The following is a 56702-nucleotide window of genomic DNA, read 5'->3' as shown; positions in this document are numbered from 1 at the left end:
CACCGAACCCCGCGAGGTCGTGGCCCTTGACGTGCGAGAGGACGATCATGCTGTCGGCGGCTGCTATATCCCCGGCGATCCTGACCGAGGCGAAGTGCTGTTTTCCGACGTTCACCTCGGTGAAGTGGCCGCCCCGCAGCCCGTCCGCGATGATCACCGGGGCACCCGCCACAGCGTAGTCGAACCCGTGCTCGACGGCGGTGACGATATGGTCGAGCGCGTTCGACCTGCTGCCCGCATACAGCGTGCCGGTGTCGGTGAGGAAGGGTTTTGCCCCCTGTTCCTTCAGCCGGTCGACGATCTGCCTGACGAAGACGGGCTTTACGAAGGTGTCGCAGCCCCGCTCGCCGAAATGGAGTTTGACGGCGGTCAGATCGCCCGGCCGGACGAGGGCCGGGAACCCGGCGGCGTCGAAGAGGCGCCGGAGTTTGGCAATTCTGCTCTCGCTGCTGCTCCGTGCCCGAATATCGGCAAAGTAGACGTCTGCTGTCATGAAAGCGATGTACTCCTGTACCACTGGATGGGGGCCGTGTGCCCGATAAAGGTAACTACGGGAGGGGAGAGAGGACGATATCCCCGTTCGAGGTGAGGATCGTGATGGTCGCTCCTCCGCTCCCGAGTCTTCCCTGCAGGGTCGTCTCCCCGGTCTCTTCGACCGTGATAGGGAGATCGGTGGCGACGATCCTGCCGCCGCTCGTTCCGGCGACGATGGTTGCGTTCAGATCGGGTGCTATCTTCAGGCGGATGTCGCCGTTGCTGGTGGTGACCGAGACGTTGTCCCGGATCGCGGGGATGTCTGCAGATATCCTCGCGTTGGTGCTCCTGATGGTATCGATCCCCCCGGGGTTCTGGATCGCAATCTCGGCGTTGCTCGTCACCGCTGAGACGTAGCCGGTCACGTTCCGGAGCGTGATCCCGCCGTTCGTGGAGGTCGCCGCGAGATCGCCCGTCGTATCCGTCACCGCAACCTGTCCGTTCGACGTCCGGGCGAGGACGACCCCCGCCCCGGTTGCGGTGATATTTCCGTTCGAGGTGATGAGCCGTGCGTCGCCTCCGGTGCCTGCGAGGACGATATCGCCGTTGGTCGTCGAGACGGTATCGACGGCGACCGACGCGGGAATCCGGATCCGCTCGTCGACCGAGACCTGCACGGTGTCCCGCGCCCGCACGGTCTCGACCCGGAGGGGTTCTTCCTCGCGGACGATGATCTCGACGAGCGAGAGTTCCTCTTGTGCAAGCGGCGTTTGTTTGACCGCGCTGATCGAGACGGCACTCATGTTCCCGGTGGTGAGGTGCACGTCCCCGTTGCGGTTCTGCACGAAGAGGGCTGTTCCGGGCGTTACGGGAACCGTCAGGTTGACCTCTTCTGTCGCGCCTCCGCCGAAGAGCGGCGGGACGGTGCAGCCGGAAGAGCAGACGAGCGCCGTCGTCAGCACCAGCAGCAGGATGGCCGCTGCTTCGGGTTTTCCGTTCAGTATCGTCATGTGATCACCGCTTTGCGGAAGGTCTGCCAGGCGACGGCGTACATCACCGTTGTGAAGGTCGCCAGCGCGCCGAATGCGATCAGGATATCGATCGCCGTGTAGGAGTAATGGGTGCCGATAGCAAAGAAATCACTGCCGATGGTGAAGTAGCGGATGCCGGTGACCAGGTAGGTGAGCGGGTTGAGCACGGAGAGGGCCTGGAGAAAGGGAGGGAACGCCTGAATTGGGTAGAGTGCGTTCGAGACGAAGAAGAGCGGGAGCGTCAGGAGGGTTATCACTCCCTGCAGCCCTTCGGGGCTCTCCATCCGCATGGAGATGGTGGAGGAGAGGAAGAGAAACCCGAGCGAGAAGACGCCGACGAAGAGGAGCAGGCCGAGCACCGAGTAGGCTATCTGCAGCGGCGGGTAGCCGGGGAAGAAGTTCACCCCGATGAGCAGGCCGAAGACCATGATGATCAGCACCTGGATGAAGGACTTGGTCATCCCAGAGAGGCTGATCCCGATCATGATATCGGTCCGCGGTATGGGGCTCGCCATCATCTCCCGCATCAGCCCCCAGTTCTTATCGAAGAGGAGGCTGATCCCGCCGAAGAGGCTGGTGAAGAGTGTCGTCATCGCGATCACCCCGGCGGCCATGAAGGTGAGGTACTCCACGGAAAAGGCGCCCGCCGGGACCGGGACGGCGCTCGTCAGCCGGTCGAAGTTGCTGGACATCGCGACGCCGAAGAAGGCCATCCAGAGCGCGGGCTGGAGCAGCGACGAAAAAAGCAGCGCCCGGAACCGGACAAACCGGATCATGTCCCGCCAGTAGATGGTCAAAAACGCCATCCTCACGACCCGCCCCTCCCTGCTTCGCCGGTATCCCGGAGCTCCCTGCCGGTGTAGTGGACGAAGACGTCGTCCATGGAGGGTTTTTTGAGGTTGACGCTCCGGATGGCGATCCCCTCTCCCCGCACCCGGTCTATGACGGCCGGGAGGCAGCGGCTGCCGTCCTCGGTGATGGTGACGACGAGGCCGCGCGGCGATGCCATGGTGTTCCGAACGCTTTTGAGGCTGCCGAGCGCCTTCTCCGCCGCCCGGTTGTCGGTCGTCTCCAGGTAGATGACGTCCTCGCCGAGGGCGTTCTTCAGGCTGTCGGGGGTGCCGGTGGTGACGATCTCCCCGTGATCGATGATGCTGATCCGGTCGGAGAGGGTGTCCGCCTCGTCCATGTAGTGCGTGGTGAGAAAGATCGTCGTCCCTGCTTCGTTGACCTGCTCGATGTAGTCCCACATCTTCAGGCGCGTCTGGGGGTCGAGGCCGATCGTCGGCTCGTCGAGGAAGAGCACCTGCGGCTGTGTCATCAGGCCGCGGGCGATCTCGAGCCTTCGCTTCATCCCTCCTGAGAGGTTCTTCGTCCGCTCGTCCCGTTTCCCGGTCAGTTTCACGATACCGAGCATCTCCTCGATCTTCGCCCGCCGCTCGTCCCGCGGGATCCCGTAGAGCCGGCCGTGAAACTCCATCGTCTCCCGGACCGTGAGGTCGCGGTCGAGCACCTCGTTCTGGAAGACGACGCCGATCGATTCCCGCACCCGCGCAGGCTCCCGCGCCACGTCGTAGCCGGCGATCCGCACCCTCCCGCTCTGCAGGGGGAGGAGGGTGATCAGCACGTTAATGGTGGTGCTCTTCCCCGCCCCGTTCGGCCCCAGGAACGAGAAGATCTCGCCCTCCCGAACCGAGAAACTGATCCCTTTCACCGCCTGAAAGCCGTCGAACGCGTGCGTGAGGTTCTCGACTTCGATGATGTCTCCGCCCATGCGATCCTGCTCCCTACTCTTGCTCGCGGCATATCTCCCTTTCCGTCAGGTGCCCGTCTTCGCCCCGCCTTCCTGCACCCGCCGGAAGCCGAGCACCCGGAGCGAGAGGACGAAGACGAGGTAGATGACGCCTGCGGTGACCAGGAAGGTGACGGCGCCCAGCTGCTCGTAGAGGAGTCCGCCGGCGATCAGCCCGACGATGCTCGCGAGGCTCCCGGCGCTGCTCGCAAATCCCTGCACCGCTCCCTGGTAGCGCTTCCCCGCAAACTTTGAGAGCGCCGAGAGGGTCGACGGCCACATCAGCCCGTTGCCGACGGCGATGAAGACGGCGGCCAGGTAGATGAGCAGCAGGTTGCCGGTGGCGAGGAGGATGAAGTTCACCCCGAGGACGGCGCTCCCGGCGACGATCAGGTAGCCTTCGGCGATCCGGTCAGAGAGCCGCGAGAGCACCGGCCCCTGGACGAAGGCCATCATGCCGCTGAGCGCCGCGAGGTAGAGGCCGAGTGTGGTGGAGGTCCACGCGAGCGGGCCTGCGGCATAGACTGGGAAGGCGGTGTAGAAGATGTTGAATCCGAGGTAGATGAGGAAGTAGAGGAGCAGGATGTAGGGGACGTGGCGAAGGGTGAAGACACCGCGGAAGGAGAGCCCCGCGTCCTCCTCTTCGCCCTCGATCCGGTAGCACTCCTTCTGCTCCTGCCCGAAGACTGTCCTGATGCCAGGCTTCTCCGGTTTTTCGGTGATGCGGCAGGGGCGCCGCTCAGGAAGCCAGACCGCGACGACGATCACGCCGATCAGGGCGATGATGAGCGCCGCGAGGACGGGCGGGACCTGCCCGTAGCGGGTGCCGCCGAGCAGCGCCGCAAGCGCCGGGCCGAGGATGAACCCGACGTTCGATGCGACCGACATCCGGCCGTAGTTGCGGTTCCGCTCCGCCTCTTCGGTGATGTCGGCGAGGTAGGCGTTCGCCACCGAGACGTTGCCGCCGGTGATCCCGTCGAGCGCCCGGGCGATGAAGAGGACGAGGAGCGGCAGGGTGAGAGTGAAGGCGCCGAGAATCCCGGAGTCGACGGCGGCGAGCACGGTGACCGGGAGGAAGAGTGCGGCAAGGAAGATGCACCAGGATATGAATGTCCCGGCCTGCGAGAGGAGGAGGATCCTCTTGCGCCCGTAGAGGTCGGACGCCCGGCCGAGGAGCGGGGCGCCGGCAAGCTGGAACGCCGGGTAGGTGGAGCCGAGCAGCCCATAGATGAGGGCGTTTCCCCCGAAATCGTTCACCAGGAAGACCAGGAACGGGAGGACGATCGAAAACCCGAGGCTGCCGATGAAGCTCACCGCAAAGAGCGGGTAGAGCGTCTTTGCGGGCACTCTTCCGGGGCTGTCTGGCGGCGGAGGCATGGCGGCGTCGCACCGCCATACCCGGTGCGGGTTCATATAGCCTTTGGCGTGCGCCGGCGGGGATGCGGAAGGTGAACATAGGATTGTCGCGGAAACCTCTTTCCGTGAAGCGGTATGTGCGGGCGGCAGCTTGAGGCGATGCCTGGGCAGAACCGCTGCCTGATCCCGGCCGACGGGTTCTTCGCGTGGCGGGCGGGGAGACGTTTATCCGGCCGGTGAAGCGGCGGTGAGTTTCATCACCCCGGCTGCATCGCATCCTCGGTCTCGGCCGGCCCAGACGGCATCCCGGGAGCGGTCACCTCCGGCGGCTGCCGGGAAGTCGGCGGCTGGAACCGGAGTGTCCGGAGTGCAAGGAAGAAGACCGCGAGGATGGTGCCGGCCGAGATGAGGAAGGCAACGGCTCCTATCGCCTCGTAGAGTACGCCACCGAGGATCAGCCCGACGATGCTCGCCAGACTCCCGGCGCTCCCGGCAAACCCCTGCACCGAGCCCTGGTAGGTCTTCCCGGCAAGTTTTGAGAGGAGCGAGAGGAACGACGGCCACATCAGCCCGTTGCCGACGGCAAAGAGCACGGCGCTCGCGTAGATGAGCAGCAGGTTCCCGGTCACGAGGATGGCGAACCCGGCGCCGAGGATAATGGTCCCAGCGATGATCAGGACAGCCTCGGCGTAGCGCTTCGAAAGCCTGGCGAGCACCGGCCCCTGCACCGCCACCATCATCACGCTGATGGCGGAGTAGTAGATCCCGAGCTCCGCCGCCGTCCAGGCGAGGCCGCCTGCGGCAAAGGCCGGAAACGCGGTGTAGTAGATGTTGAACCCGAGGAAGATGAGGAAGTAAAGTCCGAGGAGGAACGGGACATGGGCGAGCCGGAAGGCCCCCCGGAAGGAGAGCTGCTCTTCGCCCCCGGCGAAGTAGCAGTCGCGGTGCTCCTGCCCGAATACCTTTCTGACGCTCCCCTCTTCGAGGCTCCGGTCGATGGCGCACCGGTTCGACTCCGGCAGCCAGAAAGCGATGATCAGGGTGCCGGCGACCGAGATCAGGAACGCCGCGATCACCGGGAGGATCTCACCGTAGACCGTGGCGCCGAGGACGCCGGCGAGGGCGGGGCCGACGATGTAGCCCATGTTCGAGGCGACCGACATCCTGCCGAAGTTTTGGTTCCGCTCCACATCGTCGGTGACGTCGGCGAGGTAGGCGTTCGCCACCGAGACGTTTCCGCCGGTGAGCCCGTCGAGCGCCCGGGCGACGAAGAGGACGAGGAGCGGCAGGGTAAGGACGAAGATGCCAAGCAGCGCCGAGTTTACCGTCGCCACCGGCAGGAGCGGCATGAAGAAGGCGGTGATAAAGATCCCCCAGGCGACGAGGGTGCCCACCTGGGAGAGGAAGAGCACCTTCCGCCTGCCGTGGATATCGGACCAGCGCCCGAGGACCGGCGCCCCCAGAAGCTGGAAAGCCGGGTAGGTGGAGGCCAGCAGCCCGTAGACGAGGGCGTTTCCGCCCCACTCCTCCACCAGGAAGATCAGGAACGTGAGGACGATCCCAAACCCCAGCGTCCCGATGAACGTGACGGCGTAGAGGGGAACGAGTGCCCGTCCCGTGAACCGTTCGGGCGATCTCGGGGGCTCTGGCAGCAGCGGCATCGACGGCGCTGATGCCGGGAGGGGTGATATATCTTTCCGGCCTCACGGCGGAGCTATCGTTCGCCGCTCTCCGCGAGCCTGAGAAACTCCCGGACGGTTTTAAGGTACTCCTCGCTCTTCTCGAGATGGTGCTCGTGCGAGGCGTCCGGGAAGACCGCGATCTTTGCCCCCGGCACCAGGCCTGCATAGTACGCGGTCGTCACCGGCGACGCCTCGTCATGCTCCCCGCAGGTGAAGAGCACCGGGACGGCGATCCCGCCGAGCCGCGGCGTGCAGTCGTAGTCCCGCAGGGTGCCGGTCACCGTAAACTCGCTCGGCCCCCACATCCGCTCGTAGACCGGAAACCCGAGTTTCTCGAACGTCCTGTTCAGGCAGTCGGGCCAGGGCTCCAGCCGGCAGACGTGCCGGTTGTAGAAGACCATCATCGCCTCCTGGTACTCCGGAGACGCAAAATCGCCCGACGCCTCGCCCTCCCGTATCGCCGCCCGGACGTCCTCCGGCAGGTCTGCGATGTGCGCCTGCTGGTCTGCCGCCCAGCGGCCTGCGCTGAGGCAGGGGGCGGAGAGGACCAGGCTCCGCGCCCTGTCCCGGCCGGCCGTGAGGGTATACTCCACCGCGAGCGCCGTGCCCCAGGACTGCCCGAGGATATGCACCCGGTCAAGGTCGAGAGCCGTGCAGACGGCATCGATCTCCGCGACGGAGCGGTTCACCGTCCAGAGCGACGGGTCGCCCGGGCGGTCAGAGTTGCCGCCGCCGAGCTGGTCGTAGAAGATGACCGGCCGCTCGTCCGCAAGGGCTTTGAGCGGTTCGAGGTAGTCGGAGGACGCCCCCGGTCCGCCGTGGAGCACCAGCAGTGGGGTTCCCGGCGCGTCGGCACCGACGATCCGGTACCAGATGTTCCCGCCGGGGACCGGGATGAACCCCTCCCGGTCTCCCTGTACACTCTCTTCTTTCTGCACCTCCTCTCCGGCGCCGGACGTCAGGAACACGGCACCGGCGAGCAGCAGACCGATGCCGCACGCACTGAGTATGAGTATCACCTTCGCTGAATGGTTCGCCATGGGACTGGCCTCTCCGGCCGGTATCCGCCGGTTCTGCGGCAGACCGCCGGTCGGTTTCCGAAAAGGAGTAGTCGGGCGCCGGAGAAAAAAGGTTCGGTTTTGAGTCTGCAGCCGGAGGATTCGGGGACGTTACCGGGCGGGAGCGGCCGCGAGCTCGACCTGCGCCCGCCGCGCCATCTCCATCTTCACCCGCCGGATATTCTCGGCCTGGTCGCGCTGCGCCATCTCGCCGCCGACCTGCTGCACCACGATCTCGCTCGGCACGCCTCCGGTGTTGACCGCACGCTGGTAGCCGAAGGTCGCCCAGTCGCCCGGGAGGTCGCTGAGCCGCTCGAACATCATGTTCCGCGGCATCAGGTCGAGCTGCTCATCGACGATCCGCCTGACGTAGTCCTTGTTCGGCTCAAAGACGATCAGCGGCTCGATGACGTCGGTCTGCAGGACCTCCCGCATGTCGCGCTTCTCGTACTTCTGCAGGAGGTTGTTGCAGATGGAAAAGTGCGTGATCTCCATTCTGGCGAACTGCTCCCAGATGCTTTTTATTCGCGAGTCGGTCTCCGTCGCTGCGCAGGAGAAGTAGTTGTAGGCCTCAGCGAGCTGGATGAGCGCCATCTTCTCGAGCATCGTCTCGCGCGGATCGCCGAGGAGGCCGTACTGGGTCACGTGCTGCTCTTCGATCTCGGCGATCTCGGCGTAGAGCTTGCGGGCAAGATCATCGGGATACATGAACCCGTGCGACTTATAGAAGAGCTCGGTCTGCTGCTCGCCCGCAACGATGGTGATGGAGTTCATCTTCGTCTTGGCATCCGCCGTGTCTTTGTCGTAGTGCTTGCGCATGGAATCGTCGGGGTGGCGGTGCTCGATGCTCGTCGGCCTCCCCGGCTTTGCTTCGGTCTTTCCCTGGGTGATCGAGTCCGGGTCGTTCCCCTCGAGCACCTCTAAGAGGCAGCCGTAGCGGTAGAGGTGATCGAAGTCCTCGATCAGGGCATAGTCGAGCACCGACTTGACATACGGGTCGGACTCGTTCTTCGCCAGGTTGGCGGTGAGGTCGACGGCCACCTGTTCGTAACCGATCGTCGTCTCGAGGACGGACTGGTCGGCGGGGTTGAGCCAGTTTACCGTCTGCTGCTGCTGTGAGTCAGCACGCCGGATGAGGGCGAGAGCCCGTTTTATCTCGGGCTCCTCGATCATCCGCTCCATGGCGTGTGAGGTGAGCACCGCGTTATTCTCAATGCCGTTCATGAGGATGACCCGTGTCCTGGTGTAGGCGTCGACCGACCGCTTGTTGTACGGGTCTTTGATCATCTCGTTCCAGCTCATGAACTGCTCTTCCATCGGTATCCCGTCCATCTCAAAGGGTTTGAACTGCGCCATACTCATTTTCCCTCCTGGCGTTCCCGGCCTGCCGGATCGCGGACAGCAGCCGGCAAAAAGAGACGAAAGCAGGGATATACGCTCGAACCCCCGGGTTCATCTCCCACGCTCCGGGTCGCCCCCCTTTCCGGTCGGTGGTGATAAAATCTTCTCTCAGAGATGTGTGTCCGATACGGCGGTGCCGGGTGCCTGCACGCCTCTCCCGGGCTGAACCTCCGGCTGAAATGAATATAAATGGCAGGACGAAGTTTTCGGGGAGCACTGCATATGGTCTCGCCGTTCCTTCAGAGCCGTCTGGACCAGTCGCCGGACGGGCAATGCGAAAAGAGGTGCAGGTTTTTGGGGATGTCTTGCCTACAGCCCGACGATGCGCAGGCATGCCCCGAAAAGCAGCCCTGACATCGCCGTGGTGGCGGAGAGCGCCGCCAGGGTGATGCAGTTCAGAACCGGGCCGAGCAGCACCTGGTTGTACGTCGGGTTGAGGTGCAGACGCCGCACCGCCCGCACCGGCTTTACCGTCGGCGAGATGGCAGGTTTGTACCGCTTGATCTTGACCATGCTCGTTTCACCTCCATGCAGTACCGAGACCGGGGAGCTGTCCCCTCTCAGACGTGGGTATCTTACTTGACCTTTTCTCCGTACAGCTATAAATGCCTTGGCGTAACGGGATCTCCTTCGGACTCCGGTACCAGTCAAATACCGGGCGATCCGTCCTGTTGCTTCCGAAAGGTGTGCATTCCTGGCTGATTGAGGTGGTGGCCGCAGGTTTCGGCCGCGCCGATCTCCGGATCGCCGGAGGGCCGTTTCAGGCGGCAGATACGATAGATTTATTGATGCAGGAGGCTGCTGGTATGTCATGGGATCCGGGAAGTCGTCCGCATGAATCGGTATCTGCGTCTGCTCCTCTACGGCATCATCGCACTCGGTGTCTATTCCGGTGTCAGCTTCTGGGTCGGGGGGCGGGTAAACTGGGTGGTGGCCGTCGGCACCGCTATCGGTGTCATGCTTGCGTACTACTTCGTCTCCGTCCGCCAGGCGCAGTGATACGGCGGAGTTCTGTCCCGGCCGGGAGCGTGGAGAAACGTTTTTCAGAGGGCTGGAAGAAACTTCGGGCAGGAGGATTACGTCGTGCTTGGCAGAGTCAGGGCAGAGTGGGAGCGGGCACGGACGGTGGTGGTGCACCGTCCGGGAATGGAGATGTTCTTCGGGCTTCTGGAACCGTATGAAGCGCTGTATGAACGGGCGTTCAGCCGCTACGAGGCGCGGCGCGAGCATGAGCAGCTGGAATACGTCCTCGGGCGTGAGTTCGGCGCGACCGTGATGCGGCTGAAGGAGACGGTTCTCGATGCCGCCGATCGCGACCCCGTCATGCGACGGAAGCTCATCGAGCTGGCGCACGAGACCATCGCCTTCAGCGGTGACCCGAAAGAAGTCACTGCAGCCAGGGAGATGTTCTTCCGGAACGCCGATGCGTTAGACTCCCAGCACTTCTTTACCATCCTCCTCATGCATCCGCTCATCGAGATGGGGCGGGGCGGCGAAGAGCGCGGGATCCGGGTGGACGTGACGGGGCGCCAGCCGCTCGCGAACCTCTACTTCATGCGCGATCAGCAGGCGGTAACGCCCCGGGGCGTTGTCGTCTCCAGGATGGCCAAGCACCAGCGCCGCCGCGAGCCGCAGATCACCCGGCTCCTCTGGCAGGTCCTCGACCTGCCGGTCTTCTGCGAGGTGCAGGAGCCGGGGACCCTGGAAGGGGGCGACTACATGCCGATGGGGACGTTCGCGCTCCTCGGCCTCGGCAACCGGACTGACCGTGCAGGGATAGAGCAGTTTCTCGCCTCCGATCCCGGCTTTGACGAGGTGGCAATCGTTCACCAGCCGGGGCACCCGCTCATCCCGACCTCCCGCCCCGATCCGATGATCGACATGCACCTCGACACCTACTTCAACGTCGCATCGAGCGGGGTGGTCATCGGGTCGGAACTGCTCCTGAAGGGGGCGGAGGTGGAGGTCTGTCACCGCACCGGGCCAGGCGCCTACGAGTGCAGCCTTCCGGCGACCAACCTCTACGACTACATCCGGGAGAAGGGGTTCGCCGTCATCGGCCTCTCGACGCTTGAACAGCTCTCGTATGCCCCGAACGTGCTCTGTGTCCGTGACGGGACGATCCTCACCGTCGAGGGGGAGCGGATCATGAAGACCGTCCTGAAAAACCTGGAGAGGAAAGCCGCCACCGACCCCGAACGTTACGGAAGACTCCTTTATCAGGCGCAGCAGGACTACCGGCGCATCCGCACCGCCGGGCAGTTCTTCCCGCACAAAAAAGAGATCTACCAGCACGACATCGAGGCATATCCCGTGATGCTCGAAAATCTGACCGGCGGCTACGGCGGCCCGCACTGCATGACCTGCGTGCTTGAGAGGGGATGAGATGACGGAGCGGCGCGTACTGATTGCCCTCGGGGGGAACGCCATCCTGCGGCACCAGGATACCGGCACGGCGGAGGAGCAGTTCTCCACCGTCAGAAGGACATGCCGGCATATCGCGGAGATCGTCGCGGACGGGTATACCGTCGCCGTCACGCACGGCAACGGGCCGCAGGTCGGGGACATCCTGCTCAAGAACGAGATCGCCCGCGATACGCTCCCACCGATGCCGCTCGACGTCTGCGGCGCCGAGAGCCAGGGCATGATCGGCTACATGCTCCAGCAGTCGCTCTCCTGCGAGCTGCAGGCGGCAGGATACGCCCGCCCGGTCGTCACCGTGCTGTCGCAGACCCTCGTTCACCGGGACGACCCGGCGTTCGAGCACCCGGCAAAGCCGATCGGCCCCTACTACACGGCGATGCAGGCCTCGAACCTTGCGAAGGAGAAGGGATGGCGGCTTGAGAACGAACCCGGACGGGGATACCGGAGGGTCGTCCCCTCTCCGGAGCCGGTCGCCATCCTGGAGGCGGAGAGCGTCCGGTTCCTCTTCGACCGTGGTTCGATCGTCATCGCCTGCGGCGGGGGCGGGATCCCGGTCGTCGCGGGCGAGGACGGATGGCTGCAGGGGGTCGAGGCGGTCGTGGACAAGGATCATACCGCAGCGCTCTTCGCCGGCCTCATCGGTGCCGACGACCTGCTGATCCTTACCGATGTAGAGAAGGTGGCGCTGCACTTCGGGAGGCCCGACCAGGTCGACCTGGACTCGCTGACGGTCGCCGAGGCCAAAAGATATCTCGCAGACGGGCAGTTCCCGCCCGGAACCATGGCGCCGAAGATCGAGGCGGTGATCCGGTTCATCGAATCGGGCGGAGAGCGTGCGATCGTCTCGTCGCTGGATCGGGCACGCGATGCACTCGCCGGAGAGGCGGGAACAGTCATTGCACGGTAGTGTCCGCAGGAGATCTGCCGAAGGTTTATAACCCCGGTACCCTATACAGCCGCTCCGGTGAGAGTAAATGGCGGATGTGCAGGGTAATTTCTGGACCGGCGTCATCGTCGGGTGGATCGTGGGGCTCATCCTCGGCCTTTTCCTTCCGATCATCGGCCCGCTCGTCGGCGGGTTCGTTGCAGGGTGGATCGCCCGTGCCGGTGTCTGGAATGCGGGATGGGCGGGGCTGCTTGCAGGTATCCTCGGGGCGATCGTTATTGCGATCCTGATCCTGCTCGGGGCGACGTTCCTCCTCGGGGCGCTTGGGTTCATCACCGGACTCGGAGCAACGATCATCATCATCGTAGGTGCGTTCATCTACCAGGGCGTCCTCTCGTTCATCGGCGGCCTTATTGCAGGGGCGCTCCGCCGGTAGGCGGGAGGGACATTCCATTCCCTTTCTTTTCCTGGAGACGCGGTTTCATGGCACCCATATCCGGTTTATACTGGCGCTCCGCCCTGGTCGGGCTCTTCTTCATGCTCTTTGTCAGTCCGTTTTTCCCGGTTGGAGGCCCGATTCTCGGAGGGATCATCGCCGGGTATCTCGGCCCTCCGGGAGCCGTGCGGGGCGCCGTCGCCGGGCTTCTGGACGGGCTCATCGTCGCGGCCGTCCTCTCGATACTTGCTGTCGTCGGGGGTGCCGCCTTCCTCGGGGCGCTCGGATTCCTGATCGGCCTTGGTATCGCCGTGGTTCTCTTTGCGCTGGCTCTCTACTTCGGTGTCCTCGGTGCCGTCGGCGGCGCGATCGGCGGAGCCCTGAAAGAATGGAGGGTCGGCAGCCGGTAGAGGAGTTCTGCTCCATTCCGTGCATCCGGTGTTTTCGTGCGGCAGCCAGCCGTCTGTTCGTCCCCCCCCCTTTTATACCGGCGAAGGGCATATCTGATTGGGATACCCGCAGGATGGATCCCCTGCGGCATGGGATTGTTGCTATCAGGAGGAGAAGGCGTACGGATCAGAGCAGAGCACCATCATATTCGCGCAGCGTTATTCTGGCTCTCGTCACCGTCGCCACGTTTTTAAACCCGTTCACCGGTTCCGCAATCAACCTTGCCCTTCCGGCAATCGGTTCTGAGTTCTCCGTCGACGCCACCACTCTTGCATGGGTCTCCAGTGCGTACCTCCTTGCTTCGGTCATCTTTCTCCTCCCTGCGGGCCGGCTCGGCGACTCCCGGGGACGGATCCGGATATTCATCCTCGGAACCTTCGTGTACATGGCAGGCTCCCTGCTGACGGTCTTCACCGCGTCGATAGAGATGCTTCTCGTCTTCCGGTTTCTGCAGGGGATCGGGGGTGCACTGATCTATGCAAACAGCGTGGCGCTCATCACCCACCTCTATCCGCCCGGTGAGCGGGGATACGCCATCGGGATCAACGTCACCGCAGTCTATGCGGGGCTCTCCCTCGGGCCGTTTCTCGGCGGTCTTCTCACCCAGTTCTTTGGGTGGCGGAGCATCTTCTTCGTCACCGCCGCGCTGGCGGTACCGGTGCTGCTCTACGGCGGAAAGTTCCCTGCCTTCTTAAACGAGCGGCACCAGGACCGCTTCGACGTCCCCGGTCTGCTCCTCTCGTCGGTCTTCCTCTTCTGCTTCTTCATCGGGCTTACCCAGGCCACCACGCCCATGGGGATGCTGCTCCTCGCCGTGTCGCTCGTCCTCGGCATCGCCTTCTATCTCACCGAAAAGCGGCAGCCGTCCCCGCTCCTCCCGGTGACAACGCTCGAAAAAAACCGGGTATTCGCGTTCTCCAACGCAGCTGCACTGATTAACTACAGCGCTACCTTTGCAGTGGCTTTCCTTCTTTCGCTCTACCTCCAGTACATCCGGGGGCTTGAGCCGGCAGCGGCAGGCACCCTCCTCCTGATCCAGCCGGTCGTGCAGGTCTTCGTCGCCCCCGTCGCCGGCCGCCTCTCGGATCGGATACTGCCGGGCTACGTCGCCTCTGCCGGCCTTACCGTCTCCGCCGTCGGTCTCCTGGGCTTCACGTTCCTCACCCCGGCGACACCGGTTGCGGTGATCGCCGCCCTGCTCCTGGTCGTCGGTATCGGCCTCGGCCTCTTCTCCTCCCCGAATACCAATGCCATTATGAGCAGCGTGGAGCCCCACCTCTACGGGAGCGCATCCGCGATGGTTGCGGCCATGCGGTCGCTCGGGATGATGGTGAGCATGGGCACAGTCATGGTGATCTTCGCCGTGATCATGGGTGCGACGACGGTGAACCCCGATATCTTCCCGGAGTTTCTGGTGAGCGTGCAGGTGAGTTTCGCCGTCTTCTTCATCCTCACCGTTCTCGGGATCTTTCTCTCTCTGCAGCGGAACCGGACGGACGAAGAGATAGAAGCCCGGTGAAGACGGCGACGCCTTCTTCAGGATTGATCTGCCGGAAAAATCCCGAACAACAGTCCTGGTTTCGGAATTCCGAATAGGAATGATTAAACCTCTGGATGTTGTGTGATCGGTACGGAATGGAACTCGCGATCGGAAAGACCGGAGACCGCGACCTTGTGGTCGACGCCCAGGAGCTGGTGACGGGACGCACCTGCATCATCGCACAGTCCGGCGCCGGCAAGAGCTGGAGCATTGCGGTCCTCTGCGAACAGCTCTGCAAGGCCCGTATCGGGTTCTGCCTCATCGATACGGAGGGTGAGTACTTCTCGCTGAAAGACCGGTTCGAACTCTGCTGGGTCGGTTCCGGCGACGACTGCGACGTCGACATCGAGCGGGTCGATCTTGCGGAGCTGATGCGAAACGCCATCAAATCCGGCACACCGGTCATCTACGACGTCTCCGAGACGCAGATGCAGGAGAAGGTTACGGAGCTGACGACCGTGCTCTACGACCTCGAATCGGAGCTCCGGAAACCCTATCTGCTCATTGTAGAGGAGGCGGACAAGTTCATCCCGCAGTCGGGTGAGTCGATCAAGAAGATCGAGGAGATCTCGCGCCGCGGCCGGAAACGCGGGCTCGGGATCCTCGTCGCCACGCAGCGCCCGTCACTTGTGGTCAAGAACGTCCTCTCCCAGTGCAACAGCCAGATCATCGGGAAACTCTCCATTGAAAACGACCTCAAGGCGGTCGGCGTCTTCTTCGGATCGCGCAAGGAGGTCGAAGAGCTCTCCGCCCTCGAACCGGGCGAGTTCTTCGTGATGGGCAGTCTTGCGCGGGAGAAGGTGAAGATGCGGTTCGGCCGGAGAGAGACCGAACACCGGGGGCTGACGCCGAAGCTCGCGCCCGGAAAGCCGGCACGGCAGAGTACGCCCCGCACGCCCCGGGCGCACCCACCGCCACAACCTCCGCAGCCCCCCGCCCCGCGCCCCACACCGGCCGACGAAGGGGTGGACGAGGCGATCGTACCGGTCCTGATCCGGGAGGAGGCGATCGACATCGCGAAATCCAGGCGGCGGCGAAAGTTTCCGTTTCTGGATCCGGAGGAGCGGATCGTCGCCGCGGACGCCGTCTACTGGCCGCTGGCTCAGGTCGAGGTGAAGTACATCGGCGGCCTTCTGCGCAAGACGACGAAGACGGCGTCGTTCGTTCTCGACCTGGTCGCCGGCCGCCTGGTGGACGTGAACCGCGGGATGAAGATGAAGCCGGGCTTCTCGGAGCTCTTCGGGCTCGATGAGACGGCGGTGAAGATCATCGCCCGGCTGCCGCCCGGAGGATCGACGCTCCCCGAGATCGAGGCGGATACCCGCGAAGCGCCGGAGACGGTGAAGAGGGCGGTGAAAGATCTCGAAAAGCGCAAGCTCGTCACCGAGGTGAAGACCGCCGGGAAGGCGACGGTCTTCATGCCGCTTCTGCTGCACGAGATCCCACGGCTGCAGTCGCTCCGGCAGAGCCTGCAGGTGAAGACCGAACCGCTCCGCGGTTCGCCCCGTCCGCAGAAGATCCGGGAGTCGGACCTGCGTTCTCTTCTCAAAGCCATCGAACCGACCCTAGAGATCGCGGGGTGGAGGACGGTCTATTACCCGGTTTATGAGGTTGTCCTTGCCGCCGAGGACGGCGAGCGCCGCCTCTACCTGGACGGCATCTCCGGGAGGGATCTGCCGCTCTCGTCCGTATAGCGGGAGGAGCAGGCCGACCCGATCCTTTATCTGGGAATACGGCACACTCCGTGTCATGGATGAGATGCGATCGGAAACCGGAAGTATGGACCGGTGGAAATGCTCCAAGTGCGGCTACGTCTACGACCCGCAGTACGGCGACCGGGACGGCGGGATCGCACCGGGGACCGCGTTCGAGGACCTGCCCGAGGCCTGGAAATGTCCGCGGTGCGGTGTTGGCAAGAATAAATTTGTGAAGAAAGCGCCGAAATGAGATGACGGCCGGCAGTCGCCCGGCAGCGGGCGTGACGATCGGGCTGGTCGTTTCCCTGCTGCTCATGCTGCTCCTTGCCGCCTCCGGCTGCACCGTGCCCCAGGTGCAGCCGCCGCCTGCGCCGACGCCCGAGTTCCGCTCCGAGTCGGTGGGATACGACGACCGGGTGGTCTTTCGTTTCATCCCGGATACGTCGCAGCCGGCGACCTACTTCGTGACGTATGATATTACCCGGAACGGCAATACGGTGACGTCCGAGGTGCAGGCCGTCTATGAGGGCGTCGTTCGGAGCGGTCCCATCGAATTCACCGTGGAGCGTGGGCCCGGCGACGCTGTTGAGATTGCGATCACCGTCGTGAACGCAGACGGTGTGGAGGTGCATATGAGCCGGATTGCTGTGCGGAGCGGCGTGGGCGCAGAGAACTTCACGGTGGAGAGCACCCGGGAGATGCGGAGAGACTAGCAAAGGGTTCTTTCATGTCCCCTCCCGCGGGATGTGAGCCGGCGGCGCGGCGTTCCGACGCTCCTCTTTATGGAATGCTGCCCATCTTCTGCCCTGCCAGATCCTGCAGCCTTACACCCGGGTGCCGGTAGTAATAGTTCTCCTCCACGAGAGGGCCGCGGATCGCCTTCTCCGGGCACCAGGTGTAGCAGGCCAGGCAGTTCTCGCAGTGGTGCAGCCACCCGGGTCTGCCGCTTGCGAGGTCGATATTGTCGACCGGGCATACCCGTGCGCATATCCCGCAGCCGGTACAGCTTTCGTTCACCGAGAACGTCCTGTCCGCCGCAGCGATCGCAGCCTCGATGGAAGCATCCGCATCGAGCGATGAGAGGCGCAGCAGGTGCTTTCGGTACATGGGCTTCAGGATCGCGTACAGGATGCCCTGCAATGCATCTGCATATCTGTTCGTCGAAAAGGTCCCCTCCTTCTGCTGCAGTACAGTCTGCCGGATATCGGAGAGCACACGCTCGGCCGCCGCGTACAGGCCGGTCGGTGTTTCTGCAGATTTTGCGAAGGAGTTCTGCGGCATATGGATGCTGTAAACTGCCGAAACCCTGCCGCCGTTCTCCCGTACGAGCTTCTTTGCGGTCGCAACCGACGTCCCTGTCCCTCCGCCGTAGTTGACGACGAGGAAAATATACCTCTCCTCGATATTCCGGAGTTTCCGGAGAAAATCCTTCACGATATTCGGCAGGTCGCCGTAGTACACGGGGGTTACTATCCCGATGGCCTCGCTCTGCACCGCGACTGCATCCGCATCCCGCATTGCTGCGATCGGCAGCATTGTTGCCGCCGTCTTCTCCTGCACGTACTTTGCCAGCGCCAGGGTATTGCCCGTTCCTGAGAAGAAGTACAGCACCGTCTCCATCCGTCCGCCCCGCTTCGTGAGAACTCATACTCTCCTGGATATAACGGTTGGGCTCGGAATCCACGGCTCGTTACACAAACCGGAACTCCCAGAGGTTCTCTCCGGATATCTTCGCTTCCGAGAGGTGCTCCAGTTCGTGGTCGATGCCGTAGGCGGCCTGCCCCTCAAAGATTATCTCCCCGGCGTCGAGTTCTTCGGTTCTGATCTCTTTTTCGAGCGGGTGAACCGTCATCCGGATGATCCGCTCGGCACTGACCGCCACCCGGTAGGGGCGTTGCACCAGCAGCCGTTCCGGCTCTTCGCCGCACTTCTCGAGCCGGTGTACCGTCCCATCGCGGCGTCGCAGCACCGGGTTGACCAGGAGATTTATCTCTTCCCGGGTGTGGCCGAGCCCCCTCTCCCCGTCGTAGACGGTTGTCTTCTTCACGACCGAGACGGTGGCGATCGACTCCGCCCTATAACTCCAGTCGCCCCCGAACCGCAGCGAGAAGAAGAGTGGGAGGAACGCATCGGTGGGGATGCCGAATCGGGCGGGGAGATCGGTCTCTGCCGCAAGAAAAGCGAGTTGTTTTCGGATCTCATCGCCGTCCGCCATGCCGCTCCTCGGCCGGGCGATGCCATAAATCCACCGGGCGGCGCCCCCTTCCCCTACCGGGGGAAGGCATGCACCGCCGACGCTTTGAAGGTGAGGTAGACCGCCTCTCCCTCCGCAAGCCCGAGTCGTCTGATGCTCTGCCGCGTCAGGGCGCAGACGAACGGAACGCCTCCGGCATCGACCACGATCCGCGAGAACATCCCGTTCTGCCGGATCTCCGTCACGCTGCCCTGGAAGGTGTTGACGGCGCTTGACTCGAACGGCTCGCGAGAGACGATCACCTCTTCGGGCCTGATGCCGACGTAGACATCGCCCTCGATCTCGGCGACGGTCCGGAGGCTGATCGGGCCGAGTTCAATCCGTGCCTCCCCGTCCCTGATCCGCGCCCTGCCATGGAAGACGTTCTCCATGCCGGTGAACGAGGCGACGAACTCGGTGGCGGGTGTCTGGAAGATCTCCTCCGGCGTCCCTACCTGGACGACCGTGCCGTCCTGCATGATCGCCACCCGGTCTGCGAGGGCGAAGAGGTCCTCGAAGTGGTGGGTGATGTGGATGATGGTGGTCTTCATCATCCGGTGGATCGTCGCGAGTTCCCGGCGCAGCCGCTCCCGGGTGGTGACGTCGAGGGCCGAGAGTGGTTCGTCGAGGAGGAGGATCCGGGGTTTGATGATGAGGGCGCGGGCGATCGCCGCCCGCTGCTGTTCGCCGCCGGAGAGCGTTTCCGGGGAGCGCTCCAGCAGGTGTCCGATGCCGAGCATCTCAGCGACGTCCCGGACCTGCTCCCGGACTGCCGCCGGATCGATACTCCGCTGCTTGAGGCCGAATCCGATGTTCTCCCCGACCGTCAGGTGCGGGAAGAGCATGTAGTCCTGGTAGACCATCCCCACTCCCCGCTCCTTCGGATCCATCCGGGAGATCTCAATCCCGTTCATGCTGATACTCCCCGTATCGGGCGTGTGGATCCCTGCGATCGTCTCGAGGAGAATGGTCTTTCCGGCACCGGTAGGCCCGAGGACGATGAAATACTCGCCGTCCTCGATGGAGAGGTTCACGCCCTTGAGCGAGAAACTGCCGAGCGTCTTGGCAAGGCCTGTGATCTGCAGCATTGGTTCCTCCTAGACTATCCGCTTCCCGTCGCCGTAGCGCTCGAAGACCAGGAGCGAGACGAGGGCGATCCCGATGAGGATGACCGAAGCGGCGATGGCCTCGTTCAGTTCGCCGGTGGAGATGTTCAGGTAGACGGCGATCGGCAGGGTCTCGGTCTTCATCACCGTCGCGCCCGCAAGGAGGAGCACCGCCCCGAACTCCCCGATGGACTTCGACCAGGTGATGACCAGCCCTGCAATCAGCCCCTGCGATGCAAGGGGGAGGGTGACCTGCCGGAATGCGGCCCACTCGGTACACCCGAGCGTCCGGGCAACGTATTCGTAGCGGGGATTGATCATCTCGAAGGCGGAGCGGGTGACCCGGATCATGTAGGGGACGTTCACGAAGAACTGCGCCACGATTATCGCGGTGACGGTATACACGATATCGATGCCCGACGCCCGCAGCACCGTGCCGACGAGGGACGGGCCGAAGAAGATCAGCAGGGCGACACCCGCCACGAGCGGCGGGAGGGAGAGGGGCAGGTTCACGATGACGTTGGCGAGCGATTTGCCGGGGAAGGAGAACCTGGTCATCGCATAGGCGACCGGGACTGCCACGACGACGCAGAGCGCAGTGGAGACCGCCGAGGTGATCAGCGAGAGCTGGACGGCAAAGATGATCTCCTGAGAGGTGAGGCTTGCGATGAGCTCCGGCAGAGACGGATAGAGGACGAGTCCGGCGATGACGGCGACCATAAAAATGAACAGGGCGGCCGAGATCGCAAGGAACGTCGCCGAAAAGATGGTTGTGCCGGAGAATCTCCGGTGTAATCTGCCCATGCGTTTAGCCCTGCTGCATGCCGTTCTGCTCGGTAACCGTGCGGCGATGGCGATCCCTGCCGCTCATGGCATGATCCCTGCGTACGTCGGGTCGGGGTAGGTGGGGAAACCGTGTCTGGCGAATATCGCTTTTCCTTCGTCCGAGGCGACGAAGTCAATGTACTGCCCGGCAAGATCCGCCTTCTTCGTGAAGGTGGTCGTGCCGATGGGGACGATCAGCGCCATGTTGTCCTCCAGCGGGAGCTCTATGGCCTCCATCGTCTGGACGTTCATCTTATCGATGGTGATGAGCGTGGCGTCGGCGGTGCCCATGTTCATTGCCACGATGAGTTCGTTGATGGTGGGTGCGCGGAGGACGACGTTCTCCTCGACTGCGTCGGCGATGCCGTGCTTCTTGAAGAGCTTGTCTCCCGCCTTGCCGATGGCGGTCTCATTGATGCCCCCGAGCGCGACCTTGACGCCGGACTTCGTGAAGTCCTCGACGCAGGTGATCTTCTTCGGGTTGCCCTTCGCCACGGCGATCACGGGAACGTGGTAGGCGACGTACTGCGGGTCGTCGCTGACGAGACCTTTGTTCACTGCGATGGCGTAGTCGGGCGTGCCGCCGGGAATGAAGACGTCGCCTTTCTGCGCAAGTTCCATCTGGGTGATGAGCGCTCCGGAGCCTGCGTAGGTGTACTCGACGGTAACGCCGTATTTTTCACCGAAGACGGTTCCGATCTCCTGCATCGGGGCTTTCAGCCCGGCGCCGGAGTAAACGAAGAGGGTTTCGTCGGCGGGTTCGGTAACGGTCGTGGACTGCGTCCCGGTGCAGCCGGTGAAGAGGATACAGCCGGCGAGGACGAGTGTGAGGATGGCAAGAATGTTCTGTCGTTGCATGTGCATCACGTCGTATGATATCGATTGTACTCTTTCAGTTCGTCGACGGCGCATATTAAGTTTGAGATTTCAATTTAACAAATTGGTGTTGTAAATTAATTATTATTAACGTCTCTCGCCAGCTATTCGTGGTGTTGTTCGAGTTAAGTAAACCTGGGTACCGGAGGGCGTGGCTGCTGCTGAGCGTGTGCCCGTAGCGCCGGTTCTGCCGTTTCGTCAAGCAAACATTAAATATCGGGAATTCCGACCCTCTACTTCGAGAAAACGACCCTCACAGGAGCCCTCAGACGGACGATCGCGGGGCGGGCCATACAAAACATCGTCTCAAAATTACCCTGCCGCATATCGCCGATATGGCCCTGCGTTTCTGGCGTCGTTCTGAAATCGGGGGCATATGCTTCGGTGAATCCGTTTGCTGAAGATCGCGATCCTGAACCTTCGTTAAAATCGGAAAAGAGCGGCAATTCTCCCTTCTTTCAGGGGCGATGGGAGGGCGGGTCTCCGCACCCCGGAGCCGGCGACCGGACACCGGCTGCAACACGGTTGTACCTGGAGTTGCAAAGGGGGTTGCAAACATGGTTGCAAACACTTTTTGCCTGCGAAATCTCTGTTGTGCTGAGTAATTTCCAATTCGCAGCCGAATCGGAGTTTTCGATTTTCTTGTTTGCAATCGATCCGAAAACACACACAATCGCGGGTTCGTGCACGCGATCGGGGTACTCTTCCGGTGGAGCCGGAACGGGCGAACTGTGTGATCCGGAAATTGTTGCAAACGATCTTGGATCGTTGTGATCGATCTCTTTTGGAATATCTTATTATCCTGAATTATCTTTGTATCGTCGAGGAACGCGGTCCGCGATCTCTTTGCAACCACTATTGCAACCCCCTTTGCAACCCTGTTTGCAACCGTTGCAAATCGTCTCCGGCCGAGGCCTGCCACGCGGCCTACTTCCACGAGCGCACGCACCGGGCCGGGCACGCCTCCCGGCTCGACCGGCCGGGGATCCCCGGGCGATCCGGTTCGGCAGCGAGGAGTACAGCCGCGAAGAGCTGGGCCTTGCGTTCCTCTGCGCGATGACCGGCACCGATCTGCCGGTGCCCGGGAACCGGGCGATCTGGCAACGCCCGGCGGGGTTCCTGCCTCTTCCCCCGGGTGCAACTGCCCTTCCGGGAATCGCCGGCATACGGGCCTTTTGGGGGAGGTGAATGAGAGAAATCTCTTATTTTGCGGGGGATTCGCCGATTGCCCGGTTGAGAAATACAAATTCTTATATCGGCATGCGCAAAAATACGCATTTATGTCTGCAGATCCCCATTTGTTCTCCATGCGGTACACCTCTGGCTGTATCTGCACCAATATATCGCCCTTTCGGCTTCTTCTTCTTGGAGCGCTCCTGTTTGGCATGTGCCTGGTGCTGCCGGCCGCTGCGTACAGCGGCGGCACCGGCACAGCGGGCGATCCCTACCAGATCGGCACCCGGGATGACGTCATCGCTCTCTCCACCGATGCTGCAAACTGGAGCAAACAGTTCATTATGACCAATCACATCTCCCTCGCTGCCGGAAGCCCGACGGAGACGATCGGGAATGGCAGCACCGGATTCACCGGCACTTTCGACGGCCAGGGACATACCATCAGCGATTTTGTGATGGATAAGAGCGGTGTTGATCGTGTCGGCTTCTTTGGCTTGCTTGGTTCGGGTGCGAAGATCCGGAATCTCCAAATTGCGGCCGGGGACGCCGGCGTATCTGGATTCAATCTTGTAGGTGTCCTTGTTGGTTACAACTATGATGGTACCATCACGAGCTGTTCTGCAACCGGGAGTGCCACTGCCGGGGGATACCATGCCGGCGGTCTTGTTGGTTACACCGAACATGGCACCATAACAAACTGTTCTGCAACCGGGAATGCCACTGCTGGTGATAGGTATGCCGGCGGTCTTGTTGGTTACACCGAACATGGCACCATAACAAACTGTTCTGCAACCGGGAGTGCCACTGCCGATTGTGATGCCGGCGGTCTTGTTGGTCGCACCAAATATGGCACCATAACAAACTGCTATGCAACCGGGAGTGCCGCTGCCGGCGCTGTTCATGCCGGCGGTCTTGTTGGTTACAACTATGATGGCACCATCACGAGCTGCTATGCAACCGGGAGTGTCACTGCCGATACTTCTGCCGGCGGCCTTGTTGGTGTGAACCATGGGGGCACCATCACGAACTGCTATGCAACCGGGAGTGCCACTACTGCCACGCATTGTGCCGGCGGTCTTGTTGGTTACAACTCTGGCACCATTACGAACGGTTACCGGCACTATAACGGCGGCGATTGTTCTGCCGGCACCTATGTGTCCGATCGCACCAAATTCAGGGACATCGCGTTCCTCACCGGCACGACACCCGGTGACGGCCTGCACTGGTCTGCTGATAGCATCAGCACCGATGCAGATCCCGCAAAGATCTGGCGGGTATCTCCCTACAAAGGCCAGTATCCAATCTTCCAGTGGCAGTCTTTCGGCACCGGCACGATTACCGTAACCTCGGTTCCGGCAGGCGCGAACGTTTCCTTCAACGGCGTTGCCACCGGGAGGACGACCAACGCAACGGTCTCCGGTCTGCCGGAAGGCGAGTACAACGTCACGGTTGAAGATGAAGACAACACCTTCTCACCGGCCTTTTCGGTGGTAACCCTTGCGGCGGGCGGAACGGAAACCGTTGCATTTACCATGGTTCCGCTGTACAGCGGCGGCACTGGCACAGCAGGCGATCCCTACCGGATCAGCACCCGGGATGACGTCATCTATCTTTCCACCGATTCCGCACACTGGGACAACCATTTCATCGTGACCAATAACATCTCCCTTTCTGCCGGGAGCCCGACGGAGACGATCGGGAATGGGAGTACCCAATTCACCGGCACTTTCGACGGCCAGGGGCATACCATCAGCGATTTTGTGATGGATAAGAGCGGTGTTGATGGTGTCGGCTTCTTTGGCTTTCTCGGCTTTCACGGTTCAGGTGCGGAGATCCGGAATCTTCAAATCGCGGCCGGGGACGCCGGTGTATCCGGACGGAGATATGTAGGTGTCCTTGCCAGTGCAAACTATGGCACCATCACCAACTGTTCTGCAACCGGAAATGCCACTGCCGGGAGTTCTGATGCCGGCGGTCTTGTTGGTCTGAACCAGGGCACCATCACGAGCTGCTATGCAACCGGGAGTGCCGCTGCCGTCGGTTTTAGTGCCGGCGGTCTTGTTGGTAAGAACGGTGTGGGCACCATCACGGGGTGCTATGCAACCGGGACTGCCGCTGCCGGGATGACGGAGGCCGGCGGTCTTGTTGGTCGGAACGGTGTGGGCACCATCACCAACTGTTATGCAACCGGGACTGCCACTGCCGGGATTAGGGGGGCCGGCGGTCTTGTTGGTTTTAACGAGTTGGGCCCCATCACGGGGTGCTATGCAACCGGGAGTGCCACTGCCACCAATCAGTATGCCGGGGGTCTTGTTGGGCAGAACGAGTTTGGCACCATCACAAGCTGCTATGCAATCGGGAGTGCCACTGCCACCAATCAGTATGCCGGGGGTCTTGTTGGGCATAACCGTGGCACCATCACCAACTGTTACCGGCACTATAACGGCGGCGATTGTTCTGCCGGCACCTATGTCTCCGATCCCACCAAATTCAGGGACATTGCCTTCCTCACCGGCGATCCCGGCCTGCACTGGTCTACGAGTATCATCAGCACCGATGCAGATCCCGCAAAGATCTGGCGGGTATCTCCCTACAAAGTCCAGTATCCGATCTTCCAGTGGCAGTCGTTTGGCACCGGCACGATTACCGTAACCTCGGTTCCGGCAGGCGCGAACGTTTCCTTCAACGGCGTTGCCACCGGGAGGACGACCAACGCAACGGTCTTCGGTCTGCCGGAAGGCGAGTACAACGTCACGGTCGTCCATGCAGAGTGCGAACCCGCCGGCCGGGAGGTCGTCCTGACCGCCGGTGAGACAGAGGTCGTGGCACTGACTCTCGTCCACTTCACCGGCACGCTTCAGGTGAACTCGACGCCCGCGGGGGCGGGGATCTATCTCGACGGCGTCCTGAACGCCTCGGTCACGAACGCGACCCTGAGCGATCTCGACACCGGAACCTATAACGTCACCGTGGTGCTGGACGGCTACGAGCCCGCCGTGAACGAGTCGGTGACGGTCTCGCGGAACGCCACGACGCCGGTCTCCTTCGCCCTCGTGCCTTCGCCGCCGGTGGCGGGCTTCACCCACGCCCCCGGCGAAGGCAACGCTCCTCTTGCGGTGCAGTTCACCGACACCTCCACCGGCATCGTCACCGCCTGGGCATGGACCTTCGGCGACGGCACAACCTCGACCGACCGGAACGCGACCCACACCTACACCGCCGCAGGGAGCTACACGGTTACCCTGAACGCCAGCAACGCCTACGGGTTCAGCACGGTGACCGCCCCGAGCCCGGTCGTCGTCACCGCCCCGGGCGGCGGCAGGAGCGGTGGCAGTGGCGGCAGCAGCCGCAGCGTCACCACCTATCACGGAAGCGGCGCGCTGACGGTCAGCGACAGCGGTATCGTGACCCGTTCGATCGCCGTCGTTACGGGTGACGACACCGGCAAACTCACCCTGAACGCAGGCGTGCGGGCTCTCGACGCGGACGGCAGCGCCCTCGGCAGCATCGCCCTCCAGCGGATTGAAGATGCCGGCGGGGTGCCGCCCGCTTCGGCAGGTGCCCTCTTCAGCATCTCGGGCTACGTCTATGAGTGCAGTCCCGCGGGCGCCACCTTCGACCCGGGCATCAGCCTCTCCGTCACGCTCACCGAGGATGACTGGAACCGGGTGACCGCCGGCGGAGAGGTGCCGACGATCACGTGGTACAATACAACAACCGGCATCTGGGAGAACGTCACGACCAGGGTCAACACGGCTACCAGAACGCTGACCGCCACCGTCACGCACTTCAGTACGTTCGCGGTCGTCTACACGACCGGCACCCTGCCGACGGCCACCCCGACGGAGATCACGACGGCCGTTCCGACAGGGGCCGCGACGACCCCCGCAGCGCCGGTGACGCCGACGCCCGAAGCACTCCCGTTCCTGTACATCATCGTCGCAATCGTCGCGATCCTGATCGTCGCGGGAGCAGCCTTCTTCTTCATGGAGAAGAAGCATCAATAACCTCTTTTTCCGGCGATCTTTTTGGGACTGCTGCCCGGGCAGCCATTTCGGTCAAGTAACCTTTAAATGCCCTTAATTCCGGCCCAATCCTCCGGGAAATCGACCCTCACAGAAGCCATCAGACGGCCGATCCCGGGGCGACCCATACCAGATATCGTCTCAAAATTACTTGGCCGCATATCGCCGCTATTACCCTGCGATACTGCCGTTTTTCGGCAATTGGGGCGATATTCTTCGCCGAATCATTATGCCGGAGATCGCGATCCGGAACCGTCGTTAAAATCGAAAAAGAGGGGCAATCCGGCCTTTGTTCGAGGCCGGTGGAGGGTGCATCTCCGCATGCCCCGCGATGGCGGCACGGGGAGCGGGAGGTATCCTTCACCCGGGGCTACCGCAAGCCCGTATCCTGACAGATCCCTTCGACGACCTGCGTGAGGGTGTACTTCTCCGCCACCACCGCGAGAAGGAACGGCAGGGCGAGAACAAACGCCGCCGATCCGAACGCGAGGAAGAGATTGCTATAGGTCATAGCGACGGCGACGACCGGCACGATGGCAAGAGCGGACGCGAACTGGCCGAGGTTTAAGGCCACCGAGAACCCGCCCGATGCCCTGCCGAGATACTGTTTCGGCGTGATCGCGGCGATCCAGTTCAGAATGGTCGGCATCAGAATGCCTTCGCCGACACCGACGAAGATCACTGCGAGCCCGACGGTGAGAAGCGACGTCGCAAACCCGAGACCGCACAGGCCGACCCCGAAGCAGACGAAGGCGATGGCGAGGATGGCATGCCGGTGGAGCCTGCAGGCGATTCTCCCGTACAAGATGCCGATGAGCGAGGAAGAGCGCCCCGAGCTCCCTGCTACAGAGGCGGCGCAGCCCGTGACACCGATATCTTTCGACAGTGCGGAGGGGCGATCCGTCACCGCCAGATCGGATCGTCGCCGAACCGTTCCATCCAGTAATCGGCGGGGCTCTGCTCCAGATCCGCTGCCAGGTCCTCCATCCGGAATGAAACGGGACAGTTCATGCAGTACTCGACCAGAAGACTGTACGATTCCTGCAGGCGCAGGGTCATCTCATGGGACTCTGCCGGATCCTTCCGCGAGATGTCGGGGTGCCATTCTTTGATCTGCTCGTGATAGCGGGCACGGATCTCGTTCAGGCTGGCCCGGTCACGGATGCCGAGCACGTCTGCCGCCTCCCTCACCTGTCCAGCGGTTATCGCAGCCATCCAGTGTGTATGTACCCACGGGCGCGATAAGGATTGTTAACCACGCCGCCGGGCACGGGGATACGGAACGGGACGGTGCCGCTCTGGTTCGGCAGCGGGCAGTACAGCCGCGAGGAACTGGCGGCGAAGAGGATCTCTCGCATTCCTCTGCGCAATGACCAGCACCGATCTGCTGGTGCCCGGGAACCGGGCAGCCCGCCGACGCCCGGGGTGGCTCCGGCAGATCCGCGATGGGTCGGCGGCCGATATGATCCGAACCGCGGTGGACTGTCTCGCCGGGAGTGGAGAGGAGGTTTCTTCTTTTTCGGGCGGCGTGGCCGGGCGAGATTTTCTCCTCCCGGTGGTCGTGGCAGACTATAGCCCTGACTCTTGTGGCCGGAACCTGGGCGTCCTTCCGAGCGTTTCCGGTGCTTTGTGACCGCCGCTCGCGTTGGCGGGGCGTGGGGGCGGCAGTCCCCACCCCGGGGCACCGGAACAGATCGCAGAGCGAACTGCACGCCAGGACTCCTTCTTGAAAAAGAGCAACTCTTCAGTCCCCGCCGGCGTACAGCCTCTGCCAAAAAAAGGTTATGCGGGAGATTCGTCCATCTTCAGGAACGTCGTCACGATCGTTCCGTACTCGACGGGAGCGTAGCTCGAACCCGCGTGGGGGATGCCTTTGAACCGGACAAGCCAGGACCCGTCGATCCGGCCTGCCATCTCGACTGCGACCGACTCCGGGGTCAGGTCGTCGGCGGTCCCGGTGATCAGCATGACGTCGCTTGTGATACCCGGGAGATCGTCGTAGCTCCCTTCCCATGCAAGGTTTGCGACGGCCTCTTTCCGCACCCCGGTCTGCCCGGCCGGGTCGTCCGCACTCGCCTGGAGGAGATCGTGCAGTTTCCCGGTCTCCGGGGTCGCAGTGCTATAGGTGGCGGAGGAGAGGACGGCCTTTCGCACCTTCTCCGGGTGATCGATCAGGAGCTGCTGCGAGACGGTCGAGCCCATCGAGACGCCGTAGATGTGCATGCTGTCGTAGCCGAGCGTGGTTATCAGACCTGCCGCATCGTCCGCAAGGTCGGCAACCGTGAACTGCGCTTCGCCGTCGGTGCTCTCACCCATGCCGCGGTGATCATAGATGTAGACGTGGTAGTTCTCTGCAAGGATGCCGAGGAACGTGGTGTTCCACGTATCCATCGTCCCGGAAAAGCCCATGAGCATCAGGAGCGGTTCCGTATTTCCGGTCCCGAATTCGCGGTATCCGAGCGTGACGCCGTTTACGTCGGCATACTGCACCGGCGTGTCCGCATACGAGAGGGTTGGAAGTGCGGTATCCGGCGTCACAGGAGGCGCTGCAGGCGCTGCGGTGCACCCGCAGGAGATGATGAGGCAGAGTGCCAGCATGAACGCTGCTGCCAGAATCGTTATTTTCTTCATCGAGTGTTCTCCGTGTCTGTTTTTCTTTGCCGGCCTGAAAAGAGTTGTCATTTCTGTCCGTTTTGCCGCCCGCCCCGCGAGGGAGAGATTCTTCATCCGCGGTGCAACCCCGGCGAGGTTGCTTGGCAGGGGAGAACCTGACTGAAGCGCAACCCCACAGCGATCTGCAGGCACCAGAAATTCCAACCAGGGGTTCTTCGCCTCTCCTGCTGTATGCCGACTCCGACGCCCGCTCATCCCCTGGTTGACGGTGCGTGATGCTGCCTGAGAACCCGCACGCCCGGTATCGCATCACAAAAAGAGTGTCTCGTCGGTCCCCGTTTCTCTCCCGTCCGGAAGACCGCGTACATCGGGCAGTGGCCGGAGATACCTTCCTTCATCGTCTGGTTCAACCCGGAGACCGTGCCGAACCGGAAGACCCCGGCCTCGCCCGCATAGTCGGCACCGTCGGTGTGATCATCCGGTCGGAGGTGACGTCCATGTTCTTCGTTGGCGTTATCCTTGTCGAAGTAAGACCAGTCGGCGTTCCGGTCGCCTATGACAACGAAGTCCCGCTCTGTGGCGTACGCCCCGCGGGCGTACGCCACCATGGCGTCGAGGGCTTCGTTCTCCCCGGGGGCCCTCGTCCGGGTCGGTGTGGACGACGATAGTGACCGCGTCGAACGTCCCGCCACGCACCGCGAACGGGGCGACGGATGGCCGGCGGTGGTCTACGTGATGCGGGGCGGCACCGTTCGGATGTGCAACGGCAAACATAACTCGAAAGAAGACGGATAAACACGCCTCTTCCGTGCGAAAAATACGCCGACGGCATGCAGGCAAACGATCAAAACGCCGAGGGGGAGATTTGAACTCCCGTGGTGCCGAGCACCAGCGGCTTTCGAGGCCGCCGCCTTCCCGGACTAGACTACCTCGGCATAGAAATAGCCTAGAATATTTATCGTCGACGCCTATAATGGTATCGAATCAGATGATCTGCAGGTTCACCATAATCCCTGACGGAAACGTGCTGCTCTACCAGGGAACTGCCGGCGACACCTACGAAGACGCGTTGCTGTCGCTTGGGATCAACCCGGATACGGTGCTGATCTTCTTTGACGGCAGAAGCCTTGCGCAGGATAAAAAAATTGAGGAAGACGAAGTTCGTATCTTCCTGACCGGATCACGCGGATAGGGGCTTATTCCATTCCCGGAGCGCCGCCGGACTGCGTGATCATCATATCGTCGACACGGATCAGCAGGCTTGCCGTCTCGGCGCCGCTCTTGATCGCCTGGGTCTTCACCCGGAGGGGCTCGATGACACCGGCATCCTTCATGTTGACGATCTCGCCGGAGAAGACGTCGAGGCCGGCATACCGGTTCCCTTCGCTGTGTGCGGTCTTCAGCGCCACCAGCTTGTCGATCGGGTCGAAACCGGAGTTCTCAGCGAGCGTGCGGGGGATGACCTCGAACGCGGATGCAAATGCCTCGATTGCCAGCTGGACACGGCCGCCGACGCTTGCTGCATAGTCGCGGATGCGGAGCAGAAGCTCGGTCTCCACCGAACCGCCGCCGACAACGAACTTTCCGTCCTCAAGGACGTCCTGCACGACACGGGCTGCGTCGTAGACGGCACGCTCGAGCTCGTCGACCAGGAGCTGGGTGCTGCCCCGGAGCAGGATGGTGACGGCCTTTGCGTTCTGGCAGCCGGAGAGGACGGTGAGGTCGGCGTCAGCGAGCTCTTCCGCCTTCTCTGCCCGGCCGAGTGTCTCGGCGGTCAGTTCGTCGGGTTTGTTGACGATGGTGGCGCAGAGCGCACGGGCAGCATACTTCATGTCCTTCTCAGGGACATTCTCAAGGGCGTAGACGCCCTGCTTTGCCAGGTAGAACTGCACGGCGTCGGCGATGCCCTTCTGACAGAGCACGACGTTCGCGCCGGTCGCGACGATCGTGTCGGCGAGACCCTTCAAGACTGCCTGCTCCTGCTCGGAGAAGGCCTTGACCTGGTCAGAGGAGGTGATCTTGATCTTGGCCTTCATCTGGGTCTTGGTGATCTCGAGTGGGGTTGCGAGGAGGGCAACCCGTGCGTCCGTGACCGTCCGGGGCATCTGTTCGCTGACACGGCTCTTGTCGATGACGACGCCGCGGATCAGTTCTGCGTCGTCCATCCGTTCGCCGACCTGCGTCTTGATCATCACGTCGTCTTCATCGACGACGACCTTCCCGGAATCGGTCGTCTCGGCGACCTGCGTGACGGCGTCCACGACGATCTCACGGAGCTTGTCCTTCACCGCTTCGATGGACTTACCGGTCATGGCGGTGTCGGCGATCTTGACGAGGTCTTCACGGTCATCGATGCCGATCGCGATGGCGAGGTCGCCCAAGATCTCCATGGCCTTGTGCATGCCGAGAAGGTAGCCCTGCCCGATGACGGTGGCGTGAATCTCCTGTGACAGGAGCCTTTCAGCCTCTTCCATCAGGGAACCGACGAGCACGGTCGCGGTGGTGGTGCCGTCGCCGACCTCGTCGTCCTGGGTCTCTGCAACCTCGACAACAAGCTTTGCTGCCGGGTGTTGCACCGAGATCTCGTGCAGGATCGTCGCGCCGTCGTTCGTGATCACAACGTCGCCGGAGGGGCTTACGAGCATCTTATCCATGCCGCGGGGGCCGAGTGTTGTGCGTACAGCGGCAGCGAGAGCTTTGGCTGCCATAATGTTCGAGCGCTGAGCCTCGTGGCCGCGAGTGCGCTCCACATTGTCCCGTAAAATGATAATGGGTTGTCCAGCAAGCATCAATGAGTCCTCCTTTTCCTGTAAGGTTTGAATTGAGGTTCTATATATAGTGATCGATAGGGGGTTTCAGTATCGCGATCCCATGCCGGGCGCGAACCGGCGGATGCCCCGAATGTGTCTTTGCCGGCCACGGTTTCTTCGCTGCGACCGTGGTGGCCGGTAGTGCCCCGGGCAAGGGCTGAAAAACCGATCTTCAGAATGATCCAGCCGAAGAACCTGCCGCCGCGGCCATGTACCGCCGCTGGGCGGCAAAAAAGTATTGAGAACCCGGTTTACCCGTCCAGCCGGGAGATCCTGAAGAGCGAATGCACCGGCACCCCGTCGACCTCCCGTATGCCGCGTTTGTCGAAGAGAACCCAGATCGCGAGCGGTGTCGCCCCGTGCCTGCGAAGATACTCGACGGCCTCGGTCACGGTCTTTCCGGTGGTGATCACATCGTCGATGATGATGCACCGATGACCGTTTACCCCGGAGAATGTGGCGCTGATCGAGCCGATGGGGCTTTCGCTGCGGCTGTGCTTTGCCGGGTGGTAGATGGCGAGATGTAGCCCCTCCTCGGCGGCGATGAGTGTTGCCAGCGGGACGCCCGAGAGTTCGACGCCGACGACGACATCGGGGTAGTCTCCTCCGTCCTCGCCGGGAGGGAGGAAACGCTTGAGCATCATCTCCGCGGTGTCGCCGAGCAGCGTGGCGTGACTGCTCACCGTCGTCCAGTCGATATGGACGTCTTTGGGTATTTCGGCATCCTTCGGCTGGGTGAGCAGCCAGGTGACCGTCTCTACGGAGAGGCTCAGTTCGTCGGCAATCTGGCTCGGCGTATGTGCTTCTGCCTGGAGTGCTTTGGCCTTCTTCATCAGCTCGTCGAGCGGGGGCATGGAAAAAGATTTCCGGCGATCTATTTAAGTTTTCTTTTAATTGCCGCTCCGCAGACGGGACACTCGCCGACCTCTCTGTAGTATCGCCCGCAGCCGCTGCACCGGAATCGCCACCGGATCTGCCGTGCCGCACGCTGCTGGATGCTCCGGGTTTGCACCTTCAGGGAATGGGCGACGTTCTGGACCGCGAAGTCGTCGGTGACGAGGACGGCCTGCACCTCGAGTGCAAGGGCGAGAATATCCCGGTCGGTCCGGGAGATCTTCTCGGCGTCCCCCGAGCGTTTCGCCGCCGCTTCCACCTCCTCGAGGAACCGGACATCCGGCTCCCTGACCGAGAGCCCTTCGGCGAGCAGGGCTTCAAGACGGCCTTTCGACCGGAGGTCGACAAGTTCGGCGACGACGGACGGAGTGGTGCATGCCTTCTCCATTACGGGAAAGTCGGAGAAGAAGACCGAGGCGTCGAGGACGAGCATCATACGGCAAACTCAACGTGCGTGGTGTTCCGGCGGCAGCGAACCGGATATCCGAACTCGGCGAGAAGCCAGCAGACCGTCTCTGCGTGGAGCGAGAGCGTGTGGGTGCTGTACTCGCCGCCGCTGGTCGCCAGGTAGATGAGCAGCTGGTCGGCGAGGTAGACGTCCACGGTTCCGGGCAGTTCCATCTCCCGGAGCAGCCGTTTGGCAGCGGTTCTCCCCACATCCTCCGCGGGGAGCCCGGGTCTTCCGAGTGCGATGCCGCCCTTTGCGCCGGCCCAGGCCGTGACTGAACTCCCTGGACCCGCTCCGCCTGTCCGTGCGTCGAAGGTGGCCGGAAATTCCGGCAGCCCCGCCTCGTCGAGTGTCTGCAGGGCGGTCTCGGCCTGGCGGCGGACGACATGATCCGGCAGATCGCCCGAGCAGGAGGCGACGCCGCAGGAGCGGATCTCGGCGTCGACGACGATCGGCGAGAGGCGTGACGGCTCGACCCTGACCGTCACCTCTCCACCGCCGCGGGGGAAGTAGCCCCGCTGCACTACGTCGATTGCAATGGATGCGCCGTGGCGGCGGAGCTGCTCCGCAAGCACGTGGTCGACGTAGTCGATCGTCGGGCTCAGTGCGACCTCGGTCCCGCCCGTGACGGTCAGGGTGCCGCCGGCACGGAGCGCCACCGGCAGCCAGGCCTGCAGGACAAGCGGGATGCTCCCTGCCGTCGGGATCTTGACCGAGACATCTTTTTGGGACGGTGCGGCGGGGGAGAAGATGAGCCTCTCGCTGCCCGGGGCGAGCCCTTCGACCCTCGCGTCAGCCGTCGCCGCCACGGCTTCTACCGCAGCGATATGCTGGGGGGCAAGCCCGGGATTCTTCCTCCCTGCACGGATCCGGTCGATCGTCACCGGAGTTTCGGAGAGTGCCGAGAGTGCGACGACGGTGCGGAGGATCTGCCCGCCGCCTTCGAGGTGCGATCCGTCGACGATCAGCATCGGCGGATCCTTTCTGCAATTGCATCTGCAGCAGAGATACAGCTCGTGGCGTTCTCGTAGGTGTCGCTGGACGCGACGGAGGCGACGCCTGCCGCCCGGAGCCGGGCATACGCACCGCTCGAGAGGACACCGTGGACACAGGCGGCGTGGACGGCGGCGGCTCCCTGCCGGGAGAGCATGCCTGCAGCGGTTGCGAGGGTGCCGCCGGTGGAGATGATGTCGTCGACGATGATCACCTCGCGGGAGTCGACGGGGAGGTGTTTTGGCTCCATCCGCACCTCGACACCCGAGATGCGGGTCTTCTCCAGGTGGTCGGTGTCCCATCCGCCAACCCGGGCGATATCCGCCGCGAAACGAGCCGCGCCGTCGTCGGGTGCGAGCACCAGCGGGTCGTCCATCCCGCTCTGCCTGATATACTCCCCGATTGCCGGGGCGGTTGAGATGTTCGATGCCGGGGCATCGAAGTACTGCAGCACGCCCGGGTCGTGGATGTTGACGACGAAGATCTCGTCGACGCCTCGCGAGAGTGCACGGGCGATTGCCCGTGCACTGATCGGCTCGCCCGGGTTGAACCGTTTGTCCTGCCTGGCGTAGCCGAGGTACGGGATGACGAGGGTATTTCGTGACGTGTCGCACGCATCAACGGCCAGGAGCGTCTGCACCAGAGTGTCGCTGTCAACGATGCTGCTGACGATGACCGTCTCGGCGTCGGTCTCTCCCGTTCGCAGATACAGCTCTCCGTCCGGGAATCGGGAAAACTTAGTGTCAAGGAGCTGTATGCCCGCACTTTCCGAAATCCTCGCTGCAAGAACCTGGGATCGTTCAGTACTGATAATCTTCATTCCTCACCCTTGCTGAAAGTACTTAAACTATCATGAATAAATTATATAAGTACCATGGCAGCAAAGAGGTAAACTCGACGATGGATTCAACAACAACGAAAGATATCCCTGACATTGAGATCACGGCCGACGAGATGGAGGACATCGATGTCTTCGCCGGTCTCGATCTGAGTACGTCGTCCGATATCGAAGTTCCTCCCAAGCTTATCGATCAGGTCATCGGTCAGGAGCATGCCGCCGAGGTGATGCGCAAAGCCGCCACGCAACGGCGGCACGTGATGATGATCGGTACTCCGGGAACTGGAAAGTCCATGCTTGCAAAAGCGATGGCCGAGCTTCTCCCCAAAGAGGAGATGCAGGACATCCTTGTTTATCCGAATCCTGAAGATTCCAATAACCCAATAATTCGAACCGTGCCCGCCGGCCGCGGAAAACAGATCGTCAACGCTCACAAGATGGAGGCGCGCAAGAAGCTCCAGATGAGAAACACCCTCATCATGCTCCTCATCATCGGTATTGTCGGGTATGCACTCATCACCTATCAGTGGCTGATGGGGATTATCGCAGCGGCGTTCATCTTCATGGCGCTCCGGTACTCCACGCCGCGTGAAGAGACGATGGTGCCGAAGCTGCTCCTCAACCACGAATCGGACTCGATAGCCCCCTTCATCGACGGGACCGGCTCGCATGCCGGAGCGCTCCTCGGCGATGTCCGGCACGACCCATTCCAGAGCGGCGGTCTCGAGACCCCCTCGCACGACCGCGTCGAGTCCGGCGCCATTCACCGTGCGCACGGCGGCGTGCTCTTCATCGATGAGATCAACACTCTGACCCCCCACTCCCAGCAGAACCTGCTGACCGCTCTGCAGGAGGGGGCGTTCCCGATCACCGGCCAGAGCGAGCGGTCGAGTGGTGCGATGGTGCGGACCGAGCCGGTGCCGTGCCGGTTCGTGATGGTGGCTGCAGGAAATCTCGACGCCGTCCAGGGGATGCACCCGGCGCTCAGGTCGCGTATCCGTGGATACGGCTACGAGATCTACATGAAGGAGACGATGGAGGACACAGCGGAGAACCGCCGCAAGTTCATCAGGTTCATCGCGCAGGAGGTCAAGAACGACGGGAAGATCCCGCACTTCGACCGCAGCGCCATTGTGGAGGTTCTCCGCGAGGCGCGCCGCAGGTCGAACCGGAAAGGTCACCTGACCCTGAAGCTCCGTGACATGGGCGGGCTTATCCGGGTGGCGGGCGACCTCGCCCGGCAGGAGAGCGCAGAGCTCACCACCGCCAGGCACGTGCTCGCCGCAAAGTCTTCCGCCCGCTCGATCGAGGATCAGATCTCTGACGAATACATCCGCAGAAGCCGCGACTACGACATCACGATCGTCGAAGGTGCCCAGGTCGGACGGGTGAACGGGCTTGCGGTGATGGGGTCCGACAGCGGTTCGGTGCTCCCGATCATGGCGGAGGTCACCCCGAGCCAGGGGGCCAACGGCAGCGTCATCGCCACGGGCCTCCTGAAAGAGATTGCACAGGAGTCGATCAAGAACGTCAGTGCACTCATCAAGAAGTTCACCGGCAGAGACATCAGGAACATGGATATTCACATCCAGTTCATCGGTACCTACCAGGGTGTCGAGGGCGACTCCGCCTCGGTCAGCGTCGCAACAGCTGTGATCAGTGCCATCGAGAACATTCCGGTCCGGCAGGACGTCGCGATGACCGGGTCGCTCTCGGTGCGGGGCGACGTCCTCCCGATCGGCGGCGTCACCTACAAGATCGAGGCCGCGGCCAAGGCCGGCATCAAGAAGGTGATCATCCCGCAGTCGAACCTGGAAGACGTCCTCATCGAGGACAGCTACCGGCAGATGGTGGAGATCGTGCCGGTCGCGCATATCGAAGAGGTGCTGCAGAACGCTCTCGTGCCCGAGAACCGGGAAGGGTTCCTTGCGAAGCTCCGAAAGATGGCGGCGGTTCACTCCGCCCCGGGACTCTTCGACCAGAACGTCGGGCATTCTCCGGTCTGATGCCGTATGGAGCCACGCTACTATGATATACGGTGCGTGCGGGGCGAGGTCACCCAGATAGAAGTCGACGACGGGGTGGTCGAATCCGCAGGCACATCCTTTTTTGACAAGACCGTCGTCCGGGTGCTCGGGCCAGCGGGATGGGGTATTCTCGTCCTCGACCACGTCGATCTCGATTCCCGCAGGGCGGTCGAAGCGATCGTCGCCGAGGCCGTGCCGCTTGCCGGGATCACGGAGGACCGGGTCGATCTTGCTCCCGCCCCCCGGGGACTCCTCGCGTCCCCGCCGCTCCGGGAAGACCCCCGGAACGTCGATCTCGAGGAGAAGACCCGTCTCCTTGCCGAGATCGAGGCCGCTGCCCGCCTCCCCGAGGTGGTGAACACCCGTGCCCGGTATACGGAGGGGATCGACCACGTCCGGTTCATGGACTCCAGCGGGAGCGAGATGTCGTACGAGACTGTCAGGAGCGGTTTTTCGGTGGTTGCGGTCGCCTCCCGGAACGGGGTGATGCAGATGGGGAGCGAACGCGATCATATCACCGGTGGGTTTAATCTCCGGGACAAACAGGGTCTCGGGCAAAAAGCCGGGGAGACTGCGGTCGACCTGCTCGGTGCGGGGCTTGCGAAGGGCGGGGCGACGAAGGCCGTCCTCGACCCCGAGCTCGCCGGGGTCTTCACCCACGAGGCGGTCGGGCACGCGAGCGAGGGCGACCTCGTCCGGGAAGGTAACTCCGTCCTGAAAGGGAAGATCGGTGAGACGATCGGCTGCGAGGGTCTCGTCATCGTGGATGATCCTTCCCTCCCCGGGTTCGGGTTCGACCCGGTTGACGCCGAGGGCGTGAAGCCGGAGAGGACCGAGATCATCAGCGGCGGCGTCCTGCAGGCGTATCTCCACAACCGGGAGACGCTCGCCGCCGTCGGCGACGGCATCGCCGGGCACGCCCGCGCCGAACACGGCGCCGCTCCGCAGGTCAGGATGAGCAACACCTTCATCGAGAACGGTGATGCGACCTACGAGGAGATCATGGACGAGTGCAGAGACGGCATCCTGCTGATCGGGTCACGCGGCGGCCAGGTCGATCCCGGCCGCGGTGTCTTCCAGTTCAACGCGGAGTACGGCTACCTCATCGAGAACGGCGAGAAGACCCGGATGGTCCGGGACGTCTCGCTCTCGGGAGAGATCCTGCGGACACTCCACGACATCGTCCTCATCGGGAACGATAGGAAGATGCATCCCGGATACTGCGGGAAAGGCGGGCAGAGCGTGCCGGTGAGCGACGGTGCGCCGCACCTCCTCCTCAAAAACGCAATGCTCGGAGGACGCGGATCATGAAGGGCGAGTACCTGATCGACGACATCATCCGGGAGGGCCGGCACCACGCAGACGAGGTCGAGGTCTTCTACGTACGGGGGAGCAGCATCTCCGCCGAGATCAAGCAGTCGATCATCGGTGCCGCCGAAGCCTCGCGGGAATGGGCGGTCGCCATCCGCACGATCAAGGACGGGCGGATCGGCATATCCAGCACCAGCGACCCTGCGAAGTGGCGGGAGTGCCTGGACGCCGCCCTCGCCAGCGGGCGTATCGCCACGCCGCAGGAATGGCACGGCCTCCCGAAGCCCGCCGATATCGTCAGCACCGCTCCGTCGGCCGACCGGGAGCTGGTCGTCGATGCCGGGGGCGCTGCCGATCTCATCGCCAGGCTTCTCGAGGGAGCGGCGGAGTATCCGGTCGATGTGGCCGGCGGCGGCGCGGACCTTGCCCGATCGCATCTCACCATCGCAAACAGCAGCGGCGTGCTCTACGGCATGGAGCGGACGAGCGCCAGCGTCTCGCTCGAGGCAATCCGGGAGCATTCCACCGGATACGAGTTTGCCGCATCTCCGTTCACCGCTGATATCGATCCGCGGAGCGTCGGCGAGCAGGCGGCGTTTCTGGCATCCCACTCGGTCGGCGGGCAGGAGATCCTGACCGGCCGGTACGACGTCGTCCTCTCACCGATCGCCGCGGCCCAGCTCATCGGAACGATCCTGGTTCCTGCACTCTCGGGGAGGAACGTGAAGGCGGGACGGTCGTACCTGGCGGGCAAGCTCGGGGAGCAGTGCATGGACGAGTCCCTCTCGATCGTCGACGATCCCTTTGCCCGGGGCATGGGAAGCACCTGCTGGGACGGCGAAGGCGTCCCCACACAGCAGCTCGATTTCGTCAGGGACGGCGAACTCCGGTGCTTCGCCTACGACCTGAAGACGGCGTACCGCTACGGCGAGGACTCGACGGGAAGCGCTACCCGCTCCGGCGCCGGTGGGGCGCCCGCGATCGGCCTGCACAACCTGGTGGTGGACGGCCCGCGGACACGGGTCGACGACGAGCGGGCGATCTTCGTCCACACTGTCGTCGGCGCCCATACGGCAAATCCGTTCTCGGGCGACTTCTCGATCGAGGTCTCCAACGCCTACTGGATAGAGGACGGCGTGGCGGGCGACCCGATCAGGACGGCGATGTTCGCCGGCAATCTCTTCGAGATGCTCAGGAGCGTCGACGGACTCGGGGAAGACTCGCGGATTGTCGGACGATTGATACTCCCATCCATACGGTTTAATAATCAGCATATCGTTGGTACATAGTGATGATAGAAGCGATCATCACTATTATTCTCGCGATAGCCATTGCGGCGACGATCTACTTTCTGCTGAAGAAAGCCATGACACTCGTCATCAACGCGGTCGTCGGGCTCATCACGCTCTACCTCTTAAACGTCTTTCAGGTGCTGAGCTGGTTCGGCGCTCCCGATATCGGGATAAACCTCGTCACCGTACTCATCTGCGCATTTGGCGGACTGGCCGGAGCACTCATCCTCGTCCTGCTCCACCTGCTCGGGATCCCGGTCTAAAAGACGTTCGCCTCGGAGTAGACCATCACCTGATCCTGGAGGATCTCGAAGGGCTTGATCTCGCGTGAATGCGCCGACCGGCGCATCTTCACGACCTCCAGCGCGAGGTGCACCTCCGCGATGTTGGTAGGCCGGACGTAGCGCAGGAGGATCACCGTATCGGAGAGGTACTCGACGAGCCCGTATTTGCTGGTGTACTGGTCGCTTTTGTCGGTCTCGCTCGTCAGAATGAGCGTGCAGGCCTCGTCCCGCATCGTCTCGATGAACCTGAACATCTCCTTCCTTCTGACCGATTCGTCCTCGAAGAGCCCTTCGAAGAGGGATATCGGGTCGATGACGACGCGGCTCGCCCCGACATCCCGGATCAGGGACGGCAGCTCGTTTTTGATGCTGCTGATGGCGATGTTGAAATCGGTCGGGTCGAGCCGGATGAGGTAGAACGAATCGGCGTAGACCTCCATGTCCCAGCCCTTCTGCTGCATCGTGGCCTTGAGAAAATCTTCACGCTCCTCAAGGCTGATGTAGATGACCTTTTCGCCCTTCTGCAGACCTTCGTAGACGAACTGCAGAGCAACCGTTGTCTTCCCGGTGCCGTATGTTCCGACGACGGCACAGATGCTCTGCTCCAGAAGGCCGCCGGAGAGCATGGCATCGAGGCCTTCAATCCCGAGTTTCACCCGTTTTATACTCATACGACCACCCGTATGTTTCTGACCTCGAACCCGTTCGCCGCCGAGATCTTGACGGCAAACTTTACGAGATCCCGCTCTTCGAGGTGCGGCATGACGCCCCGGAACTTCTCGAAGTACATGATCCGCTGCCGCCGCTGCGCACCGACGTCTTCCCACTGGAACAGCAGCAGTGCATCGGCGCAGTCGGCGACCTCCGTCTCCTTCGACCGATCCAGGATCCCGGCCGTGAGCAGCAGATAGATCGTCGAGTTCCATCGTTTCGCGACCCGCTGCAGGCCCCGAAGGAAGGCGATAAACGTGTGCCAGGCGTCTCTGTCCGCGTACGTCGTGGCAATATCGGTGAGGGAGTCCAGGACGATGAGGCTGCCCGGCCTGCGGGTGCCCAAGACATGGGACAGATCGGCCAGCATATCACCCTGTTCTTTACGCTGCTTCTTCTGGAGCCGGGTGAAGATATCCTCTTCGCCGTACCAGCCCGGGGGAACGATGCTGGCGTCGAAGTAGAGCTCCGAGAGGTCTTCGAACGCAACCACCTTCTCGAGCTGGTCGTACATGCTGGGGCTGAACGAGAGGGCGATATCTTTGAGGACATCCTCTTTCATCCGGGTAAACGTAATATACGTGATCTCTTCGGGGAGCAGTATGTGCTGCTTTCCGTTACCGGCCTGGTTTTTCAGAAGCGAGAGATAGATGATGGAACTGTATACAAAATCGGTGCTTCCCGCCCCGAGGTCGCTTAAGAGGAGCACTATCGAACCCGGAGGCACCCCGCCGTCCAGAACGGGGTCGAGCGACGAGATTCCGGTGGGCATCCGCACACGGAGATGATCCGGCATAATAGATGTAGTATTTCAGCATTGTGCTATAAAATATTTGTATATTTTTGCGAAGATCGAAATTTCCCATAAAATATCGCCATGATTATAAAAGGAGAATTTTTATAGTGAGACATTCCCACACACAATAGAGATACTGCAGCGGTGTCGCCATACCCGGCGAGGAAGAGACCCGGGGCGCGCCCCTCCGCACCGGTGCCGAAGCTCTTCGCGCTTGCGGGGAAGGGGGCGGTCACCCGGCACCCGGGCGCCGATGTGTTCCGGATGAGCGAACGGAGAGATGAGTTCATGCATCACGATGACGATTCCAGAAAGATTCCGCACGAGCCGTTAGAGTCTCCGTTTCCGGATGACGACCAGCAGGTATCGGACACTTTTTCCGGGGCACCGGAGCAGCACCCGGCAGGCCTCCTCCCGGGCGACGGTGCGACGGAGGCTTCTGCCGGTGCCGACGCGGTTCCCGGAACGGCGAGCGACCTTCCGGCGACGTCGTATAACTACCGGTCAGAACTCGGCGTACCGGATCTGCCCGACACCGAGTTTACCGTCCCGAAAGAGCTGCTCCCCTACCTCGAGCCTTCGGATACCGCTGCAGAACCGGGCAATCTCCTCGCAAGCATCCTGGTGCGCCTCAGGACCCTCGTTCCGGCGGCGCCGGCCGTTGCGAAAGGTACGGCCGCCCTTCAGAAGAAAGAAGGCGTCGAGGAGTACGACCCACGGAGGCACGGCTATCTGGTTCGCGCCGCCGTGCCTCCGGACTATGCCGAGATTGATCGTTACTGGATAGAGGAAGGGCTTTCCGAGGTCTGTATCGGCCGGAACCGGAACACGAACCAGGACGAGTACCTCCTCTCCGAACCGGTGCTGTCGGAGTTCGAGTACGAACTCCTCGAACGCATCTTCGAAGATCTGCGGGACGTGCTGATCCTCTCCGAGGACGAGATGGCGGGCGATCGGCGGCGGGTGCTCTTTGAGAAGGTGCAGGGTCTCCTGAAAGAGTACGGCCTCGTGCTTGACCGAGACTCGATATTCAAACTGCAGTACTATATCGAGCGCAACTTCCTCGGCTGGTCACGTATCAACGCACTGATGAAAGACCCGATGATCGAGGATATCTCCTGCGACGGCATCGGGATCCCCATCTTTCTGTACCACCGCCGCTACCGCAACATCAAGACGAATATATTCTTCGAAGAATCGGCCTTAAACTCCCTCGCCATCACCCTTGCTCAGCGGTCCGGGAAACACATCTCGGTCGGGAACCCGATGCTGGACGCAACACTGCCGGACGGCTCCCGTCTGCAGCTGACCCTCGGGACCGAAGTCACCACCCGGGGAACCTCGTTCACGATCCGGAAGTTCCGCGAGGTGCCGTTCACCCCCGTCGAGCTTATCCAGTCGGGCACCTTCGACATCGAGGCGCTGGTCTACTTCTGGATGGCGATCGAGAACAACCGGAGCCTGATCTTCATCGGAGGCACCGCATCCGGGAAGACGACGTCCTTAAACGCGGTCTCGCTCTTCATCCCGCCGCTCGCCAAAGTCGTCTCGATCGAGGATACCCGTGAGATCACCCTGTACCACGAGAACTGGATCGCGAGCGTCACCCGCGAAGCGGTGAGTGAGGGTCTCGGCGCGACGATCAGCATGTTCGATCTCCTGAAGGCGGCGATGCGGCAGCGCCCCGAGTATATCCTGGTCGGCGAGGTCCGCGGCCAGGAGGCGCAGACGCTCTTCCAGGCAATGAACACCGGCCACACCACCTTCTCCACGATGCACGCGGGCGGTGTCGACGCGGCAATCCACCGGCTGGAGAGTTCTCCGCTCAACGTCCCGCGGAACATGATCCAGGCGCTCGACGTCGTCAGCGTCCAGGCGCTCATCTACCAGGGGCGTGAACGGGTCAGGCGCTGCCAAGAGATCGTCGAAGTCGCCGGCATCGACCCGATCACCGGTAATCTTCAGGTGAACAACGTCTTCGAGTACGACCCGGTCTCCGACACCTTCTCATTCACCGGGCGGTCGCGGATCTACAACGAGATCATCGAGTTTCGCGGGTGGACGCGGGAGCAGCTCGACGAGGAGATCGGGGCTCGGAGGCGCATCCTCGAGGCGATGCGGGACCAGGGGATCACCGATTATATTGCTGTCTCCCGGATCATTCAGGCCTACGCCATCGACCGGATGAAGGTCATCGATGCTCTCGATGACCTGAGCGCTATCGCCAGGATGTATTGACAATGACGTTCCGACCGGCAGCCCAGGCACGGCAGGGGATTCACTGGTGGGTCACGCGTGACCCTATCAAGTACCGGAGCCTCCGCGAGGATATGATCGCGGCACGGATCGGGATGACCCTCGACCACTACATCCTGCGGTCGATCCTGATCTCCGCGCTGGCGGGGGCGCTCTGGGCGGTGCTCGGATACCTTGCGGCAAATCTCTTCTTAACGCCGCTCCTCTCCGTTCGCATCTATAATGTATTCAACGTCCAGGTGCCCTCGATCATCCCCGCCGATCTCTCCTTCGGCCTTCTGCGTGCCGTCGCGGCGCTGGTCATCTTCCTCGTCGTCTCCTCCCTGGTCTACGTCTTTCTTCTGAAGTATCCGTCGTTCCAGAAAAGCAGCCGGGCGACGAAGATCAATCTGCTGCTCCACAACGCAGTCTCGTACATGTACGCCATGCGGCGGGGCGGCACCCACCTGATGGTCATCTTCCGGTCGGTCGCGGAGAACTCATCGATCTACGGCGAGGTCTCAAACGAGTTCCGGCAGATCGTCCGGGATACCGACTATTTCGGGTACGATATGATCTCGGCCATCAAGCACCTCCACGAGACCACCCCCTCGGATAAGATGCGTGATTTTCTGCAGGACATGATATCGGTGATCGACAGCGGCGGAGACGTCCTGACGTTCCTCGCCGCCAGGGTGCGCACTTACCAGGAAGAGGCGCGGTTCGAGCAGAAGACGTTCCTCAACACGCTTCAGCTTGCCGCCGAGGGGTACGTCACGCTCTTTGTGGCCGGCCCGCTCTTCATCATCATCATCATGGTCGTCATGGGCTTCATGGGCACGGCGCCGATCATGGAGCTCTCGGTCGTGACCTACATGCTCATCCCCCTGGGTTCGCTCGTCTTTATCCTCTTCATCGACATGATCTCGATCAAATCCGAGAACGTCGAGCGCTATATCGGGACGAAATGGCTCCACGAGTACTCGGACGTCCGGACAGAAAAGCGCGAGGGGGAAGAGCCGCTCTTTGCCCAGCTCGAGCGCTACGACCGGTGGCGCAAAGTCCGGGAATTCTTCCGCCACCCCCTCCAGACATTCCTCATCGAGCCGTCGCGGACATTCTACGTCACGGTGCCCATCGCACTCGTATACGTCGGCCTGACGCTCCTCTCGATCCCCCAGTACGCCGATATCGAGGTTCTGATAGATGTCATCGACGACCACATCGTCTTTGGCATCCTGATGATACTGCTCCCCTTCGGCGTCTTCTACCAGCTCTGGAGGAGCAAGGTGATGAGCATCGAGGCGGGAATCCCTGATTTTCTCGACCGCCTCTCCGGCATCAACCAGGTCGGCCTGACGCTTGCACAGGCGATCACGATCCTGGTCCGGGCGAACCTCGGCGTCCTCACCTACGAGATCAAGCGGATCAAGCGGGACATCGAGTGGGGCGCGAACATCAACGAGGCACTCGTCCGGTTTGAAGAGCGGGTCCGGACCGCCTCGATCGCCCGCACCGTCACCCTGATCACGAAGGCCAGCCAGATGACCGGCGATATCGGGGAGGTCCTCAACATCGCAGCCCGCGATGCGGAGATGTCCGAGGTGCTGAAACGCGAGCGGATGGCCGAGATGTTCATCTACACGGTGATCGTCTACCTCGTCTTCTTCGTCTTCCTCTTCGTCGTCGTCGTCATCGACAGCCAGTTCCTCTCCGCCCTGGCCGAGATCAACACCGAAGGCCTCAAGGGCGTCGGCGGCGCAATCCAGATGGGAAATACGCCGATCATGACCTTCGAACGGCTCCTGTACCACACGTGCCTGCTCCAGGCCTTCTTCTCAGGGCTGATCGCCGGGGAGATGGGCGAGGCGTCGCTCCGGGCGGGCGTCAAGCACGCTGCGGTCCTGATCCTCATCGCCGTCGTCGTTTTCACGATCTTTCTCTGAGCGATGGGCCGGTGTCTCGGCAGGGTTTTATACCTTTTTGTGCAATCATGGTACCGGTGAATACCAGATGTGCAGCACCGGCGGTGGGCCCGACGTTGAATGGAACGAGAGGCTGAAGGCAAGCAAGCGGTACCGATGCAAAGACTGTGAACAGACGTTTGAGAGCCCGAGCAAACGTCCGATGTGTCCGAGCTGCCAGTCCGAGGATGTGGAAGCGGTTTAATACCCGCGTTGCACGCACGTCCGCAGGTTCTATGCCGACTCGGATGCATGTACCTCTCGATGAGGGTTTCCTCCTCATACGAAAGGGACATTCCTTTTTACTGATTGGAAAAGCGGGCGTGCGGTATGCGCTCACCTTCGAAACGTTCGAGAAGGAGTACTCCGAGACCGTCGAGCCCGATGATCTGGTCGTCATATCGGCGCCCGAGGGCGGATCGGTGGATGCGGCCTCCATGCTGCTCGAGCTCGTCCGGGGGAACCATATACCGCTCGTTGTCCTGCCGAAGGGCCATCCCGGCTCACAGCGGCTCAAGATGGTCGTCTCGGTCGCTCCCGCGATCCTGCTCGCCTGTGACATCCAGCGCGGGACACATCCCGAGCAGCACGTGCTCTGTTCGTCGAGCGAGCTTGCAGGGATGCGTATTTCAGGGACGGAAAGCGGCGTTGAGATTGAGCAGATGCCGCCGGATACGGCTGTGGAATACTATGATCCGGGCGGATCTGCGGACGACAAACAACAATGTATATAAGTTCATTTCCATCAAATATTCATATGCCGTGAGAAGGAGGGTTTGATGAAGACCGAGGTCCTGAAGAGCATCAAAAAAACTGAGGAAGAGTATCAGGCGATGATCAGTGATGCGCAGGCGGAGAGGAAAAAAAGCCTCTACGATGCGGAGCTGGAAGCTGAAAACCTGATTCTGAAGGCAACAAGCGATGCCGAGGAATACAAAAAGCAGCGCCTTGCCTCCGCACGCGAGCAGGCGCAGCAGAAGTACGCTGAGATCGTCAAAAAAGGAGAGCAGAGCGCCGAAACACTGAAAACGGAAGGCAGCAAGAAACTTGACACTGCTGTCGATTATATCGTTTCACGTTTTAAGGAGCAGCTGAATGTTACGGCCTGAACTGATGCGCAGGCTGCTCATTGCGGCTCCGAAAGGGCAGATCGATGCCGTGATCGCAACGCTCTACAAGCACAATGCCTACCACATCGAGGACTTTGTGGCTGAGAGCGAGGCGGCCGTTCCGGTCAAGATCGGTATGCCCCGTCCGGGAGCGAGTGACGCAGCTTCAGCGCTGATCAAAATCAGAGCCATCGAGAATGCATGCGGGATCGACCCCGACGAAGTGGAGATCAAGCAGAAGATCCCCGCTGCAAAGGTGCGGTCCATCATTGAGCGTGATCTCCCTGCCCTTCAGCACGAAGTGGAGGAACTCCTCGCAAAGCGGTCGAGGCTGGAGGCGAACCAGAAAGAGTCCGAGCAGCGGGCACGCGAGCTCGAGCCTTTTGCAGCGATCCCTCTCGATATGGAGATGTACCACGGCTACGAACGCTTTTCTGTCCTTGTAGGGCATATCCCCAAAGATATCCAGATCGCCGTACCCCATGAGAAATATTTTTCAGACAAGGTCGCCGGCAACATCGTCGTCGTGATCGTCCAGAGCAGCGATCGCGAGGCGGTTGAGCGTACGCTTCTGGACGCCGGATTCCAGGCGGTTCCGATACCTGAAGAGACAGGCTCTCCGCAGAGCCGCATTGATCACTACACGAAAGAGGTCAAGCAGCTCGAAGGCGAGATATCGGACATTAACCGGCGAATTCAGGATGTAAAAGACCGGCATGGGGAAACCCTGGTAGCATGCGATGAACTACTCACGGCTGATGTAGAGCGGGCGGAAGCCCCGTTGCGTTTTGCTACCACGGAAGAGACGTTTGTCACGGAAGGATGGGTGCCCGCAGACGGTGTGGAGAAGGTCAAAGAGGAACTCGTCCGGGCCGCCGGTGGGAAGATCTACATCACGGAGATGGAGATTGAGAATCTGAACGACGTGCCGGTAGAGTACCAGAACCCGTCATTTGCGAAGCCGTCGCAGATGCTCATGGATCTCTACTCCCGTCCCAAGTACACCGAGGTTGATCCGACCCTGATGGTGTCGATCGTCTTCCCGCTCTTCTTCGGGTTGATCCTCGGCGATGTCGGGTACGGACTGATCCTGCTGCTTCTGACGTTTGGTCTCCGGAAGTTCTTCAAAGCCGGTGAGGGGCGGCAGCTCCTGATCTCGCTACGTAACGCCAGTATTGCCAGTATCGGTTTCGGCATTCTTTTCAGCGAATTCTTCGGGTTCGCACTGCCCTGGGAGCCGATCATCTACAGCCGCCACTTAAACATCGGCGGCCACGCTTCTGAGCACGGAGCTCAGGTGGCGGAACTGTTGATCGTCTCGATCTGGATAGGTATTCTGCATATCTCGCTCGGGCGGGTTCTTGGCATCGTCAATGCCAGGAAGATGTACCACGGGAAGCACGCCACAAAGGCGATGCTTGCAAACGCCGGATGGCTCGGTACTATGTGGGGTATTCTCCTCATGATCTGGTCTCTCTATGCAATCCCGTTGATGCCCGATCTTACCGGGCTTCCGATGATTGCAATGGGACTGAATCTGGCAGCGGTTATCGGTGTTGTTCTCCTTCTGGGAGGTATCGTTGCCATTGCTCAGGAGAACGCTCTCGAAGTGGTTGAGATCCCGACCATCATCAGTCATGTGCTTTCATATGCCCGTCTGACTGCGGTGGGGCTCTCTTCGGTCGCTATTGCACTGGTAATCAACTACATTGCCATCGGCATGATGATTGAGCCTCAACTCGAAGAGATCACCGTCGTCGGTGTCCTCATCATCATCGTTGGCATCCTTGTCTTCCTCCTGGGACACGCGCTGAACACGGCGCTTGGCATCCTGGGCGGCGGACTGAACTCGATTCGTCTTCACTATGTCGAATTCTTCACCAAATTCTACAAAGGTGGAGGAAAGAAGTACGATCCCTTTGGAATGGAACAGAAATTTACGGAGGAATAAACTATGGTAGATTTTGGTACAGCAGAACTCACTCTTGAAATGATTCAGGCATCGCAGGTTGGTCTCAAGGCAGTCGGCGCAGGTCTCGCCGTCGGTCTCACCGGTATCGGTACCGGTGTCGCCGAGATGGGTATCGGTGCTGCCGCAGTCGGTGCGACGGCAGAGAACAAGGACATGTTCGGTCTGGCACTGCTCTTCACGGTTATTCCTGAGACAATCGTCATCTTCGGTCTTGTGGTCGCACTGCTGCTTCTGTTCTGATGGAGTGAACCATGGGACTTGAAGCTGTCGTCGATGAGATCAAGGAAAAAGGGCGAAGAGAGGTAGAGGCGGCCCGTGCGGAGACCCGCAAAGAGGTCGAAGAGATTCTGCAGAACGCCCAGGGGCGTGCAGAATCCATCAAACTCGCCGCAGAGGAGGAATCGGAGCGCCAGGCTGCTCACATCGTGAACCAGGAGGTCTCCGCTGCCAACCTCATCGTCAAGCGGCAGGTCTTGAACGCCCAGAAGAAACTCCTTGATCAGGTCTATCAGGCCTCATTAGCCGCTGTCAGGGATCTCCCGGCAGATTTCCATAAAAAGGCTCTTGCCGGACTGCTTGAGCAGGCAGCGAAGGAGATCGACGAGGGTGTGGTACACTGCAACGAGCAGGATGTCCCGGCGCTGCAGGATATCATCTCCTCCTCAACGACCCTGAAGGGTTACAGCGTGGGTACGGCGATCGATATCCCTGGTGGTATCATCGTCGAGAGTACGGATGGCGAGCTGCAGATCGACTACAGTTACCGGACGTTTCTGAACGATGTATGGGAATCAGAGCTGAAGGCTGCATCTGATCTCCTGTTCGGGTGAGGAGGCTTCAGATATGGCAGAGATAAGTAGCGGATCGGCGCAGTACATCTACGTCTGTACCCGCATGCGGGTGCGGCGCTCGCAGCTGATACCGCGTGAGGATTATCTCCGCATGCTGAATATGAGCCTGCCTGAGATCACCCGGTTTATCGAAGATACCGGATATAAGTCCGAGATCGACGAGCTTGCTACCGCATTCTCCGGTATCGACCTCGTCGAGGTGGCCCTAAGCTGGAATCTTGCCAAGGAGTACCAGAGCATTCTTGCGATCACGCCCGGAGAACTGATGCGGTTCACCGCAAGTTACCTCCGGCGCTGGGACATCCAGAACGTGCTCACCATCCTCCGCGGCAAGACCCAGGGCATGCCGGCCGGCAAGATCCGCGAAGTGCTGATCCCCGCCGGCGCCCTCGATCGGGTCTTCCTCGATCGCATGCTCGCGGAAGACTCACCGGAAAGGGTCGTCGAAGCGCTCAAGGGCATGCGTCTTTATCCGGTGCTGGAGCGGGAGTTCCCCCGAGCCCTCGAGACCGGGTCGTTTGCCCGCCTCGAGAACGAGCTCTACAAGGGCTACTACGAGCGGCTGCTCGCAGAGACCAAAGGCGGCGTCAAGGGAGGAAGGGTCTTTAAGGGCTACGTCCAGCTCGAGATCGATATCCGGAATATCCAGAACCTTTTCCGTCTTCGGGCACAGCCCACTCTGGAAGACGTGCGGGAGATGATGATTCCGGGCGGTTCGTTCACTGTCGACGAACTGCAGCGCCTCTCCACTGCCGAGAGCCGCGACGAGTTCATCGACGGCGTCAAGAAGCAGGTGACGCTTCCCCCGCTGCTCAACGTGCTTGAGGATCTCCGGAGCGAGCGCCCCATCCATGAGGTTGAGATCGCGCTGACCCGGGTTCAGCTGGAGCAGATGGATCGGGTGTCCAAGCGGTATCCCTTCTCCATCACTCCCATCCTGGTCTACCTCGAGCAGAAGAAGTACGAGGTCGCAAACCTCCGTGCACTCGCCCGGGGCAAAGAGGCCGGACTCCCCGGTGAGCGAATACGGAGCTATCTGGTGATGTAACATGGAGATCGCAGTAATCGGAAACAGCGAGTTCATCCTCGGTTTCAGGCTTGCCGGTGTACAGAAGACGTATGCCGCCGAGACCGACGAGCGACTGGTCGACTCCGTCACCCGGGCACTCGGAGATAAGGATGTTGGCATTCTCGTCCTGGAAGGCAAAGATATGGAGCGGATCCCCCCACGACTCCGCACCACTCTGGAGAACTCTGTAAAGCCGACCGTAATTACGATCGGCGGTGAAGAAGGCGGCCTTTCCATGCGAGAGAGAATTAAGAGATCGGTGGGTGTTGATCTGTGGAAGTAAAAGAACAAGCAACTGGAAATAGAACAAAAGGCGTCCTGAAAAGGATTTCGGGGCCGGTGGTCACTGCGGTCGGTCTGGACGCGCACATGTACGACGTGGTGAAGGTCGGCGACGAAGAGCTGATGGGGGAGGTCATCAAGATCCAGGGTGAGAACATCATCATCCAGGTCTACGAGGACACCGCCGGTATCCGGCCGGGCGAACCGGTCGAGAACACCGGCCTGTCGCTTGCCGTCGAACTCGGACCCGGTCTCCTGACCAGTATCTACGACGGGATCCAGCGTCCCCTCGAGGTGCTCGTCGATAAGATGGGCAACTTCATCGAGCGCGGTGTATCCGCTCCCGGCCTTTCCCACGAGAAGAAGTGGGAATTCAAGCCGATCGCGAAGGCAGGCGACACGGTCGCCCCCGGCGAGATCATCGGCGAGGTGCAGGAGACGAACATCGTTCACAAGATCATGGTGCCGCCCAACATGAAGGGCGGGAAGATCAAGAGCATCCAGTCCGGCAGCTATACCGTCGACGAGACGGTCTGCGAGCTCGAGGACGGAACCGCGATCACCATGCTCCAGCGCTGGCCTGTCCGTGTCCCACGGCCGGTCGCCGAGAAGATGAACCCGGACATTCCCCTGATCACCGGTCAGCGGATTCTGGACGGTCTCTTCCCGATCGCCAAGGGCGGAACGGCAGCCATTCCCGGCCCGTTCGGCAGCGGCAAGACGGTCACCCAGCAGCAGCTTGCAAAATGGTCCGACGCCGAGATCGTGGTCTACATCGGCTGCGGTGAGCGCGGCAACGAGATGACCGAGGTTCTGACCGAGTTCCCGGAGCTCGAGGACCCGAAGAGCGGCAAGCCGCTGATGGAGCGGACGGTGCTGATCGCGAACACCTCGAACATGCCGGTGGCTGCCCGTGAGGCATCCGTCTACACCGGTATCACTATCGCGGAATACTTCCGTGACATGGGCTACGACGTCTCGCTGATGGCAGACTCGACCTCCCGCTGGGCTGAAGCGATGCGTGAGATCTCCTCCCGTCTCGAAGAGATGCCCGGTGAGGAAGGGTATCCCGCATACCTCGCGGCACGCCTCTCGGAGTTCTACGAGCGTGCGGGTCTCGTCGAGACCCTGAGCAATGCGAAGGGTTCGGTCTCGGTCATCGGTGCGGTCTCGCCGCCCGGCGGTGACTTCTCCGAGCCGGTGACGCAGAACACCCTCCGTATCGTGAAGGTCTTCTGGGCGCTCGACGCCAAGCTCTCGCAGCGGCGTCACTTCCCGGCCATCAACTGGTTAAACTCCTACTCGCTCTACCTGGACACGCTCCACGACTGGTACGACCGCGAGGTCTCCCCTGAGTGGAACCCCCTGCGTGCCTGGGCGATGGAAGTCCTCCAGAAGGAGGCCGAACTCCAGGAGATCGTGCAGCTGGTCGGTTCCGATGCGCTGCCCGACGAGGAGCAGGTCACCATCGAGGTCGCCAGGATGATCCGTGAGATCTTCCTGCAGCAGAACGCCTACGATGCAGTCGACACCTTCTGCCCGATGTCCAAGCAGTACGACATGATGAAGGCGATCAAGGCCTACGCCGATTTCGCCCGCAGCGCACAGGTGGCAGGGGCGACGCCGCAGCAGGTCATCGGTATCAAGACGAAGAACGAGCTTCCGCAGATCAAGTTCATCAAGGATTACGAGCCGGTCCTCGCGAAGATCCTCAAAGACATGGAAGCTGAATTCAACGCACTGAGGGCGGCTTAACATGAAGGAGTACAGAACGGTAACACAGATCGCGGGCCCTCTCGTCTTTGTCGAGAAGACCGAGCCTATCGGCTACAACGAACTCGTCAACATCTCGCTTGCAGACGGGACGATGAAGCGCGGACAGGTGCTCGATACCAGCGACGAGATCGTCGTCGTGCAGGTCTTCGAGACCACCGCCGGCATCGGCAGGGACAGCGGTATCCGCTTCACCGGCGAGACGATCAAGATGCCGGTGGGAAAAGAGATGCTCGGCCGTATCCTCTCCGGAGGCGGTAAGCCGATCGACGGCGGTCCCGATATCGTGCCCGAGAAGCGCCTCGATATAACCGGCGCTGCAATCAACCCGTATGCCCGGAGCTCTCCGGAAGATTTCATCCAGACCGGTATCTCCACGATCGACGGTACCAACACCCTCGTCCGTGGACAGAAACTCCCGATCTTCTCGGGGTCCGGTCTCCCGCACAACGATGTGGCGCTGCAGATCGCCCGCCAGGCGAAGGTGCCGGGTTCGACCGAAGAGTTCGCTGTGGTCTTCGCTGCCATGGGTATCACCCGTGAGGAAGCGAACGTCTTCATGGCCGACTTCGAGAAGACCGGTGCGCTCGAGCGTGCCGTCGTCTTCTTAAACCTTGCCGACGACCCGGCGGTCGAGCGTATCATCACCCCGCGGCTGGCACTCACCACCGCAGAGTACCTGGCGTTCGATCTCGGCTACCACGTGCTGGTTATCCTGACGGATATGACCAACTACTGTGAGGCGCTCCGTCAGATCGGTGCCGCCCGTGAGGAAGTGCCCGGCCGTCGCGGCTACCCCGGATACATGTACACCGATCTTGCCGGTATCTACGAGCGTGCCGGTATCATCAAGGGCGTCAAGGGTTCGGTGACCCAGATCCCGATCCTGACGATGCCCGGCGACGATATCACGCACCCGATCCCTGACCTGACCGGCTACATCACCGAAGGTCAGATCGTGGTCAACCGTGATCTGCACCGGAAGGGCATCTATCCGCCCATCAACGTGCTGCCGTCTCTCTCCCGGCTGATGAACCTCGGTATCGGCGAGGGGCACACCCGTGAAGACCACAAGAAGGTTTCGGATCAGCTCTACGCGGCCTACGCAGAGGGGAACGATCTCCGCGGCCTCGTGGCCATCGTCGGGAAAGACGCACTCTCGGAGCGCGACCGGATGTTCCTCGAGTTTGCTGACCTCTTCGAAGACCGTTTCGTCCGCCAGGGCCTCTACGAGGACCGGACGATCCAGGAGACGCTCGATCTCGGCTGGGAACTTCTGGCGACGCTGCCCGAAGAGCAGCTCGTGCGTATCGACCGCGAACTGATCCAGAAGTATCACCCGAAGTACCGGAAGAACGTGCAGGGGTAGAGATCCATGGCGCTGCGAGACATCAAGCCGACCCGTTCCGAGCTGATCAATATCAAGCGGCGGATCAAGCTCTCGGAGCGTGGCTATAACATCCTCAAGATGAAGCGCGATGGACTGATCCTTGAATTCTTCAAAGTGCTGCAGCAGGCGAAAGACAGCCGCGGCGCGATGCAGGAACGCTATGCGAGGGCGACCGAGATGATCGCCATCGCAGACACCGTTGAGGGTGCGATCGGTGTCAAGGCAGCCGCATTCTCGGCGGCAGACCGTCCGGAGATCACCCTCAAGAGCAAGAACATCATGGGCGTGGTCGTGCCGGAGATCGAGGCCTCGGCGGTCAGGAAGAACCTGGCCGAGCGCGGCTACGGTGTGCTCGGCACCTCGGCCGTCATCGACGAGACGGCGGAGGCTTTCGAGGATCTCCTCGAGAGCATCATCGAGGCGGCGGAGATCGAGACCACGATGAAGCGGCTGCTCGACGAGATCGAGAGCACCAAGCGGCGTGTGAACGCGTTGGAGTTCAAGGTCATCCCCGAGCTCACCGAAGCCAGCAACTTCATCAAGATGCGGCTCGACGAAATGGAGCGTGAAGAACTCTTCCGTCTCAAAAAGATTAAGGCTCGAAGTTCCTCATAGAGTACAGGTGATGTCCGTTGGAGATCGGTACGCTTGCTGGTGCGGGGAGCCGGAGCGGCACGGTTATGCTCCGTGTCGATTTCAACTCCCCCATCGATCCTTCTTCTCATCAGATCCTTGACGATAAACGGTTCCGGGAGCACCTTCCGACGGTTCAGGCGCTCGAGGATGCAAAGCTCGTCATCCTCACGCATCAGAGCCGGCCCGGGAAAAAGGATTTTACGACCCTGGAGGCACATGCAGAGAAACTGGAGCGGTTGAGCGGCCGTCCGGTCGATTATGTCGAGGATATCTTCGGATCTACCGCACGGGAGACGATCCGCGGCATGAAACGGGGAGACGTCGTCATGCTCGAGAACCTCCGGTTCAACGCGGAGGAGAACCTGACGCTGAAACCCGAGGATGCGCAGAAGACGATCCTGGTGCGCAACCTTGCCGCGATGGCGGACCTCTACGTGAACGATGCCTTCGGCACGGCGCACCGGTCGCAGCCCTCGATCGTGGGGCTTCCCCTCGCCGTCAGGACCGTGGCCGGCCTTCTGATGGAGAAAGAGGTTGCATCCCTCTCCCGGGTCTTTGCCGGTGCCCCGCGACCGGTGACTTTCGTCCTCGGCGGAACAAAGATGGACGACTCCGTTGCCGTGGCTCAGCATGTCCTCTCGAGCGGGATCGCCGACCGGGTGGTCGTCACCGGGGTCGTTGCGAACGTCTTCCTGATGGCCCGGGGCATCGATATCGGCAGGCCGTCGGCGCAGCTCATCGAGCAGCTGAAGTACGGCGACCAGGTGCGGATCGCCGCAGATCTGCTGCGGACGTTCGGCGACCGGATCGTCATGCCCGAGACGGTTGCCGTCCGTGAGGACGGCGAACGGGAGGAGTATCCGGTCGAGGCCATTCCGTCCGATGCGCCGGTGCTTGATCTCGGAGTGGACTCCGTTCAGGCTCTTGCCCGGGCGATCAAGGACTCGGGAACGGTCGTGCTGAACGGACCTGCCGGGCTCTTTGAGGAGGACACCTTTGCTGTCGGGACGTTCGAGATCGTCCGGGCCGCGGCCGGTGTCGAGTTCTCGGTGGTCGGCGGCGGGCATACGGCTGTTGCCATCGAAAAACTCGGTCTTGAAGACGACTTCACGCACATCTCCACCGGCGGCGGGGCATGCATCGAGTTCCTCACCGGCAAGAAACTCCCTGCCATCCAGGCGCTGGAGATGTCGAAGGCAAAGTTCGGGTGAGGTATTTCCCGTATCTTTCCCCTCCCCGGTCGGAACGTCAGGATCTCGAACCCGCTGTGCACCGGAGGAGTATGAGCACTTCACCTGCACGACCGTTTCTGAAGTAGGCCGGCGGCAAGTCGCAGCTGCTGGAGGCACTGCGGTTCCGGCTCCCCGGGGCTCTCCGTTCTGGGGCGGTGACCCGCTACGTCGAACCGTTCCTGGGCGGTGGCGCCGTCTTTTTTGCAGTCGCCGGCGATTTTGCTCCCGAGCGGAGTTATCTCTTCGACATCAACGAAGAACTGGTCATCGCCTACCGCGTCGTGCAGCAGGACGTCGAGGCGCTGATCGATACGCTGCCATGAAGATGCGTATCTCCCTCTCTCCGAGGAGGGGCGCCGCGAGTATTACTATGCGGTGCGGGAGCGGTTCAACCGGACGAAGGAGAGTATCGATTACGCGGCCTACACGCCCGGAGTATGGGTGCTTAGGGCTGCCGACCTCATTTTTCTGAACCGCACCTGTTACAACGGCCTCTTTCGCGTGAACTCCCGCGGCCACTTCAACGTACCCTCGGGGAGGTACCGGCATCCCTGCATTGTGAGCCGGGTGAACCTCTGTGCGGCATCGCAGCTGCTTGCCCGGGCAGAGGTGCGGCAGGGCGACTTTACCGCATGCGAGCCGTTCGTCGATGAAAAAACCTTCGTCTATATCGACCCGCCGTATCGGCCGCTCACCCGCACCGC

General features: G+C 61.7%; 56 protein-coding genes and 1 tRNA gene (2 of these 57 running past the window's edge). 31 read left to right on the top strand and 26 right to left on the bottom strand.

Features of this window, described 5'->3' with window-relative positions; genetic code table 11:
* The 9 genes from FGU65_RS07650 to FGU65_RS07610 form a co-directional block, all read right to left on the bottom strand.
* Window positions 1-493 carry the beginning of a DUF362 domain-containing protein gene (locus FGU65_RS07650; RefSeq protein ID WP_301663844.1) on the bottom strand. 614 nt of this gene lie to the left of the window's left edge, so the window shows 493 of its 1107 coding nt (coding positions 1-493); the start codon lies at window positions 491-493; its stop codon lies beyond the left edge, outside the window.
* 55 nt (window positions 494-548) lie between these two features.
* A complete protein-coding gene (locus FGU65_RS07645; RefSeq protein ID WP_301663843.1) occupies window positions 549-1484 on the bottom strand; it encodes a DUF4097 family beta strand repeat-containing protein in 936 nt (311 codons plus the stop codon).
* The gene (locus tag FGU65_RS07640) at window positions 1481-2311 is read right to left on the bottom strand and encodes an ABC transporter permease (protein WP_367652364.1); all 831 of its coding nucleotides are present in this window, start codon (window positions 2309-2311) and stop codon (window positions 1481-1483) included. The genes FGU65_RS07645 and FGU65_RS07640 overlap by 4 nt, the downstream gene beginning before the upstream one ends.
* A 2-nt stretch (window positions 2312-2313) precedes the next feature.
* Complete coding sequence (locus tag FGU65_RS07635; RefSeq protein WP_301663841.1) at window positions 2314-3279, bottom strand: ATP-binding cassette domain-containing protein; 966 nt, start codon at window positions 3277-3279, stop codon at window positions 2314-2316.
* Window positions 3280-3324: 45 nt separating this feature from the next.
* Entirely contained in the window at window positions 3325-4674 is a 1350-nt protein-coding gene (locus FGU65_RS07630; protein ID WP_301663840.1) for an MFS transporter, read from the bottom strand.
* Window positions 4675-4910: 236 nt separating this feature from the next.
* Entirely contained in the window at window positions 4911-6314 is a 1404-nt protein-coding gene (locus tag FGU65_RS07625; RefSeq protein WP_301663839.1) for an MFS transporter, read from the bottom strand.
* A gap of 53 nt (window positions 6315-6367) precedes the next feature.
* Window positions 6368-7375, bottom strand: coding sequence for a proline iminopeptidase-family hydrolase (locus FGU65_RS07620; protein ID WP_301663838.1), 1008 nt, complete (start codon window positions 7373-7375; stop codon window positions 6368-6370).
* A gap of 129 nt (window positions 7376-7504) precedes the next feature.
* Window positions 7505-8749: a hypothetical protein gene (locus FGU65_RS07615; RefSeq protein WP_301663837.1), complete on the bottom strand. Its 1245-nt coding sequence runs from the start codon at window positions 8747-8749 to the stop codon at window positions 7505-7507.
* A 354-nt stretch (window positions 8750-9103) separates the two neighbouring features.
* The gene (locus FGU65_RS07610) at window positions 9104-9307 is read right to left on the bottom strand and encodes a hypothetical protein (protein ID WP_301663836.1); all 204 of its coding nucleotides are present in this window, start codon (window positions 9305-9307) and stop codon (window positions 9104-9106) included.
* 321 nt (window positions 9308-9628) lie between these two features.
* Here FGU65_RS07610 and FGU65_RS07605 point away from each other — a divergent pair, with 321 nt between their 5' ends.
* The 9 genes from FGU65_RS07605 (at window position 9629) to FGU65_RS07565 (ending at window position 16940) form a co-directional block, all read left to right on the top strand.
* Window positions 9629-9793, top strand: a complete 165-nt coding sequence (locus tag FGU65_RS07605; protein ID WP_301663835.1) for a hypothetical protein — start codon at window positions 9629-9631, stop codon at window positions 9791-9793.
* Window positions 9794-9877: 84 nt separating this feature from the next.
* The gene (locus FGU65_RS07600; RefSeq protein ID WP_301663834.1) at window positions 9878-11179 is read left to right on the top strand and encodes an arginine deiminase family protein; all 1302 of its coding nucleotides are present in this window, start codon (window positions 9878-9880) and stop codon (window positions 11177-11179) included.
* Window position 11180: 1 nt separating this feature from the next.
* Window positions 11181-12125, top strand: coding sequence for a carbamate kinase (gene arcC / locus FGU65_RS07595; RefSeq protein ID WP_301663833.1), 945 nt, complete (start codon window positions 11181-11183; stop codon window positions 12123-12125).
* 67 nt (window positions 12126-12192) lie between these two features.
* Entirely contained in the window at window positions 12193-12540 is a 348-nt protein-coding gene (locus FGU65_RS07590; protein WP_301663832.1) for a DUF5518 domain-containing protein, read from the top strand.
* 47 nt (window positions 12541-12587) lie between these two features.
* Window positions 12588-12950 (top strand): DUF5518 domain-containing protein, encoded by a 363-nt coding sequence (locus tag FGU65_RS07585; protein WP_301663831.1) that lies wholly within the window; start codon window positions 12588-12590, stop codon window positions 12948-12950.
* A 113-nt stretch (window positions 12951-13063) separates the two neighbouring features.
* On the top strand, window positions 13064-14509 hold the full coding sequence (locus tag FGU65_RS07580) for an MFS transporter (RefSeq protein ID WP_301663830.1): 1446 nt from the start codon (window positions 13064-13066) through the stop codon (window positions 14507-14509).
* A 116-nt stretch (window positions 14510-14625) separates the two neighbouring features.
* Complete coding sequence (locus tag FGU65_RS07575) at window positions 14626-16224, top strand: ATP-binding protein (RefSeq protein ID WP_301663829.1); 1599 nt, start codon at window positions 14626-14628, stop codon at window positions 16222-16224.
* Window positions 16225-16279: 55 nt separating this feature from the next.
* On the top strand, window positions 16280-16477 hold the full coding sequence (locus FGU65_RS07570) for a rubredoxin (RefSeq protein ID WP_437344441.1): 198 nt from the start codon (window positions 16280-16282) through the stop codon (window positions 16475-16477).
* A gap of 1 nt (window position 16478) precedes the next feature.
* On the top strand, window positions 16479-16940 hold the full coding sequence (locus FGU65_RS07565) for a hypothetical protein (protein WP_301663828.1): 462 nt from the start codon (window positions 16479-16481) through the stop codon (window positions 16938-16940).
* A 67-nt stretch (window positions 16941-17007) separates the two neighbouring features.
* Here the strand turns inward: FGU65_RS07565 and FGU65_RS07560 are convergent, their stop codons facing one another.
* The 5 genes from FGU65_RS07560 to modA form a co-directional block, all read right to left on the bottom strand.
* Entirely contained in the window at window positions 17008-17847 is an 840-nt protein-coding gene (locus FGU65_RS07560) for an EFR1 family ferrodoxin (RefSeq protein WP_301663827.1), read from the bottom strand.
* A gap of 70 nt (window positions 17848-17917) precedes the next feature.
* On the bottom strand, window positions 17918-18442 hold the full coding sequence (locus tag FGU65_RS07555; RefSeq protein WP_301663826.1) for a RimK/LysX family protein: 525 nt from the start codon (window positions 18440-18442) through the stop codon (window positions 17918-17920).
* A gap of 53 nt (window positions 18443-18495) precedes the next feature.
* Entirely contained in the window at window positions 18496-19548 is a 1053-nt protein-coding gene (locus tag FGU65_RS07550; protein WP_301663825.1) for an ATP-binding cassette domain-containing protein, read from the bottom strand.
* Between the two features lie 9 nt (window positions 19549-19557).
* Window positions 19558-20370, bottom strand: a complete 813-nt coding sequence (locus FGU65_RS07545) for an ABC transporter permease (protein ID WP_301663824.1) — start codon at window positions 20368-20370, stop codon at window positions 19558-19560.
* Between the two features lie 63 nt (window positions 20371-20433).
* Complete coding sequence (gene modA, locus FGU65_RS07540) at window positions 20434-21249, bottom strand: molybdate ABC transporter substrate-binding protein (RefSeq protein ID WP_301663823.1); 816 nt, start codon at window positions 21247-21249, stop codon at window positions 20434-20436.
* Between the two features lie 1325 nt (window positions 21250-22574).
* On the opposite strand from modA, the gene FGU65_RS07535 reads away from it, so the two are divergent.
* The gene (locus FGU65_RS07535; protein WP_301663822.1) at window positions 22575-26450 is read left to right on the top strand and encodes a GLUG motif-containing protein; all 3876 of its coding nucleotides are present in this window, start codon (window positions 22575-22577) and stop codon (window positions 26448-26450) included.
* 388 nt (window positions 26451-26838) lie between these two features.
* Here FGU65_RS07535 and FGU65_RS07530 read toward each other — a convergent pair whose 3' ends face one another.
* The 4 genes from FGU65_RS07530 to FGU65_RS07515 all read right to left on the bottom strand — a co-directional run bounded on the left by FGU65_RS07530 (window position 26839) and on the right by FGU65_RS07515 (window position 29689).
* Window positions 26839-27375, bottom strand: a complete 537-nt coding sequence (locus FGU65_RS07530) for an MFS transporter (RefSeq protein ID WP_301663821.1) — start codon at window positions 27373-27375, stop codon at window positions 26839-26841.
* On the bottom strand, window positions 27372-27683 hold the full coding sequence (locus FGU65_RS07525) for a J domain-containing protein (protein WP_301663820.1): 312 nt from the start codon (window positions 27681-27683) through the stop codon (window positions 27372-27374). The genes FGU65_RS07530 and FGU65_RS07525 overlap by 4 nt, the downstream gene beginning before the upstream one ends.
* A gap of 567 nt (window positions 27684-28250) precedes the next feature.
* Window positions 28251-29099, bottom strand: a complete 849-nt coding sequence (locus tag FGU65_RS07520) for an alpha/beta fold hydrolase (protein ID WP_301663819.1) — start codon at window positions 29097-29099, stop codon at window positions 28251-28253.
* A 233-nt stretch (window positions 29100-29332) separates the two neighbouring features.
* Window positions 29333-29689, bottom strand: coding sequence for a hypothetical protein (locus FGU65_RS07515; RefSeq protein ID WP_301663818.1), 357 nt, complete (start codon window positions 29687-29689; stop codon window positions 29333-29335).
* Here FGU65_RS07515 and FGU65_RS07510 point away from each other — a divergent pair.
* Window positions 29688-29876 (top strand): hypothetical protein, encoded by a 189-nt coding sequence (locus tag FGU65_RS07510; protein WP_301663817.1) that lies wholly within the window; start codon window positions 29688-29690, stop codon window positions 29874-29876. The two genes, FGU65_RS07515 and FGU65_RS07510, sit on opposite strands and share 2 nt — an antisense overlap.
* A gap of 55 nt (window positions 29877-29931) precedes the next feature.
* Here FGU65_RS07510 and FGU65_RS07505 read toward each other — a convergent pair.
* Window positions 29932-30016, bottom strand: a tRNA-Ser gene (locus FGU65_RS07505).
* Window positions 30017-30054: 38 nt separating this feature from the next.
* On the opposite strand from FGU65_RS07505, the gene FGU65_RS07500 reads away from it, so the two are divergent.
* The gene (locus FGU65_RS07500) at window positions 30055-30273 is read left to right on the top strand and encodes a thiamine S protein (protein ID WP_301663816.1); all 219 of its coding nucleotides are present in this window, start codon (window positions 30055-30057) and stop codon (window positions 30271-30273) included.
* Window positions 30274-30277: 4 nt separating this feature from the next.
* On the opposite strand, the gene thsA is transcribed toward FGU65_RS07500, so the two are convergent.
* The 5 genes from thsA to FGU65_RS07475 all read right to left on the bottom strand — a co-directional run bounded on the left by thsA (window position 30278) and on the right by FGU65_RS07475 (window position 35046).
* Window positions 30278-31870, bottom strand: coding sequence for a thermosome subunit alpha (thsA, locus tag FGU65_RS07495; RefSeq protein ID WP_301663815.1), 1593 nt, complete (start codon window positions 31868-31870; stop codon window positions 30278-30280).
* 272 nt (window positions 31871-32142) lie between these two features.
* A complete protein-coding gene (locus FGU65_RS07490; RefSeq protein ID WP_301663814.1) occupies window positions 32143-32745 on the bottom strand; it encodes an orotate phosphoribosyltransferase-like protein in 603 nt (200 codons plus the stop codon).
* Window positions 32746-32765: 20 nt separating this feature from the next.
* A complete protein-coding gene (locus FGU65_RS07485; RefSeq protein ID WP_301663813.1) occupies window positions 32766-33221 on the bottom strand; it encodes an NOB1 family endonuclease in 456 nt (151 codons plus the stop codon).
* Window positions 33218-34204 carry an RNA 3'-terminal phosphate cyclase gene (gene rtcA / locus FGU65_RS07480; protein WP_301663812.1) on the bottom strand — a complete coding sequence of 329 codons (987 nt, stop codon included), beginning with the start codon at window positions 34202-34204 and terminating at the stop codon, window positions 33218-33220. The genes FGU65_RS07485 and rtcA overlap by 4 nt, the downstream gene beginning before the upstream one ends.
* Window positions 34198-35046: a ribose-phosphate diphosphokinase gene (locus FGU65_RS07475; protein WP_301663811.1), complete on the bottom strand. Its 849-nt coding sequence runs from the start codon at window positions 35044-35046 to the stop codon at window positions 34198-34200. Before FGU65_RS07475 ends, rtcA begins: the two co-directional genes overlap by 7 nt.
* A 134-nt stretch (window positions 35047-35180) precedes the next feature.
* On the opposite strand from FGU65_RS07475, the gene lonB reads away from it, so the two are divergent.
* Genes lonB through FGU65_RS07455 form a run of 4 tightly spaced genes read left to right on the top strand, consistent with a single transcriptional unit; the run spans window position 35181 to window position 39957 of the window.
* Window positions 35181-37070 carry an ATP-dependent protease LonB gene (gene lonB, locus FGU65_RS07470; RefSeq protein ID WP_301663978.1) on the top strand — a complete coding sequence of 630 codons (1890 nt, stop codon included), beginning with the start codon at window positions 35181-35183 and terminating at the stop codon, window positions 37068-37070.
* Window positions 37071-37076: 6 nt separating this feature from the next.
* On the top strand, window positions 37077-38402 hold the full coding sequence (locus FGU65_RS07465) for a TldD/PmbA family protein (protein ID WP_301663810.1): 1326 nt from the start codon (window positions 37077-37079) through the stop codon (window positions 38400-38402).
* Window positions 38399-39691: a TldD/PmbA family protein gene (locus FGU65_RS07460; RefSeq protein WP_301663809.1), complete on the top strand. Its 1293-nt coding sequence runs from the start codon at window positions 38399-38401 to the stop codon at window positions 39689-39691. Before FGU65_RS07465 ends, FGU65_RS07460 begins: the two co-directional genes overlap by 4 nt.
* Window positions 39692-39693: 2 nt before the next feature.
* Entirely contained in the window at window positions 39694-39957 is a 264-nt protein-coding gene (locus FGU65_RS07455) for a pro-sigmaK processing inhibitor BofA family protein (protein ID WP_301663808.1), read from the top strand.
* On the opposite strand, the gene FGU65_RS07450 is transcribed toward FGU65_RS07455, so the two are convergent.
* Together FGU65_RS07450 and FGU65_RS07445 are read right to left on the bottom strand one after the other, a co-directional pair.
* Window positions 39954-40649, bottom strand: coding sequence for a KaiC domain-containing protein (locus FGU65_RS07450; protein ID WP_301663807.1), 696 nt, complete (start codon window positions 40647-40649; stop codon window positions 39954-39956). The genes FGU65_RS07455 and FGU65_RS07450 overlap by 4 nt on opposite strands.
* A complete protein-coding gene (locus FGU65_RS07445) occupies window positions 40646-41461 on the bottom strand; it encodes an RAD55 family ATPase (RefSeq protein ID WP_301663806.1) in 816 nt (271 codons plus the stop codon). The genes FGU65_RS07450 and FGU65_RS07445 overlap by 4 nt, the downstream gene beginning before the upstream one ends.
* Window positions 41462-41629: 168 nt before the next feature.
* On the opposite strand from FGU65_RS07445, the gene FGU65_RS07440 reads away from it, so the two are divergent.
* From FGU65_RS07440 to FGU65_RS07370, 15 genes are all read left to right on the top strand, one after another.
* Window positions 41630-43723: a type II/IV secretion system ATPase subunit gene (locus FGU65_RS07440; protein WP_367652363.1), complete on the top strand. Its 2094-nt coding sequence runs from the start codon at window positions 41630-41632 to the stop codon at window positions 43721-43723.
* A 2-nt stretch (window positions 43724-43725) separates the two neighbouring features.
* Window positions 43726-45666, top strand: a complete 1941-nt coding sequence (locus tag FGU65_RS07435) for a type II secretion system F family protein (RefSeq protein ID WP_301663805.1) — start codon at window positions 43726-43728, stop codon at window positions 45664-45666.
* Window positions 45667-46007: 341 nt separating this feature from the next.
* Window positions 46008-46418 carry an alpha/beta hydrolase gene (locus FGU65_RS07430; RefSeq protein WP_301663804.1) on the top strand — a complete coding sequence of 137 codons (411 nt, stop codon included), beginning with the start codon at window positions 46008-46010 and terminating at the stop codon, window positions 46416-46418.
* A 45-nt stretch (window positions 46419-46463) separates the two neighbouring features.
* A complete protein-coding gene (locus FGU65_RS07425; RefSeq protein WP_301663803.1) occupies window positions 46464-46793 on the top strand; it encodes a V-type ATPase subunit subunit G family protein in 330 nt (109 codons plus the stop codon).
* On the top strand, window positions 46780-48744 hold the full coding sequence (locus FGU65_RS07420) for a V-type ATP synthase subunit I (protein ID WP_301663802.1): 1965 nt from the start codon (window positions 46780-46782) through the stop codon (window positions 48742-48744). The genes FGU65_RS07425 and FGU65_RS07420 overlap by 14 nt, the downstream gene beginning before the upstream one ends.
* Window positions 48745-48747: 3 nt before the next feature.
* Window positions 48748-49005 (top strand): ATP synthase subunit C-like protein, encoded by a 258-nt coding sequence (locus FGU65_RS07415; protein WP_301663801.1) that lies wholly within the window; start codon window positions 48748-48750, stop codon window positions 49003-49005.
* Between the two features lie 11 nt (window positions 49006-49016).
* Entirely contained in the window at window positions 49017-49595 is a 579-nt protein-coding gene (locus FGU65_RS07410) for a V-type ATP synthase subunit E family protein (protein WP_301663800.1), read from the top strand.
* Window positions 49596-49608: 13 nt separating this feature from the next.
* Window positions 49609-50664, top strand: coding sequence for a V-type ATP synthase subunit C (locus tag FGU65_RS07405; protein WP_301663798.1), 1056 nt, complete (start codon window positions 49609-49611; stop codon window positions 50662-50664).
* Between the two features lies 1 nt (window position 50665).
* Complete coding sequence (locus tag FGU65_RS07400) at window positions 50666-50968, top strand: V-type ATP synthase subunit F (protein WP_301663797.1); 303 nt, start codon at window positions 50666-50668, stop codon at window positions 50966-50968.
* Window positions 50959-52722, top strand: coding sequence for an ATP synthase subunit A (locus tag FGU65_RS07395; protein WP_301663796.1), 1764 nt, complete (start codon window positions 50959-50961; stop codon window positions 52720-52722). The genes FGU65_RS07400 and FGU65_RS07395 overlap by 10 nt, the downstream gene beginning before the upstream one ends.
* Before the next feature lies 1 nt (window position 52723).
* Window positions 52724-54109 carry an ATP synthase subunit B gene (locus tag FGU65_RS07390; RefSeq protein ID WP_301663795.1) on the top strand — a complete coding sequence of 462 codons (1386 nt, stop codon included), beginning with the start codon at window positions 52724-52726 and terminating at the stop codon, window positions 54107-54109.
* Between the two features lie 6 nt (window positions 54110-54115).
* Window positions 54116-54745: a V-type ATP synthase subunit D gene (locus FGU65_RS07385; RefSeq protein WP_301663794.1), complete on the top strand. Its 630-nt coding sequence runs from the start codon at window positions 54116-54118 to the stop codon at window positions 54743-54745.
* A 17-nt stretch (window positions 54746-54762) separates the two neighbouring features.
* Window positions 54763-55977, top strand: coding sequence for a phosphoglycerate kinase (locus FGU65_RS07380; RefSeq protein WP_437344440.1), 1215 nt, complete (start codon window positions 54763-54765; stop codon window positions 55975-55977).
* Between the two features lie 125 nt (window positions 55978-56102).
* Window positions 56103-56321 carry a DNA adenine methylase gene (locus FGU65_RS07375; RefSeq protein WP_367652367.1) on the top strand — a complete coding sequence of 73 codons (219 nt, stop codon included), beginning with the start codon at window positions 56103-56105 and terminating at the stop codon, window positions 56319-56321.
* Window positions 56322-56373: 52 nt separating this feature from the next.
* Window positions 56374-56702, top strand: partial view of a DNA adenine methylase gene (locus FGU65_RS07370; RefSeq protein WP_301663793.1) — the 5' portion only. Its footprint extends 259 nt past the window's final position; 329 of the gene's 588 nt are visible here — the first part of the coding sequence; the start codon lies at window positions 56374-56376; its stop codon lies off the right edge, out of view.

It is taken from the genome of Methanoculleus frigidifontis (assembly GCF_030464345.1).
Lineage (GTDB): Archaea > Halobacteriota > Methanomicrobia > Methanomicrobiales > Methanoculleaceae > Methanoculleus_A > Methanoculleus_A frigidifontis.
This window is presented reverse-complemented; position numbering and strand designations above follow the sequence as displayed.

What these genes read in the sequence shown, in the direction of transcription:
- FGU65_RS07485 (WP_301663813.1), bottom strand. Translation starts at nt 33,221, where the DNA reads ATGATGCTCGTCCTCGACGCCTCGGTCTTCTTCTCCGACTTTCCCGTA.
- FGU65_RS07635 (WP_301663841.1), bottom strand. Translation starts at nt 3,279, where the DNA reads ATGGGCGGAGACATCATCGAAGTCGAGAACCTCACGCACGCGTTCGAC.
- FGU65_RS07575 (WP_301663829.1), top strand. Translation starts at nt 14,626, where the DNA reads ATGGAACTCGCGATCGGAAAGACCGGAGACCGCGACCTTGTGGTCGAC.
- FGU65_RS07405 (WP_301663798.1), top strand. Translation starts at nt 49,609, where the DNA reads ATGGCAGAGATAAGTAGCGGATCGGCGCAGTACATCTACGTCTGTACC.
- FGU65_RS07460 (WP_301663809.1), top strand. Translation starts at nt 38,399, where the DNA reads ATGAAGGGCGAGTACCTGATCGACGACATCATCCGGGAGGGCCGGCAC.
- FGU65_RS07625 (WP_301663839.1), bottom strand. Translation starts at nt 6,314, where the DNA reads ATGCCGCTGCTGCCAGAGCCCCCGAGATCGCCCGAACGGTTCACGGGA.
- FGU65_RS07525 (WP_301663820.1), bottom strand. Translation starts at nt 27,683, where the DNA reads ATGGCTGCGATAACCGCTGGACAGGTGAGGGAGGCGGCAGACGTGCTC.
- FGU65_RS07630 (WP_301663840.1), bottom strand. Translation starts at nt 4,674, where the DNA reads ATGCCTCCGCCGCCAGACAGCCCCGGAAGAGTGCCCGCAAAGACGCTC.
- FGU65_RS07415 (WP_301663801.1), top strand. Translation starts at nt 48,748, where the DNA reads ATGGTAGATTTTGGTACAGCAGAACTCACTCTTGAAATGATTCAGGCA.
- FGU65_RS07490 (WP_301663814.1), bottom strand. Translation starts at nt 32,745, where the DNA reads ATGCCCCCGCTCGACGAGCTGATGAAGAAGGCCAAAGCACTCCAGGCA.
- arcC (WP_301663833.1), top strand. Translation starts at nt 11,181, where the DNA reads ATGACGGAGCGGCGCGTACTGATTGCCCTCGGGGGGAACGCCATCCTG.
- FGU65_RS07620 (WP_301663838.1), bottom strand. Translation starts at nt 7,375, where the DNA reads ATGGCGAACCATTCAGCGAAGGTGATACTCATACTCAGTGCGTGCGGC.
- lonB (WP_301663978.1), top strand. Translation starts at nt 35,181, where the DNA reads ATGGAGGACATCGATGTCTTCGCCGGTCTCGATCTGAGTACGTCGTCC.
- FGU65_RS07545 (WP_301663824.1), bottom strand. Translation starts at nt 20,370, where the DNA reads ATGGGCAGATTACACCGGAGATTCTCCGGCACAACCATCTTTTCGGCG.
- FGU65_RS07610 (WP_301663836.1), bottom strand. Translation starts at nt 9,307, where the DNA reads ATGGTCAAGATCAAGCGGTACAAACCTGCCATCTCGCCGACGGTAAAG.
- FGU65_RS07450 (WP_301663807.1), bottom strand. Translation starts at nt 40,649, where the DNA reads ATGAGTATAAAACGGGTGAAACTCGGGATTGAAGGCCTCGATGCCATG.
- FGU65_RS07500 (WP_301663816.1), top strand. Translation starts at nt 30,055, where the DNA reads ATGGTATCGAATCAGATGATCTGCAGGTTCACCATAATCCCTGACGGA.
- FGU65_RS07465 (WP_301663810.1), top strand. Translation starts at nt 37,077, where the DNA reads ATGGAGCCACGCTACTATGATATACGGTGCGTGCGGGGCGAGGTCACC.
- FGU65_RS07640 (WP_367652364.1), bottom strand. Translation starts at nt 2,311, where the DNA reads ATGGCGTTTTTGACCATCTACTGGCGGGACATGATCCGGTTTGTCCGG.
- FGU65_RS07520 (WP_301663819.1), bottom strand. Translation starts at nt 29,099, where the DNA reads ATGAAGAAAATAACGATTCTGGCAGCAGCGTTCATGCTGGCACTCTGC.
- FGU65_RS07565 (WP_301663828.1), top strand. Translation starts at nt 16,479, where the DNA reads ATGACGGCCGGCAGTCGCCCGGCAGCGGGCGTGACGATCGGGCTGGTC.
- FGU65_RS07425 (WP_301663803.1), top strand. Translation starts at nt 46,464, where the DNA reads ATGAAGACCGAGGTCCTGAAGAGCATCAAAAAAACTGAGGAAGAGTAT.
- thsA (WP_301663815.1), bottom strand. Translation starts at nt 31,870, where the DNA reads ATGCTTGCTGGACAACCCATTATCATTTTACGGGACAATGTGGAGCGC.
- FGU65_RS07515 (WP_301663818.1), bottom strand. Translation starts at nt 29,689, where the DNA reads ATGGTGGCGTACGCCCGCGGGGCGTACGCCACAGAGCGGGACTTCGTT.
- FGU65_RS07590 (WP_301663832.1), top strand. Translation starts at nt 12,193, where the DNA reads ATGGCGGATGTGCAGGGTAATTTCTGGACCGGCGTCATCGTCGGGTGG.
- FGU65_RS07570 (WP_437344441.1), top strand. Translation starts at nt 16,280, where the DNA reads ATGGATGAGATGCGATCGGAAACCGGAAGTATGGACCGGTGGAAATGC.
- FGU65_RS07535 (WP_301663822.1), top strand. Translation starts at nt 22,575, where the DNA reads ATGCGGTACACCTCTGGCTGTATCTGCACCAATATATCGCCCTTTCGG.
- modA (WP_301663823.1), bottom strand. Translation starts at nt 21,249, where the DNA reads ATGCAACGACAGAACATTCTTGCCATCCTCACACTCGTCCTCGCCGGC.
- FGU65_RS07580 (WP_301663830.1), top strand. Translation starts at nt 13,064, where the DNA reads ATGGATCCCCTGCGGCATGGGATTGTTGCTATCAGGAGGAGAAGGCGT.
- FGU65_RS07585 (WP_301663831.1), top strand. Translation starts at nt 12,588, where the DNA reads ATGGCACCCATATCCGGTTTATACTGGCGCTCCGCCCTGGTCGGGCTC.
- FGU65_RS07455 (WP_301663808.1), top strand. Translation starts at nt 39,694, where the DNA reads ATGATAGAAGCGATCATCACTATTATTCTCGCGATAGCCATTGCGGCG.
- FGU65_RS07385 (WP_301663794.1), top strand. Translation starts at nt 54,116, where the DNA reads ATGGCGCTGCGAGACATCAAGCCGACCCGTTCCGAGCTGATCAATATC.
- FGU65_RS07605 (WP_301663835.1), top strand. Translation starts at nt 9,629, where the DNA reads ATGAATCGGTATCTGCGTCTGCTCCTCTACGGCATCATCGCACTCGGT.
- FGU65_RS07510 (WP_301663817.1), top strand. Translation starts at nt 29,688, where the DNA reads ATGGCGTCGAGGGCTTCGTTCTCCCCGGGGGCCCTCGTCCGGGTCGGT.
- FGU65_RS07645 (WP_301663843.1), bottom strand. Translation starts at nt 1,484, where the DNA reads ATGACGATACTGAACGGAAAACCCGAAGCAGCGGCCATCCTGCTGCTG.
- FGU65_RS07410 (WP_301663800.1), top strand. Translation starts at nt 49,017, where the DNA reads ATGGGACTTGAAGCTGTCGTCGATGAGATCAAGGAAAAAGGGCGAAGA.
- FGU65_RS07390 (WP_301663795.1), top strand. Translation starts at nt 52,724, where the DNA reads ATGAAGGAGTACAGAACGGTAACACAGATCGCGGGCCCTCTCGTCTTT.
- FGU65_RS07435 (WP_301663805.1), top strand. Translation starts at nt 43,726, where the DNA reads ATGACGTTCCGACCGGCAGCCCAGGCACGGCAGGGGATTCACTGGTGG.
- FGU65_RS07550 (WP_301663825.1), bottom strand. Translation starts at nt 19,548, where the DNA reads ATGCTGCAGATCACAGGCCTTGCCAAGACGCTCGGCAGTTTCTCGCTC.
- FGU65_RS07475 (WP_301663811.1), bottom strand. Translation starts at nt 35,046, where the DNA reads ATGAAGATTATCAGTACTGAACGATCCCAGGTTCTTGCAGCGAGGATT.
- FGU65_RS07615 (WP_301663837.1), bottom strand. Translation starts at nt 8,749, where the DNA reads ATGGCGCAGTTCAAACCCTTTGAGATGGACGGGATACCGATGGAAGAG.
- rtcA (WP_301663812.1), bottom strand. Translation starts at nt 34,204, where the DNA reads ATGCTGATCGTCGACGGATCGCACCTCGAAGGCGGCGGGCAGATCCTC.
- FGU65_RS07400 (WP_301663797.1), top strand. Translation starts at nt 50,666, where the DNA reads ATGGAGATCGCAGTAATCGGAAACAGCGAGTTCATCCTCGGTTTCAGG.
- FGU65_RS07560 (WP_301663827.1), bottom strand. Translation starts at nt 17,847, where the DNA reads ATGGAGACGGTGCTGTACTTCTTCTCAGGAACGGGCAATACCCTGGCG.
- FGU65_RS07555 (WP_301663826.1), bottom strand. Translation starts at nt 18,442, where the DNA reads ATGGCGGACGGCGATGAGATCCGAAAACAACTCGCTTTTCTTGCGGCA.
- FGU65_RS07420 (WP_301663802.1), top strand. Translation starts at nt 46,780, where the DNA reads ATGTTACGGCCTGAACTGATGCGCAGGCTGCTCATTGCGGCTCCGAAA.
- FGU65_RS07445 (WP_301663806.1), bottom strand. Translation starts at nt 41,461, where the DNA reads ATGCCCACCGGAATCTCGTCGCTCGACCCCGTTCTGGACGGCGGGGTG.